Annotated in this window: 49 protein-coding genes and 2 pseudogenes (1 of these 51 running past the window's edge); 18 read left to right on the top strand and 33 right to left on the bottom strand. The window is 72.9% G+C overall.

Features of this window, described 5'->3' with window-relative positions:
* The 6 genes from ACWDBB_RS27455 to ACWDBB_RS27430 form a co-directional block, all read right to left on the bottom strand.
* Positions 1-147 carry the beginning of a hypothetical protein gene (locus tag ACWDBB_RS27455; RefSeq protein WP_449792151.1) on the bottom strand. 330 nt of this gene lie to the left of the window's left edge, so the window shows 147 of its 477 coding nt (coding positions 1-147); its start codon is at positions 145-147; its stop codon lies off the left edge, out of view.
* A 255-nt stretch (positions 148-402) separates the two neighbouring features.
* Complete coding sequence (locus tag ACWDBB_RS27450; RefSeq protein ID WP_449792150.1) at positions 403-846, bottom strand: hypothetical protein; 444 nt, start codon at positions 844-846, stop codon at positions 403-405.
* 170 nt (positions 847-1,016) lie between these two features.
* Positions 1,017-2,915, bottom strand: a complete 1,899-nt coding sequence (locus ACWDBB_RS27445; protein WP_449792149.1) for a putative Ig domain-containing protein — start codon at positions 2,913-2,915, stop codon at positions 1,017-1,019.
* 461 nt (positions 2,916-3,376) lie between these two features.
* The gene (locus ACWDBB_RS27440) at positions 3,377-4,669 is read right to left on the bottom strand and encodes an alpha/beta hydrolase family protein (RefSeq protein WP_449792148.1); all 1,293 of its coding nucleotides are present in this window, start codon (positions 4,667-4,669) and stop codon (positions 3,377-3,379) included.
* A gap of 166 nt (positions 4,670-4,835) precedes the next feature.
* Positions 4,836-6,077, bottom strand: coding sequence for an acyl-CoA dehydrogenase family protein (locus ACWDBB_RS27435; RefSeq protein ID WP_449792147.1), 1,242 nt, complete (start codon positions 6,075-6,077; stop codon positions 4,836-4,838).
* A gap of 6 nt (positions 6,078-6,083) precedes the next feature.
* On the bottom strand, positions 6,084-7,112 hold the full coding sequence (locus ACWDBB_RS27430; protein WP_449792146.1) for a phosphotransferase family protein: 1,029 nt from the start codon (positions 7,110-7,112) through the stop codon (positions 6,084-6,086).
* 293 nt (positions 7,113-7,405) lie between these two features.
* Between ACWDBB_RS27430 and ACWDBB_RS27425 the strand changes: the two genes are divergently transcribed.
* The 3 genes from ACWDBB_RS27425 (at position 7,406) to ACWDBB_RS27415 (ending at position 11,181) form a co-directional block, all read left to right on the top strand.
* Positions 7,406-8,629: a hypothetical protein gene (locus ACWDBB_RS27425; protein ID WP_449792163.1), complete on the top strand. Its 1,224-nt coding sequence runs from the start codon at positions 7,406-7,408 to the stop codon at positions 8,627-8,629.
* A gap of 226 nt (positions 8,630-8,855) precedes the next feature.
* Entirely contained in the window at positions 8,856-10,103 is a 1,248-nt protein-coding gene (locus ACWDBB_RS27420) for an MFS transporter (protein WP_449792145.1), read from the top strand.
* Positions 10,104-10,248: 145 nt separating this feature from the next.
* Complete coding sequence (locus ACWDBB_RS27415; RefSeq protein WP_449792144.1) at positions 10,249-11,181, top strand: LysR family transcriptional regulator; 933 nt, start codon at positions 10,249-10,251, stop codon at positions 11,179-11,181.
* 104 nt (positions 11,182-11,285) lie between these two features.
* On the opposite strand, the gene ACWDBB_RS27410 is transcribed toward ACWDBB_RS27415, so the two are convergent.
* The 3 genes from ACWDBB_RS27410 to ACWDBB_RS27400 all read right to left on the bottom strand — a co-directional run bounded on the left by ACWDBB_RS27410 (position 11,286) and on the right by ACWDBB_RS27400 (position 19,883).
* Positions 11,286-14,297, bottom strand: coding sequence for a hypothetical protein (locus ACWDBB_RS27410; RefSeq protein ID WP_449792143.1), 3,012 nt, complete (start codon positions 14,295-14,297; stop codon positions 11,286-11,288).
* Between the two features lie 508 nt (positions 14,298-14,805).
* Positions 14,806-17,796, bottom strand: coding sequence for an ATP-binding protein (locus ACWDBB_RS27405; RefSeq protein ID WP_449792142.1), 2,991 nt, complete (start codon positions 17,794-17,796; stop codon positions 14,806-14,808).
* A 68-nt stretch (positions 17,797-17,864) separates the two neighbouring features.
* On the bottom strand, positions 17,865-19,883 hold the full coding sequence (locus ACWDBB_RS27400) for a transglycosylase domain-containing protein (RefSeq protein WP_449792141.1): 2,019 nt from the start codon (positions 19,881-19,883) through the stop codon (positions 17,865-17,867).
* 272 nt (positions 19,884-20,155) lie between these two features.
* On the opposite strand from ACWDBB_RS27400, the gene ACWDBB_RS27395 reads away from it, so the two are divergent.
* Positions 20,156-21,268, top strand: a complete 1,113-nt coding sequence (locus ACWDBB_RS27395; RefSeq protein ID WP_449792140.1) for a hypothetical protein — start codon at positions 20,156-20,158, stop codon at positions 21,266-21,268.
* Positions 21,269-21,416: 148 nt separating this feature from the next.
* On the opposite strand, the gene ACWDBB_RS27390 is transcribed toward ACWDBB_RS27395, so the two are convergent.
* The 4 genes from ACWDBB_RS27390 to ACWDBB_RS27375 form a co-directional block, all read right to left on the bottom strand.
* Positions 21,417-22,316 carry a Gfo/Idh/MocA family protein gene (locus ACWDBB_RS27390; RefSeq protein ID WP_449792139.1) on the bottom strand — a complete coding sequence of 300 codons (900 nt, stop codon included), beginning with the start codon at positions 22,314-22,316 and terminating at the stop codon, positions 21,417-21,419.
* 158 nt (positions 22,317-22,474) lie between these two features.
* The gene (locus tag ACWDBB_RS27385; protein WP_449792138.1) at positions 22,475-23,146 is read right to left on the bottom strand and encodes an O-methyltransferase; all 672 of its coding nucleotides are present in this window, start codon (positions 23,144-23,146) and stop codon (positions 22,475-22,477) included.
* A gap of 168 nt (positions 23,147-23,314) precedes the next feature.
* Positions 23,315-23,980 (bottom strand): DedA family protein, encoded by a 666-nt coding sequence (locus tag ACWDBB_RS27380; RefSeq protein ID WP_449792137.1) that lies wholly within the window; start codon positions 23,978-23,980, stop codon positions 23,315-23,317.
* A 200-nt stretch (positions 23,981-24,180) separates the two neighbouring features.
* Positions 24,181-24,996, bottom strand: a complete 816-nt coding sequence (locus ACWDBB_RS27375; RefSeq protein WP_449792136.1) for a class I SAM-dependent methyltransferase — start codon at positions 24,994-24,996, stop codon at positions 24,181-24,183.
* A 206-nt stretch (positions 24,997-25,202) separates the two neighbouring features.
* Here ACWDBB_RS27375 and ACWDBB_RS27370 point away from each other — a divergent pair, with 206 nt between their 5' ends.
* From ACWDBB_RS27370 to ACWDBB_RS27350, 5 genes are all read left to right on the top strand, one after another.
* On the top strand, positions 25,203-25,562 hold the full coding sequence (locus ACWDBB_RS27370; RefSeq protein ID WP_449792135.1) for a hypothetical protein: 360 nt from the start codon (positions 25,203-25,205) through the stop codon (positions 25,560-25,562).
* Positions 25,563-26,117: 555 nt separating this feature from the next.
* Positions 26,118-26,792 carry a hypothetical protein gene (locus tag ACWDBB_RS27365; RefSeq protein WP_449792134.1) on the top strand — a complete coding sequence of 225 codons (675 nt, stop codon included), beginning with the start codon at positions 26,118-26,120 and terminating at the stop codon, positions 26,790-26,792.
* A gap of 135 nt (positions 26,793-26,927) precedes the next feature.
* The gene (locus ACWDBB_RS27360; protein ID WP_449792133.1) at positions 26,928-27,239 is read left to right on the top strand and encodes a hypothetical protein; all 312 of its coding nucleotides are present in this window, start codon (positions 26,928-26,930) and stop codon (positions 27,237-27,239) included.
* A gap of 46 nt (positions 27,240-27,285) precedes the next feature.
* The gene (locus ACWDBB_RS27355; protein WP_449792132.1) at positions 27,286-27,651 is read left to right on the top strand and encodes a hypothetical protein; all 366 of its coding nucleotides are present in this window, start codon (positions 27,286-27,288) and stop codon (positions 27,649-27,651) included.
* Between the two features lie 196 nt (positions 27,652-27,847).
* Positions 27,848-28,570, top strand: a complete 723-nt coding sequence (locus ACWDBB_RS27350; protein ID WP_449792131.1) for a phospholipid scramblase-related protein — start codon at positions 27,848-27,850, stop codon at positions 28,568-28,570.
* A 239-nt stretch (positions 28,571-28,809) separates the two neighbouring features.
* On the opposite strand, the gene ACWDBB_RS27345 is transcribed toward ACWDBB_RS27350, so the two are convergent.
* The 8 genes and pseudogenes from ACWDBB_RS27345 to ACWDBB_RS27310 all read right to left on the bottom strand — a co-directional run.
* Positions 28,810-29,403: a hypothetical protein gene (locus tag ACWDBB_RS27345; RefSeq protein ID WP_449792130.1), complete on the bottom strand. Its 594-nt coding sequence runs from the start codon at positions 29,401-29,403 to the stop codon at positions 28,810-28,812.
* A 1,139-nt stretch (positions 29,404-30,542) separates the two neighbouring features.
* Complete coding sequence (locus ACWDBB_RS27340; RefSeq protein WP_449792129.1) at positions 30,543-30,995, bottom strand: hypothetical protein; 453 nt, start codon at positions 30,993-30,995, stop codon at positions 30,543-30,545.
* A 151-nt stretch (positions 30,996-31,146) separates the two neighbouring features.
* On the bottom strand, positions 31,147-31,311 hold the full coding sequence (rpmF, locus tag ACWDBB_RS27335; protein ID WP_449792128.1) for a 50S ribosomal protein L32: 165 nt from the start codon (positions 31,309-31,311) through the stop codon (positions 31,147-31,149).
* A gap of 11 nt (positions 31,312-31,322) precedes the next feature.
* Positions 31,323-31,565 (bottom strand): 30S ribosomal protein S18, encoded by a 243-nt coding sequence (gene rpsR / locus ACWDBB_RS27330; RefSeq protein WP_449792127.1) that lies wholly within the window; start codon positions 31,563-31,565, stop codon positions 31,323-31,325.
* Positions 31,566-31,587: 22 nt separating this feature from the next.
* On the bottom strand, positions 31,588-32,760 hold the full coding sequence (locus ACWDBB_RS27325) for a CobW family GTP-binding protein (RefSeq protein ID WP_449792126.1): 1,173 nt from the start codon (positions 32,758-32,760) through the stop codon (positions 31,588-31,590).
* On the bottom strand, positions 32,757-33,062 hold the full coding sequence (gene rpsN / locus ACWDBB_RS27320) for a 30S ribosomal protein S14 (protein ID WP_449792125.1): 306 nt from the start codon (positions 33,060-33,062) through the stop codon (positions 32,757-32,759). Before rpsN ends, ACWDBB_RS27325 begins: the two co-directional genes overlap by 4 nt.
* The gene (gene rpmB / locus ACWDBB_RS27315; RefSeq protein WP_449792124.1) at positions 33,062-33,298 is read right to left on the bottom strand and encodes a 50S ribosomal protein L28; all 237 of its coding nucleotides are present in this window, start codon (positions 33,296-33,298) and stop codon (positions 33,062-33,064) included. Before rpmB ends, rpsN begins: the two co-directional genes overlap by 1 nt.
* Before the next feature lie 247 nt (positions 33,299-33,545).
* Positions 33,546-33,644: pseudogene (locus tag ACWDBB_RS27310) on the bottom strand (GNAT family N-acetyltransferase); the annotation flags it as partial.
* Positions 33,645-34,054: 410 nt separating this feature from the next.
* Here ACWDBB_RS27310 and ACWDBB_RS27305 point away from each other — a divergent pair.
* Together ACWDBB_RS27305 and ACWDBB_RS27300 are read left to right on the top strand one after the other, a co-directional pair.
* Positions 34,055-34,339, top strand: a complete 285-nt coding sequence (locus ACWDBB_RS27305; RefSeq protein WP_449792123.1) for a hypothetical protein — start codon at positions 34,055-34,057, stop codon at positions 34,337-34,339.
* Positions 34,336-34,482, top strand: coding sequence for a hypothetical protein (locus ACWDBB_RS27300; protein WP_449792122.1), 147 nt, complete (start codon positions 34,336-34,338; stop codon positions 34,480-34,482). Before ACWDBB_RS27305 ends, ACWDBB_RS27300 begins: the two co-directional genes overlap by 4 nt.
* A 371-nt stretch (positions 34,483-34,853) precedes the next feature.
* On the opposite strand, the gene ACWDBB_RS27295 is transcribed toward ACWDBB_RS27300, so the two are convergent.
* The 3 genes from ACWDBB_RS27295 to ACWDBB_RS27285 form a co-directional block, all read right to left on the bottom strand.
* Positions 34,854-35,648: a spermidine synthase gene (locus ACWDBB_RS27295; protein ID WP_449792162.1), complete on the bottom strand. Its 795-nt coding sequence runs from the start codon at positions 35,646-35,648 to the stop codon at positions 34,854-34,856.
* A 107-nt stretch (positions 35,649-35,755) separates the two neighbouring features.
* A complete protein-coding gene (locus tag ACWDBB_RS27290) occupies positions 35,756-36,727 on the bottom strand; it encodes an alpha/beta hydrolase (protein ID WP_449792121.1) in 972 nt (323 codons plus the stop codon).
* 108 nt (positions 36,728-36,835) lie between these two features.
* Positions 36,836-38,689, bottom strand: coding sequence for a tetratricopeptide repeat protein (locus ACWDBB_RS27285; RefSeq protein ID WP_449792120.1), 1,854 nt, complete (start codon positions 38,687-38,689; stop codon positions 36,836-36,838).
* 191 nt (positions 38,690-38,880) lie between these two features.
* Between ACWDBB_RS27285 and ACWDBB_RS27280 the strand changes: the two genes are divergently transcribed.
* The gene (locus ACWDBB_RS27280; RefSeq protein WP_449792119.1) at positions 38,881-40,284 is read left to right on the top strand and encodes a selenium-binding protein SBP56-related protein; all 1,404 of its coding nucleotides are present in this window, start codon (positions 38,881-38,883) and stop codon (positions 40,282-40,284) included.
* A gap of 66 nt (positions 40,285-40,350) precedes the next feature.
* Here ACWDBB_RS27280 and ACWDBB_RS27275 read toward each other — a convergent pair whose 3' ends face one another.
* The 4 genes from ACWDBB_RS27275 to ACWDBB_RS27260 all read right to left on the bottom strand — a co-directional run bounded on the left by ACWDBB_RS27275 (position 40,351) and on the right by ACWDBB_RS27260 (position 43,955).
* Positions 40,351-41,583, bottom strand: a complete 1,233-nt coding sequence (locus ACWDBB_RS27275) for a globin domain-containing protein (RefSeq protein ID WP_449792118.1) — start codon at positions 41,581-41,583, stop codon at positions 40,351-40,353.
* Positions 41,584-41,849: 266 nt separating this feature from the next.
* Entirely contained in the window at positions 41,850-42,380 is a 531-nt protein-coding gene (locus tag ACWDBB_RS27270; protein WP_449792117.1) for a DUF6114 domain-containing protein, read from the bottom strand.
* 2 nt (positions 42,381-42,382) lie between these two features.
* Positions 42,383-43,039, bottom strand: coding sequence for a DUF6230 family protein (locus ACWDBB_RS27265; RefSeq protein ID WP_449792116.1), 657 nt, complete (start codon positions 43,037-43,039; stop codon positions 42,383-42,385).
* 187 nt (positions 43,040-43,226) lie between these two features.
* Positions 43,227-43,955, bottom strand: a complete 729-nt coding sequence (locus tag ACWDBB_RS27260; RefSeq protein ID WP_449792115.1) for a TetR/AcrR family transcriptional regulator — start codon at positions 43,953-43,955, stop codon at positions 43,227-43,229.
* Between the two features lie 588 nt (positions 43,956-44,543).
* Here ACWDBB_RS27260 and ACWDBB_RS27255 point away from each other — a divergent pair.
* The 3 genes from ACWDBB_RS27255 to ACWDBB_RS27245 all read left to right on the top strand — a co-directional run bounded on the left by ACWDBB_RS27255 (position 44,544) and on the right by ACWDBB_RS27245 (position 47,764).
* A complete protein-coding gene (locus ACWDBB_RS27255; RefSeq protein WP_449792114.1) occupies positions 44,544-45,212 on the top strand; it encodes a Tat pathway signal sequence domain protein in 669 nt (222 codons plus the stop codon).
* Between the two features lie 255 nt (positions 45,213-45,467).
* Positions 45,468-46,340, top strand: coding sequence for an AAA family ATPase (locus tag ACWDBB_RS27250; RefSeq protein ID WP_449792113.1), 873 nt, complete (start codon positions 45,468-45,470; stop codon positions 46,338-46,340).
* Positions 46,337-47,764 carry a vWA domain-containing protein gene (locus ACWDBB_RS27245; protein ID WP_449792112.1) on the top strand — a complete coding sequence of 476 codons (1,428 nt, stop codon included), beginning with the start codon at positions 46,337-46,339 and terminating at the stop codon, positions 47,762-47,764. Before ACWDBB_RS27250 ends, ACWDBB_RS27245 begins: the two co-directional genes overlap by 4 nt.
* A gap of 64 nt (positions 47,765-47,828) precedes the next feature.
* Here the strand turns inward: ACWDBB_RS27245 and ACWDBB_RS27240 are convergent, their stop codons facing one another.
* The 3 genes from ACWDBB_RS27240 to ACWDBB_RS27230 form a co-directional block, all read right to left on the bottom strand.
* Positions 47,829-48,797 (bottom strand): alpha/beta fold hydrolase, encoded by a 969-nt coding sequence (locus ACWDBB_RS27240; RefSeq protein ID WP_449792111.1) that lies wholly within the window; start codon positions 48,795-48,797, stop codon positions 47,829-47,831.
* A gap of 158 nt (positions 48,798-48,955) precedes the next feature.
* Positions 48,956-52,456 (bottom strand): S8 family serine peptidase, encoded by a 3,501-nt coding sequence (locus ACWDBB_RS27235; protein WP_449792110.1) that lies wholly within the window; start codon positions 52,454-52,456, stop codon positions 48,956-48,958.
* A 198-nt stretch (positions 52,457-52,654) separates the two neighbouring features.
* On the bottom strand, positions 52,655-53,506 hold the full coding sequence (locus ACWDBB_RS27230; protein WP_449792109.1) for a siderophore-interacting protein: 852 nt from the start codon (positions 53,504-53,506) through the stop codon (positions 52,655-52,657).
* Positions 53,507-53,587: 81 nt separating this feature from the next.
* Here ACWDBB_RS27230 and ACWDBB_RS27225 point away from each other — a divergent pair, with 81 nt between their 5' ends.
* Complete coding sequence (locus ACWDBB_RS27225) at positions 53,588-54,418, top strand: TetR/AcrR family transcriptional regulator (RefSeq protein WP_449792108.1); 831 nt, start codon at positions 53,588-53,590, stop codon at positions 54,416-54,418.
* On the opposite strand, the gene ACWDBB_RS27220 is transcribed toward ACWDBB_RS27225, so the two are convergent.
* A complete protein-coding gene (locus ACWDBB_RS27220) occupies positions 54,415-54,612 on the bottom strand; it encodes a hypothetical protein (RefSeq protein ID WP_392871349.1) in 198 nt (65 codons plus the stop codon). The two genes, ACWDBB_RS27225 and ACWDBB_RS27220, sit on opposite strands and share 4 nt — an antisense overlap.
* A 144-nt stretch (positions 54,613-54,756) precedes the next feature.
* Between ACWDBB_RS27220 and ACWDBB_RS27215 the strand changes: the two genes are divergently transcribed.
* Positions 54,757-56,082, top strand: a complete 1,326-nt coding sequence (locus ACWDBB_RS27215; protein ID WP_449792107.1) for a D-alanyl-D-alanine carboxypeptidase family protein — start codon at positions 54,757-54,759, stop codon at positions 56,080-56,082.
* A 162-nt stretch (positions 56,083-56,244) separates the two neighbouring features.
* Positions 56,245-56,658 carry a PPOX class F420-dependent oxidoreductase gene (locus tag ACWDBB_RS27210; protein ID WP_392871343.1) on the top strand — a complete coding sequence of 138 codons (414 nt, stop codon included), beginning with the start codon at positions 56,245-56,247 and terminating at the stop codon, positions 56,656-56,658.
* A gap of 65 nt (positions 56,659-56,723) precedes the next feature.
* Here ACWDBB_RS27210 and ACWDBB_RS27205 read toward each other — a convergent pair.
* Positions 56,724-56,807: pseudogene (locus tag ACWDBB_RS27205) on the bottom strand (transposase); the annotation flags it as partial.

Below are 56,807 nucleotides of genomic sequence, written 5' to 3'. Positions count from 1 at the left end.
GGAGCTCCACGTGATGCCGGCGCCGCTCAACTGACTGGCGGCCGCCGACTGCGACAGCTTGGTACCGCTGGCGCCGGCCGTGGGCGCCGAGAGGGCGAGGCCCGCCAGGGCCAGGGCGACGACGGTGGCTGCGGTGCGTGGCTTCATCTGCATCTCCCGGTGAGGATGGCGTGCCTCCGACTCGACCCCCGGGCTCCGGGGACCGGCATCGCATCAGAATGGCCTACCACTGTCTATGCGGGTAGACCCCGGTTTGTGAATTTCATGTGACGGACAGTGGCCTTCGGCGCGTCGGAACGCCCCTACGACCGCCCGGACGTGTACGGGCCGACAGCCACCGGCGTACGACTGGCGGGGACGGCGCTCCCGGTGGACGCACCGGCGCCGGGCGAAGGTCGGCGCTCAGCCCTCGACGTCCACCGTGACCTCGTAAGTCCGCTGCTCGGGCGGGCAGTTGAGGGCCTCCCCACAGGAGGTCCGGGTGGCGGTGAGGCGGGCGGTGCCGGCCGCACGGGCGGTGAAGTCCGCGGTGACGGTACCGCAGCCGCCGCCGGGGCGGCAGGACGGGGACGGGGCGGTGCTCGGGACGCCGTCCGGGGCGAGGACCTCGGGGGCGGAGCTGGTGGCGGGGGACCAGTAGGTGCTGTGGAGCGCGAGCGTCAGCGTCGCGCCGACCGCGATCCGCACGGTGGTGCGGTCGGCGTGCTCGTCCACCGTGACCGTCGCCGGGCCCGGGGTGGCCGACGTGGTGGCGGGCGTCGACGGGCCCGTTCCGGTGGAGGCGCAGCCGGTCAGGGTGAGCAGGGCGGCGGCGAGTGCCAGGGCGGCGGGTCTTCTCGGATTCACGGTGGTTCCTCTTGCCGTTGTTCCAGGGGCCGTTGTTCCGGCGGCCGTTGTTCCAGGGGCACCGGTTCGACGCACCGGCGGCCGGTTCGGATCCGCCGGACGGTCCCCGGGCCGGAAACGGCACCGGGGCGGGCGCTGGGCCCACCCCGGTGCGTTCGGCGCGACGGTGGTCAGGAGACGGTCACGTCGTCGTAGTAGGTGTAGGTCGGGTCACCCGGGTAGTTGTCGTCGTGGTTGCTCAGGGTGAGGGTGTAGCTGTGGCCCGGGGTGACGGTCGCCGTCTTGTTGGTCCAGGTGCCGACGGTGGTGCAGGTCTTGGCCAGGACCGTGGTGGTCGTGCCGGTCGTGTTGTCCTTCAGGGTGGCGGTGGCCCAGTCGTAGGTGACGGTGTCGTTGCACGTGTTGCTGTACCAGAAGGACAGCTTGCTGGAGCCGGTCGGCGCGGTGAAGGTCTGGGCGATCGAGGAGTCCCCGGTCGGGCCGGTGGAGCCGACCATCGCGCCGTAGCTGCCGCTGTGGGCGGCGGAGGTGGTGGCGGAGGCGCTGCCGGCGGTGGTCCAGCCGGTCAGGCTGCCGCTCTCCAGCCCGCCGTTGGTGACGGCGTTGCCGCCGCCCCCGGTGGTGGACTCGGTCCAGGTGAAGGCGGTGTTGCCGGCGGCGCCGGTGCCGTCGGTGGCGGTGACCGTGACGCTGGAGGTGCCGGCGGCGGTCGGGGTGCCGGAGATCAGGCCGGTGGAGGAGTTGATCGACAGGCCGGCGGGCAGGCCGGTGGCCGAGTAGCTCAGCGTCTGGCCGGTGGCCGAGTCGGTGGCGTTGATCTGCAGGCTGGCCGCCGTGCCGACGGTGCCGCTCTGGTTGCCCGGGTTGGTGACGGTGACCGTGTTGCCGTGGGTCAGGATGGCGTGCGAGATCGCGCAGGAGTTGGTGTCGTTGGACCAGCTGGCCTGCTCGGCGTAGCTGCCGAAGGAGCCGAAGGAGATGTTGGCGGCGCCGCCGGTGCTGCCGGGCTGGATCCAGGCGCACTCGTCGGAGTTCTCCTGGCCGTTGTAGCTGCTGCCGGAGACGTGGTTGGTCCAGCCGCCGGCCGGGTTCTGGTCGGACATCATCTCGTGCCACTCGTGGCCGAGGGTCATCGTCCAGCCGTCCAGCGTTCCGGGCGAGTTGACGAAGCCGACGCCGCAGTTGGAGCCCGCGTCGATGTTGTACGGCTGGTTGGAGAAGGCGATGTCGCCGTAGGGCGAGCTCGCCGCACCGCCGGTGAGGGTGGTGTCACCGTTCCAGTCGTGCCAGGCGCAGTACCCGGTGGTGGGGTTCTGGTAGTCGTCCGGGTTGGTGCCGTGCGGCGACAGGACGATGTAGTACGCGTCCCGGTTGGCGGCGGCGGTGGTGTTGCCGAAGTGGCCGGCGGCCTTGACGGCCTCCTGGGCGAGCTGGTTGCCGCTGGCCTGGCTCGGCGAGGCGGCCGCGTTGTCGTACCAGACGCCGGACAGGACGCCGCCGCTCTGGTACGGGATGAAGTTGGCGTTGGACGGGCAGCTCACGGCACCGGTGGCGACGTTGGGGCCGTCGCACCACTGGGTCAGGTCGGCGGACCAGGTCTCGCCGTTGGTGCCGATGCCCTTGAACATCTGCTGGGTGGCACCGGCGGCGCCGGCCGAGTCGTTGGAGAACTTCGCGTTGCCGTTGGCGTCGGTGCTCTGGGTGCCCCACTGGTTGCCGTAGAACACCAGGTAGACCTTGGAGTGCCCGCTCTGCACGCCGATGCCGTCGACGCCACCGCCGTACGACAGCGTCTGCTGGCCCGTCGCCGCGGCCTGGTTGTGGGCGGCGAGCCACTTCTTGTAGTTCTCGTGCTGGGACATGCCGGGCACCGCGCCGTGCCGGTAGGGGTGGCCGTTCTGCGGGCTCCAGGGGTTGAACTCGTTGGTGGAGCTGCCCTGCGAGCTGGAGACGTCCTGCGCGGAGGCCGGAGCGGCCGCGCCGGCCAAGCCGGCGGCGGCGAGCGCGAGCGACGCGATCGCGGTGAGCGCCGCGTACCTCGCGCGTCCTGTCCTGGGGGAGTGACCCATGGGTGAGGGTGCCTCTCTTCTGCCGATCGTCCCGCGGCCCAGGGGGCCGGGAACGATCCCTTTGTGGGGAAGGGCCGGCGGCGGATTCCGTCAGGGCGGGTTCCGGTCGAATGTCGTTCGGGCACCGGAATTGACTGCCCGTCGGCGTTTTGCCGCCTGCGTGGCAAGAAGGAAAGCAGAGCTGATGAACACCGGTCAACGGCGTAGGGTAAGGAACGATTAAGAAGCGCGTCCAAGCAGGTCAAGCGGTTTCCAAGCAGGTCAAGCAGTGTTGATGAAAAGCTGTCGACGCGTGTAGCCATTCACTGAATGGAACGGGGAAATCGGGCTCCGGAAATCCGCGGTTTCCTGGTGGTGAGGAGGCCTTGACGGCAATTCACCGGCGCGCGCACGGGCTCCTCGTCCGCGGCTCGTCCGGGAGGGGGCGGCGCCGCGGCTGCGCCCGCCGCCGCCCCGGCCCACTACCGCTCGTAGGCCATCTCCGGGAAGCGCGCCGAGGGGCCGTCCAGCAGGTGGTCGTCCTGGCCGCGCAGCCAGCGGTCGAAGAAGGACGCCACGTAGGAGCGGGTGGCGAGTTCGGCGCGCCCGGGGCGGATGTCGCCGACGTCCTTGCGCAGTTGCTCGGCGCTGAGCACGCCCTGCCGGGCGAGCTGCGGCAGCAGCGGCTGGCCGTCGGTGTACGAGCCGTGGCGGGAACCGGTGAGGGTGACGTCGGCGCGCCAGCCGGTGCTGTGCTGCCACAGGGCGTTCCAGCCGGGCTGGTCGCGGTAGCTGCCGGAGTCGTCGCTGCCGGTGCCCATCAGCAGGAACGGCCGGTCCAGGCCGTCCTCGGCGACGCTGGGCAGGAAGACGCCGGTGTGGCCGTCGGGGCCGGGGAAGTGCAGTTGCCCGTCCATGTTGACGCCGGCGGTGATCCGCAGGTCGTCGTGCATGGTCTGCAGGGCGGTGAAGCCGCCCGCCGACTGGCCGACCATGCCGATCCGGCCGAGGTCGAGGGCCCCGGCGAGCCCGGTGGGCAGGCCGGGGCGCCCGCCCAGCCCGGCGAGTCGGTCCAGGACGAAGCGGGTGTCGGCCACCCGGGTGTCCATCGCCTTGCGCAGCACGGCGCCGATGTCCAGGCCGGGCTGTCCGAGCATGCCGGGGAGCACCGAGGGGGCCAGGTCACCGCCGGGGAAGGCGACTTCGGAGGCCTCGTAGGTGTGGTCGACGGTGACCACCACGTAGCCGCGTGAGGCGAGGTCCTCGACCAGCGCCGTCCCCCAGGTGCGCGGGTCGCCGAGGCCGGGCGAGTAGAGCACGACCGGGCGCGGGCCGCCGGCCAGCGCCGGGGCGTCCCTGCGGGCGTGGGTGCGGATGGCCGACCAGTCGGTGCGGCCCGGCTCGGTACCGTAGTTGAGCAGGCCGACGCCGTCCGGGCCGTCGAAGTGGCGGCCGGCGGCGGGCTCCATGTAGGGGGCGCGGTCGTCGCCGGCGGCCGGGTGGGAGGTCGGGTACCAGAGGCTGATCATCAGCTCGCGCCGCTGTCCGGGGTGCCAGGGGTCCTCCCGTCCGACGTCGGTGAGGTGCAGCGCGGTGGTCCCGATCGGGTACGGCCCGCTGGGTTCCGGCAGCCAGGCCCGGGCCTGCCGCCCGGTGCCGCCGTCGGTCCCGGTGCCGCCGCCGGTCGGCGTGGCCGCTCCGGCCGTGCCGATCGTGCCCACCGCCGCAGCCGCCGCCAGTACCACCGCCGCCACGGCCCGTCCCGGAATGCCCATGGTGTCCCCTCCGTGTTCCGATCGATCGAACACGCAGGACACTACGGTCGGGGACGGGCCGCGGCCGTCATACCAGGGGGCCAACCGGTCCCTGAATACCCCGGTGTCACACCCCTACGGGTAAGGGCGTGTCCGACGATTCGCGCCGGGCGGGCGACGGCAACTGTCAGACACGCCCTGGCCGGTACTGCCGCAGCTCCCTGCGGGCCAGCGAGCGCTTGTGCACCTCGTCCGGGCCGTCGGCGAGCCGCAGGGTGCGGTTGCCGGCCCAGAGCTGGGCGAGCGGGGTGTCCTGGCTGACGCCGGCCGCGCCGTGGGCCTGGACGGCCTTGTCCAGGATCCACTCCACGGTGCGCGGGGTGGCGATCTTGATGGCCTGGATCTCGGTGTGCGCACCGCGGTTGCCGACGGTGTCCATCAGCCAGGCGGTCTTCAGCACCAGCAGCCGCAGCTGCTCGATCCGCACCCGGGACTCGGCGATCCAGTCCTGCACCACGCCCTGCTCGGCCAGCGGCTTCCCGAACGCCACCCGCTCGTTGGCCCGACGGCACATCAGCTCCAGCGCCCGCTCGGCGATGCCGATGGCGCGCATGCAGTGGTGGATGCGGCCGGGGCCGAGCCGGGCCTGCGCGATGGCGAAGCCCGTGCCCTCCTCGCCGATCAGGTTCTCCACCGGGACGCGGACGTCCTCGAACAGCACCTCGGCGTGGCCGCCGTGGTCGGCGTCGTCGTACCCGAAGACCGTCATGCCGCGCCGCACGGTCACGCCCGGGGTGTCGCGCGGGACGAGCACCATGCTCTGCCGGCGGTGCGGTTCGGCGTCCGGGTCGGTCTTGCCCATCACGATGAGGATCCGGCAGTCGGGGTTCATCGCGCCGGTGATGTACCACTTGCGGCCGTTGATGACGTACTCGTCGCCGTTCCGCTCGATCCGGGTGGCGATGTTGGTGGCGTCCGAGGAGGCGACCTCGGGCTCGGTCATCGCGAAGGCGGAGCGGATCTCGCCGTCCAGCAGCGGGCGCAGCCAGCGCTCGCGCTGCTCGGCGCTGCCGAACTGGGCGAGCAGCTCCATGTTGCCGGTGTCGGGCGCCGCGCAGTTGAGCGCGGGCGGGGCCAACTGGATGCTGCGGCCGGTGATTTCGGCGAGCGGGGCGTACTGGAGGTTGGTGAGGCCCGCGCCCGGCCCGCCCGGCAGGCCGTGCTTGTCCACGAAGAACAGGTTCCAGAGGTTCTGCTTGCGGGCCTCGGCCTGGAGGTCGGCGACGACGGGCGGGACGGCCCACGGGTCGCGGGCCCGGTCGGCGAGTTGGGCGGCGAGGACGGGCTCGGCGGGGTACACGTGCTCGGCCATGAAGGCGAGCAGCTGTTCGCGGAGTTCGTTCGTCCGGGCGTCGTAGGCGAAGTCCATCGGTGCTCAGTTCTCCTTGAGGGTGCTCAGGCCGTGCCGGGCGAGGATCGGCGCCATCTCGCCGGCGCGCTCGAAGCCGGCGCCCAGGGTGCGGCCCTGCCGGAAGCGGAAGTGGATGCCCTCGGCGACGGCGGCGAGTTTGAACGAGGCGAAGGCGACGTACCAGTCGAGGTCCTCCGCCCGGCGGCCGGTCGCGTCGGCGTAGGAGGAGACGATCTCGTCGGGCTCGGGGAAGCCGGGGGCGGTCATGGCGGAGGGGATGATGCCGCCGCCGACGCCCGCGAGTTCGGTGTACATCACCAGGAGGCCGATGTCGGTGAGCGGGTCGCCGAGGGTGGACATCTCCCAGTCCAGGACCGCGGCGATGTCGTCGTTCTCGTCGACCAGGACGTTGTCCAGCCGGTAGTCCCCGTGGACGAGGGCGGGCGCGGGCGAGACGGGCAGCCGCCGGCCGAGGAGGTCGTACAGCCGGTCCAGGTCCGGCAGTTCGCGGCTGCGGGAGGCGGCGAGCTGCTTGGACCAGCGGCGCAGCTGGCGCTCCAGGTACCCCTCGGGGTGCCCGAAGTCGGCGAGGCCGACGGCGGCGGGGTCGATCCGGTGCAGGGTGGCGAGGGTGTCGACCAGCCTGGTGCCGAGCGCGTTCACCCGCTGCTCGCCGAGGGCGGCCAGCGGCGCGGCGTCCCGGTGGGCGGTGCCGGGGACGTACTCCATGAGGTACCAGGGGGCGCCGAGGGTGTCGGTGTCCGGGTCGAGCAGCAGGGTGCGGGGCACGGGGACGCCGGTGTCGCGCAGCGCGGTCATCACGCGGTACTCGCGGCCCATGTCGTGCGCGGTGGCGAGGACGTGCCCGAGCGGCGGGCGCCGCAGGACGGCGCGGGAGGTGCCGTCGCTCAGCACGTACGTGAGGTTCGAGCGGCCCCCTTCGACGAGGTCGGCCCGCAGCGGCCCCTGGAGGATCCCGGGCAGCTCGCGGTCCAGGTGGGCCCGGAGACGGGCCAGGTCCAGGCCGGGCGGGTCGACGGGGGTCTCGGCCATCGGGCGGCTCCTCGGGGAGGCGGATTATTGACTAAGCGCTTGCTTAGCATTCAACCCGGGAGGCGCCCTGTCAATGGCATGGACCCCCGGACCCCCTCGATCCCGTGACGTCGTCACCACCGCCGGTCACGCCGGACGGGCCACTGCCGAACAGCCCCCGAACGGTTCGACCTTGGCGCTCAAAAATGTTCTGATGATCACATTCGTCGATCGTCTTCCGAACACTTCTGATCAGAGATCAGGGAAAAGGGGGTCCCGTGCGGACTGCTCGCGGCTCGGCCATCCTGCTGACGATGGGGGTCCTCGGGGCCTCCGCCCTGGCGACCGGATGCTCCGACACAACGAGCAGACCCACGACCGCCACCGGCACCACCGCGTCCAGCCCCGCCCCGAGCAGCACCACCGAGGCCCCGGCCCCGCCGCCGCCCGTTCCCACCGCCACCTGGGACGGCCAGGTCAAGGTGCTCGGCGACGGCTCCACCTCCTACACCGGCCCGCAGCCCAAGCAGCCCACGCCCGAGCGGCTCAAGCCGGGCGAGAAGCCGCCGCAGTTCGTCGTCTTCTCCTGGGACGGGGCACTGGAGGGCGACGAGCGCATGTTCTCCCGCTTCCGCAAGCTCGGCGTGGAGAACAACGCCCAGATGACCTTCTTCCTGAGCGGCCTCTACACCCTCCCCAAGTCCAAGAGCACGCTGTACAAGCCCCCGCAGCACAAGCCCGGCGACGCCTCCATCGACTACGCCACCGACCCCCACATCAAGGACACCCTGGAACAGCTGCGCCTCGCCTGGCAGGACGGCAACGAGATCGGCACCCACTTCAACGGGCACTTCTGCAACGCCAAGGGCGGCGGCGAGTGGAGCACCGAGGAGTGGAAGAGCGAGCTCGACCAGGCGATCTCCTTCGTCACCAACTGGAAGACCAACACCGGCTTCAAGGACCTCCCGCCGCTCCCCTTCGACTACACCAAGGAACTGGTCGGCGGCCGCGCCCCCTGCCTGGAGGGCCAGAAGAACCTGCTGCCGGCCGAGAAGGCCACGAACTTCCGCTACGACGCCAGCTCCCCCGGCGAGTTCCAGGTCTGGCCCACCAAGAAGGACGACATCTGGAACTTCCCGCTCCAGATGCTCCCCTACTCGGGGAAGTCGACCCAGAGCCTCTCGATGGACTTCAACTTCCTGGCCAAGCAGTCCGGGGAAAGCACCAAGGGCGACCCCAAGAAGTACGACACCTGGGAGAAGGAGACCCGCGACAGCTACCTCGCCGGCTTCGAACGCGTCTACAACGGCAGCCGTGCCCCGCTGTTCATCGGCAACCACTTCGAGGACTGGAACGGCGGCATCTACATGAAGGCCGTCGAGGACGTGATGAAGAGCGTCTGCAAGCGCGAGGGCGTCCGCTGCGCCTCCTTCCGCCAGGTCGCCGACTGGCTCGACGCCCAGGACCCGGCGGTCCTCGACAAGCTCCGCCAACTCGACCCCGCCCAGCCGGCCGACTGGTCCCGCCTGGTCAAGTGACGGGCCCGGGCGGCGCGGGCCGGATCCGGAAACCGCGCACGGCCCGGCGGCAGGGCTTCCGCGGTCATCTCCGATCGAGATGACTGACATTCCGAAGCATCGTCCCGGACGGGGAAGCAGCGGGCGCGGACCGGCGCTCACACCTGTGTGACGGCAGCGAAGAGGCTGCCGTCACCGCCCCGCCCGTGCCGGCCGACCCCGGCCCACTGCTTCGAGAAGGTGCCCCATGTCCGCCTCGTCCGACCTCCCGACCGCCGCGCGCCGGTCCGCACCCGCCGACGCCCCCCACGGCGTGCCGGGCTGGCTGATAGCCCTGCTGGCCGTCGCCTCCGGCATGACGGTCGCCAACCTCTACTACGCCCAGCCCCTGCTCTCCACGCTGAGCGGGGTCTTCCACACCAGCACCGCCACCACCGGGGCCCTGATCACCCTCACCCAGGTCGGCTACGTGATCGGCATGCTCTTCCTCGTCCCGCTCGGCGACCGGCTGGAGAAGCGCAACCTCATCACCGCCCTGCTGACGGTCACCACCCTCGCCCTCGTCGCCGCCGGGCTCGCCACCAGCTTCCCGATGCTGCTGATCGCCTCCCTCGTCAGCGGCGCCACCTCGGTCGTCGCCCAGGTCCTCGTCCCGTTCGCCGCGAGCCTCGCCCCCGACCACGCCCGCGGCCGGATCGTCGGCCGGGTGATGAGCGGACTGCTCACCGGCATCCTGCTCTCCCGCACCCTCAGCAGCCTGGTCTCCGACCTCGCCGGCTGGCGCACCGTCTTCCTCGGCTCCGCCGTGCTGATGGCCGTCCTCGGCGTGGCCCTGCGCGCCGCCCTGCCCGCGCACGCCCCGACCACCACCATCCCGTACCACCACGTCCTGCGCTCCACCGTCCGGCTGGTGCGCACCCACCCCGCGCTGCTGCGCCGCGGCCTCTACCAGGCCGCGATGTTCGCCGCCTTCAGCGCCTTCTGGACCACCGTCTCCTTCGTCCTGACCGGCCCCCACTTCCACTACTCCGCGGTCGGCGTCGGCCTGTTCGCCCTCGTCGGCGCGGCCGGAGCGGCCGTCGCCCCGTTCGCCGGACACTGGGCCGACCACGGGCTGACCCGCCGCATGACCGGCATCGCCTTCGCCGTCGCCGCCGTCTCCTTCGCACTCGCCGGCTTCGGCGGCCACAGCGTCATCCTGCTCGCCCTCGCCGCCGTCCTCATCGACATGGCCGTCCAGGCCAGCCTGATCCTCGGCCAGCACACCGTCTACGCGCTCGACCCGGCCGCCCGGGCCCGCCTCAACAGCGCCTTCATCGCCATGTTCTTCGTCGGCGGAGCAGCCGGATCCGAACTCGGCTCCGTCGTCTACCACGCCTGGGGCTGGAGCGGCGTCGCCACCCTCGGCACCGCCCTGCCCCTGCTCGCCCTGCTCTACTGGACCACCGAACGCCGCCAGGGCGCGGCCGCCGAACCCGGCACCGCGAGCGCGTGACCGGGAGCGGCCCGGCCGCGGCCCGGCCCCGCGGCGAGCAACCGAGGACGGGCCGGCGCGGCGTGCCGGGCCGCCCGCCGCACACCCTCGGGGGCACCGCCCGCCGCACACCCTCGGGGGCGGCACCGCCCTCCGCATACGATGCGTGAAGATCGACAGCCCACGCCGCCCCGCCCCGGGCGGCGTACGGCCCAACCGGGAGTGGACGATGGATCTGCGGCAGATGGAGGTCGTGGTCGCGGTGGCGGACACCGGCGGCTTCACGGCGGCGGCACGGCGGCTGCACGTCGTCCAGTCCTCCGTGTCCGGCACCGTCCGCGCCCTCGAACGCGAACTCGGCACCCCGCTGTTCGACCGCACCACCCACCGCGTCGCCCTCACCCCCGCCGGCGAGGCCTTCGTCCCCGCCGCCCGCGCGACCCTGCGGGCCGCCGAACTCGCCCGGGAAGCCGTCGACGCCGCCCGCGGGCAGCTGCGCGGCCGGGTGACCGTCGGCACCATGCAGGGCGTCTGGGCCGGCCTCCACCACGCCCTGGCCGCCCTGCGCGCCGAACACCCCGGCGTCGTCGTGCACCTGCGCCAGGCCGCCGTCGCCGACATCCGCCAGGCGCTGCGCGAGGGCACCGTCGACCTGGCCGTGGTGGCGCTCGACCGCCAGCAGCAGCGCGGCCTCACCACCAGACTGCTGTCCCGCGAGTCCATGGTGCTGCTCGCGGCGCCCCGACGGGTGCTTGCCGGGGCCACCCCGGAGGGCGAGGTCACCCTCGCCGACGTCGCCCGGCTGCCCCTGGTGGACTTCACCCCCGGCTGGGCCATCCGCCACGCCGTCGACCGCGCCTTCCGCGCCGCGGGCGTCGACCGCAGCACCACCTTCGAGGTGAACGACATCGTGGCGGCCGCCGAGCTGGTCCGCAACGACCTGGGCGTCTGCATCATGCCCAGGTCGATCGCGGACCGCTTCCCCGACCTCCCCCAGTACCGCTTCGACCGCCACGCCCCGACCTGGAAGGTCATGGTCGTCCGGCCCCCCGGCGAGGCGCCGCCCGCCGTCGCCGCGCTGCTGCGGCACATCACCTGACGCCGTGACGGCACCGGCTCCCCCTGGAGGGCCGGCAACAGCAGGGCGCCCTCCCGACGCCGCGGAGCGGTCGGGAGGGCGCCCGTCAGACGTCACACGAGGCGTCAGCCCCAGTTGCCCACCAGCGGGACGTCGCCCGGGTTGCCGAACTTCGTGCGGTAGATCACCAGGTCGGAGTTCTCGGCGGCGCCGTAGAAGGTCTGGTCGCCGGGCCGGTAGACACCGATGGTCTCCTTGCCGGTGCCGTCCCAGTCGCCCTTGACCGGGATGTCGCCGGGGTTGCCGAACTTGACGCCCGGCCGCACGTTCTCCGTCTGGTTGGAGTCGTTCAGGTAGAAGATCTGGGTCTGCGGGTCGTAGACGGCGACGGTGGTGGTGCCGTTGCCGTCCCAGTCGCCGACCAGCGGCGTCCAGCCCGGGTTGCCCAGCCTGATCCGGTACTTGACGGTGGAGTTGTCGTCGGAGAGGTAGAAGTACTGGTCGCTGGGCCGGTAGACACCGACCGTGGTCCGCCCCTGCCCGCTCCAGTCGCCGACCAGCGGGATGTCACCGGGGATCCCGAACGGGAAGGTGGCGGCCACGGTGGCGTTGTCGTTCGACAGCTGGAAGGTCGCGGTGTCGCGGTGGTAGACGCCGATGGTGTCGGTGCCCGGCCCGTTCCAGTGGCCCGTCAGCGGGACGACGTCGTCGCCGCCGCCGCCGAACACGGTCTGCCCGGTGTACCGGCCGTTGTGGGCGGCCTCGCCGAAGCTGCCGTCGGACCGCCGGTAGACGGCCGCCGAGGCCGGCTTCGGCGTGGGCGTGGCCTTGATCACGGCCCTGCCGATCCGCTGCTGCGCCGCGACGGTCAGCGGCACCTTGTTCGGCTGGTCGGGGCCCAGCCAGCGGAAGTTCTGCAGGTAGACGACGCGCGGGTCCTGCGCGGCGAGCGCCCGGTACTCGGCGTTGTACGCCGCGACGTCCGCGTCGGTCTTGTCGGGGTAGCAGTTGTCGGCGACGTACCGCTCGTTGGTGGACTCCGGGAAGAGCATCAGGTGCTGGTCCGGCGAGGAGAGGAACGTCTTCAGGTTCGCCAGCAGCGGCTGGAGCCGGCCGCGGCTCATGCAGTAGTAGTCGAAGCCGGCGATGTCGACCTCGGGCGGGATCGGCGCGGTCTGCTCGGCGTTCCAGTGGTCGAGGCTCATGATCAGCATCTTGTCCGGGAACGCGGCCCGGATCTGCTTGGCCTGCAGCATGACCTGCTCGGGGGCCATGCCGTGCGAGTAGGGCTCGTCCGCCATGTCCACGGCGGCGATCTTGTCGATGTTCGGCCCGATGCGCTCCACCAGCTTGCGGAGGTTCTCCGCGGCGTCCGGGTTCGGGTGGACCGCCCAGTCGCCCGGCGAGTTCGGGATCACCGTCTCCTGGTTGACGTCGATCACGCAGGAGGCCGGCAGGCACTGGTCCAGGAACTCCAGGCGGGGGTCCTGGCCACGCAGGTAGTTGTTGAGGTTGGTCCACTGCGCCACCTCCGGCGCGTGGTTGACGCCGTTGTTCGGCGAGTCCGGGTCCCGGATGTCGAAGAACCCGTAGTAACCGAGCCCGCCCAGCATGGAGATCCGCAGGTCGTCCACCGTGGTGACCTGGCCGGCCGCCGAGTGGTGGGCGCCGAGCGAGACGTAGCCGTCGCGGGGCAGCTGGACGTCGGTGCGGCCGGAGAACACCGTCGCGCCGTTGACCAGGACGGTCGCCCGTTGCCCGTCCGTCTTGAGCGCGACCGACACCTCGTAGGAGCCCGCCGCCGGGGCCGCGGGCAGGACGGTCGACCGGCCGCCCTGGAAGAGCGTCAGCCCGCCGTCGGCCTGGACGCGCAGGCCGAGCGCGACGTCCTCGGCGTCCACGGCGCCCGTGCCGCCCGAGGCGTTGCTGACGGCGAGGGAGGCCCAGTCCTGGCCGTAGGTGCTGCCGACCACCGGGGTCAGCACGGCGTGCACCGTGTAGGCGCCGGTCGGGACGTCCGAGGTGGCCGGCTTGTTCAGGCGCACGGCCGAGGTGCCCTTGGGGAAGGAGAGCACGTTCGGCTGGGCCGGGCTGTTGACCTGCACCGAGCCCGCCGGCGGGTCGAGGGCCAGGCCCTTGACGCCCGAGACGGCGGTGTAGTTCGCGGAGATCAGGCTCGGCTGGCGGGCGCTGAGGTCCTGGTTGAGTCCGAAGTCGGCGGTGGCGTTGGGCGCGCCGTCGAAGGTGTCGACGAGCGGCTTGGCGCTGCGGGTGGCACCGGTGTCGACCCTGCTGACGTTCAACCCGTGGCCGGCGCCGTCGCCGAAGGTGGTGAACCGGTCCGGGTTGGTGAGGTAGGCGCCGAGGTAGAGGAACTCGCTGCCCGGCCAGCGGGTCACCCCGGCCGGCGCCGAGACGGTGAACGGGGTGCCGTTCACCGTCAGGGTGACGGCGCGGTCGGCCCCGGTGGAGACGGTCAGCGAGACGGCGTACTGTGCCGTGGGCGCCACCGTGCCGGTCCAGAACGGAGTCTCACCGCCGCCGCCGTGGAAGAGGGCGAGCCCGCCGCGCGAGCTGACGGTCAGTCCGAGGTCGACGTCGCCACCGGTGACGTAGCCGTTGCTGCGGTGGCTGCGGCTCAGCACGATCGAGCCCCAGTCGTTGCCGCCGGTGTCACCGACGACGGGGTCGATCACCGTCGAGACGGTGTAGTGACCGGTGCCGTCCGCGACGGCCGGCGCACCGAGCATGACCGCGGAGACGCCCTTGGCGAACAGCAGCTTGTTGGGGTAGTTGGGATGACTGGTCTGGACGAACCACTGGTCGGGCGCGACCGAGGTGTCCCAGCGGCCGGAGACCCGGGTGTAGGAGATCCCGTGCTGCCCGGCCGGAACCGACTGCCGGGCTTCGAGCCCCACGTTCAGCCCGTACAGCGGGTCGGTGTCCCTGGCCGGGTCCAGCTGGAAGGTGTCCGCGAAGGCACGCGTGGTGTCGAGGTCCACCGGCGTCGGCCCGGAGCCGTCGCCGGCCGGGGCGGCGGCCGCCTTGGTGGGTGCGAGGCCCGCGGGCAGCAGTGCCAGCGCGAGCGCCGAGGCGCCGGCCAGCAGCCCGCGGCCCAGGCGTTGAGTGAGTATCACCGAGTCGTAGTCTCCCGGTCGTCGGATCGGCGGCGCGGAGCCGCGTCGCCGAAAGGGAGCGGACACGACCGGCGTCCTACCAGGTCAGCGGCCTTCCCCCCGGGGCGCGATCATAGGGGGTGGACACGAGCGGCCGCGCCGGATGCTCCGGCGCGGCTCAAGCTCTGGAGCTGGCACTGGCACTGGCACTGGCTCAAGCTATGGAGCTGGCCCTGGCTCCGGAGCTGTACTGGCTCTGGCGCCGGCTCAGCACCGACCGGCCGCGCCTCCGGCCGGGTCCGTCCCCTGCGCGGACCCGACCGGCTGCCCATGCGGCGCGTACGGGACGGGCGCGTCGACCGGGCCGGGGCCGGGTGCGTACGCCTGTCCTGTGCCGTGGGGATCGAGCCTAGGCAGGGGCGCCTTACCGTTCGCTTACCGATCGCTCACCGCTCGGCCCACGGACGGCGAACCTCGGCCGCCGGCCGGCCACTCCGTACGGCCCCGGCGCCGTACGGCCCCGGCCGGGCTACCGGATCTCGCTCAACTCCCGCGCCTCCTCCAGCACCCGCGCGGCCGACTCGGCCAGCCCGGCCGCCTCGTACGCCCGGCCGAGCGCGCGGAGCGCCTCCGCGAGGAAGGAGCGCCAGCCGCGGGCGCGCCACACCAGCACCGACTCCTCCAGGTGCCCGACCGCCGAGGCGTGGTCCCCCGCCGCCAGGTCCAGCTCCCCCAGGATGCCGAGGGCCTGGGCGAGGTGGTGCCCCAGGTCGAAGCGGCGGGCGATGGCCAGCGCGGCCTCGGCCGTCTCACGGGCCCGGTCGTCGCCGGTGGCCGCGTACAGCATCGCCAGGTAGAGCAGCGAGAACGCCTCCACGTAGCGGTCCTTGAGCGAGCGGGCCATGGCGAGCGAGCGCAGGAGCAGCTCGCCGCCCCGCTCCACCTGGCCGGCCCGGCCGTGGGCGGCCCCGAGGAACTGGATCGCGGTCGCCTCGAAGCGGGTGTTGCCGATCAGCCGCGCCAGCCGCAGCGCCTCGGTGAGGTGCTCGATCGTGCGGTCGAGGTCCGTCTCCCCGTAGGCGATGGCGATGATCTGGTGGGCCCGGGCCTCGCCGCCCGGGTGGTCGTGGGCGGTGGCGAGGTCCAGGGCCTGCCGGGCGGCGTCCAGGGCCTCCTGCTCGCGGCCCTGGGCCACCAGGCTCCAGGCCGTCAGGACGAGGGCGTCGGCGGTCCCGCGCGGTTCCCCGGCCTGCTCGAACAGGCCTCGCAGGTGTCGCGCCCGGTCGTCCAGCGCGACCATCGTCTGGGTGCCGTCCGGCAGGTCGACGGTCGCCCCGGAGCCGTCGGCCGCGGTGGTCCAGGTCATCACCTCGATCAGGCCGCGGGTGAGCACGGCCGTCCCCAGGCCGTCGCCGGCCGCCCGGCAGGCCTGGAGGGCGGCCAGGTGGGTGGTGCGCCACTCGTCGTACAGGCCGCGCACGTCGCAGTACTTCTCCTGGCAGGCGGCGAGTTCCCACGCCATCGGCACCATGCGCAGCGCGGCGGCCTGCCGGGCGCTCGCGTTGAGGGCCGGCTGCTCGGCGTCGAACCAGGCCGTCGGGTCGTCCAGCAGCGCCGCCGCGACGCCGGACGGCATCGGGTGACGCGGCGCGGCGCCGTGGATCGGCGCGAAGCACGGCCCGGGCACCTGGTCGGCCGCCTGCTCGGCCAGCCAGAGCCAGGCGCCGAAGGCCCGTTCGAGCGCGGCGACGCGGGCGGCCGGTTCGTCCGCGGCCTCGGCGTGCTCTCGCGCGTACAGCCGGACGAGGTCGTGGAAGCGGTAGCGCAGGTGCGGTTCCGTGCCGGTCTCCTGGAGGAGTTGGGCGTCGATCAGCTCCTCCAGCTGCCGCTCGGCCTGCTCCGGCGGGATGTCGGCCGTCGCCGCCGCGGCCCACGACGCGAAGTCGGGGGCGTCGAGCAGCCCGAGCAGCCGGAAGGTGCGGCGGGTCGGCTCGGCGAGGCGGGTGTAGCCGACGGCGAAGCCGGCCCGTACGGCCAGGTTCCCGGCGGCCAGTTCGTCGAGCCGGCGCCGTTCGTCGTGCAGCAGGTGGGCGAGCCGGGCCAGGGTCCAGCGCGGCCGGGCGGCCAGGCGGGCACCGGCGATGCGGACCGCCAACGGCATGCCGCCGCACAGCTCGACGATCCGGGCGGCGGCCACCGGCTCGGCGGCGACCCGCTGCTCCCCGAGGATGCGGCTCAGCAGCGTCCGCGCGTGGGCGGCGTCGAGTTCGTGCAGGTAGACGAGCCGGGAGCCGGGCAGGGCCGTGAGCGCGGCGCGGCTGGTGACGAGGACCGCCGGGCGGGCCTGCGACCGGTCGCAGGCCCACTCCGCCGGCGTGCCGGGGAGCAGCGGGCCCAACTGCTGCTCCCCGGCGGCGTTGTCGAGGAGGACGAGGGCGCGGCGCCCGGCGAGCAGGGTGCGGTAGAGCGCGGAACGCTCCTCCAGCGAGGCCGGGATCTCCCGGGGGTCGGCGCCGAGGGCGCGCAGGAAGGCGGCCAGCACGCCGGCCGGGTCGGCGGGCGACTCGTCGGCCCCTCGCAGGTCGGCGTACAGCCGGCCGTCCGGGTAGTCGACGGCGGCGCGGTGGGCGGCGTGGACGGCCAGCGCCGTCTTGCCGATGCCGCCCATGCCGGCGATCACCGGGACCCGGCCGGCCGCCAGGGCGTCCAGCACGAGCCGCACCTGCTCGTCCCGCCCGGTGAAGTCCGGGATGTCGCACGGCAGTTGGGAGGGAACGCGGGCGCACCCCGGGCTCGTACGGGCGCCCTCGCGGTCCTGCGCCAGCAGCGTCAGGAAGACGTTCTGCACCTGTTCGCCGGGCTCGATCCCGAGCTCCTCGGACAGCCGCCGACGCAGCGCCTGGAAGCGGCGCAGCGCCTCGGCCGCCCGGCCGTCCGCCGCCAGCAGCTCCAGCAGGGCGGCCTGCACGGGTTCGTCGAACGGGTGCTCCTCGGCAAGCGCCGTCAGGGCGGGCACGGCCGGCCGCGGCGCTCCGGCGGCGAGGCCGGCCCGGGCCAGGGCCAGGACGGTGGCGCGCACCTCGTCCACCACGGACGCGACCAGCGGGTCCGCCCGGTTCACCCGCTCCAGCCCGGCCAACACCGGGCCGCGCCGCAGCCCGATCGCCCCGACCGGGTCCCCTCCGGCGGCCAGCCTGCGGAACCGCCCGAGGTCCACCGCGTCCGGCCCGGTCACCAGCCGGTACCCCTGCGCGTCGGAGGCCAGGACCACGCTCTCGTCCCCGAAGCCCCCGAGCCAGGTCCGCAGCCGCGACATCCCGGTGTGCACCGCGCCCCGGCCGACCCGGTCCGCCTGCCCGGCCCACACGAGGTCCAGCAGCCGCCCCACCTGCAGCCGCTCTCCCTCCGCGAGCAGCAGCGCCCCCAGCAGCCCCCGCAGCACGGTGGCCCGCGGCAGCACCTGCGGCACCGAGTCCACCTCGACCGCCAGGGGGCCCAACACCCCGAACGTCATCTTCATCCGCTTCAGCCTAGTGTCGCGGGCCCCTGCCGGTTCGGAGAGGGGAGGGATCCCCGCGGCGGACGGGGCTACCGGGTGGCCGGGGACTTCATGTAGGCGGTCCAGATCCGGGTCGGCAGGGCGGCGTCGGAGGTGTCCGGGGTGGCGCCGCCCAGGCCTTCGAGGGAGAGGAGCTTCATGTCCTTCAGGTCCGCGCGGAACACGGTGACCGCCGTCGACAGCTGCCCGTTGTAGCCGACGAACCACCCTGCCGTCCGGTCCGCGGTGGTGCCGGGCTTGCCGGCCAGGTTCGGGCCCGCCTCGGCGACCGACTTGGCGGCCCCGTCGCGGACGGAGCCCTTGAGTGCCGCGTCCACCTCGCCCGCGACCGCCGGGGTGAGCGCCTGGGCGGCGGCCGGCAGGCGCAGCGGGAGTTGGACGCCGTTGCGGGAGACGCCGAGCACCGAGTAGGGGTCGGTGTGGGTGCCGCCGGAGGCGAAGGTGGCGTACGCGTCGGCGGTGCGGACGGCGCTGGGGGTGGAGTTGCCGACGGCGAGGGCCGGGACGAGTTCGCCCAGGCTGGTGGGGAGCAGCCCGAGGTCGGTGGCGGTGTTCTGCACCCGGTCCAGGCCGACGTCCATGCCGAGTTGCATCAGCGGCCCGTTGACGGACTGCTCGACGGCATTCCGCAGGGTGACGTTGCCCCAGTTCCGCTTGCCGTCGTTGGCGGTCTTGACGATCTTCCCGTCCCGCCCCCAGTACGGCCCTTCCGGGGTCATCACGTTCACCCCGTCGTCGCCGTTGTAGGTGGTGGCGGGCGTCACCGGGGTGCGGTTGCCGCCCCGCTGGCGCTGTGCTCCCTGGCCGAGCCCGGCCGCGTACACCACCGGGGTGAAGGCCGAACCGATCGGCACGGTCGTGGTGTTGGCGTTGTTGAAGCCCTGCTTCAGGTAGTCGGGGCCGCCGTAGAGGGCGACGATCCGGCCGTCCCGGGCGACCGAGGCGGCGCCGACCTTCAGGAACTTGTCGGACTCCCGGTTGTCCGGGTCGATCCCCGCGCTGCCCTCCTGGACGGCGGCGACCAGGGCGTCGACCTTCGGCTTCTCGAAGGTGGTGCGGATCTGGTGGCCGCCGAGGTCGAGCTGGGCCGGGGTGATGTCGCTGTGACTCTCCACGTAGGCGCGGGCCATGTCGACCAGGTAGCCGATCTGGCCGCTCAGCCCCGCCGACTTCGGCTGAGGCCTCGGCTCGGGAAAGACCGTGTACCGGGCGCGCTCGGCGGCGGACAGCTTGCCCACCTCCACCATCCGGTCCAGGATCCAGGACCAGCGCTCCTCGGCCCGCTTGCGGTTCTCCGGGCCGACCGCCGGGTCGTACTGCCCGGCGCCCTTCAACAGGGCGGCCAGGAAGGCGCCTTCGCTCGGGTCGAGCTGGGAGACGTCCTTGCCGTAGTACGCCGCCGCGGCGCGCTCGATGCCGTAACTGCCGCGCCCGAACCAGCTGGTGTTCAGGTAGCCGGCCAGGATGTCCTGCTTGCTCATCCGGTCGTCCAGCTTGATCGCGATGACGATCTCGCTGAGTTTGCGGGACATGTCCTGGCGCTGGTTCAGGTAGATGTTCTTGACGTACTGCTGGGTGATGGTGGAACCGCCCTGGGTGTCGCCGCCCTTGACCATCTGGACGACGGCTCGGCCGATGCCGGTCACGGAGATGCCCGGGTCGGTGTAGAAGGTCTCGTTCTCGGCCGCCAGCACTGCCCACCGCACCGGCTCCGGAACCTGGTCGAGCGGCACGTCCTGCCGGTTGGTCGGGCCGATCCGCGCCATCTCGGTGCCGTCCGCCCAGTAGTAGACGTTGTTCTGCTGGGTGGCGAAGGCGTTCAGGTCCTCCGGGACGGCGGTGGTGACGTAGAACCAGACCAGCCAGCCCGTCAGCGCCGTCGCCCCCGCCCCGACCACGAACAGCAGCTGCCGCCAGGACGGGAGCCAGCGGCGGACCCCGCGCCGGCCTCGGCGCGGGTAGTCGATCCGCGGGGAGGGGCGACGCTTCCGGCGCCGTCGGCACCCGGACCTCTCCTCCTCGGCGGCGCCGTCTTGCTGAGCACGCACAGTCCGGTCTCCGATTCGCTCGTGGGACTGATTCCTCCGTCCACGTAGACGCGATGGGAACGCCAGTACGTAAGCCTCGATTCGGTGTGATCATGGTCATACTTCGTGCGACGGAGCCGCGACGGGCACTCAGCGGACGGGCTGCGGACGGGCGGCGGGCCCACGGCGGACGGGCATCGGACGCGCGGCCACCGGCTGCCGGGCCGCCGCCGGTCGGCCGACCCGCCCCGGAGCGTGCCACGGCAGTCCCGGCGTACCGCCAGAATGGCGCCATGAGGATGATCCAGACCGCGCTCGGCGCGCTGCTGCTCCTGCTGGTCGTCGGCAGCATCCTGCGCACCCTGGTCGTTCCGCGCGGGCTCTACTCGGCACTGGTGATGCGGCTCTGGCGGGTGCTGCGCAAGCTGCTGCGGCTGTTCGCCGGGCCGTCCCGCGGCTACCACGCGCAGGACCGGGCGCTCACCTGGCTGGCGCCGCTGGTGCTGCTGGGCATGCTCGGCGTCTGGCTCAGCTGCATGCTGATCGCGTACACCCTGCTGCTGCACGGCACCTCCGAACTCAGCTGGTCGGTGGCCGTGCGCGAGGCCGGGTCCAGCCTCTTCACCCTCGGCTTCGCCAGCGGCGAGCGGCTGCACCTGTCCGCGATCGACTTCCTGGCGGCCGCCAGCGGCCCGCTGGTGATCGCCCTCCAGATCTCCTACCTGCCGACCCTCTACGCCGCCTACCAGCGCCGCGAGACCGAGGTGACGCTGCTGCAGTCCCGGGCCGGCGAGCCCGCCTGGGGCCCCGAGCTGCTCGCCCGCCAGTCCCTGGTGGACACCGAGACCGCGCTCCCCCAGCTATACCGGGACTGGGAGCGGCTGGCCGCCGACATCGGCGAGAGCCACTCCAACTACCCGGTGCTGCTCTCCTTCCGCTCCCCCCAGCCCAACCGCAGCTGGGTGGTCGGGCTGATCGCCGTGATGGACGCCGCCGCCCTGCACCTGGCGCTCTGCCCGCGCTCGGCCCCGCCCGAGGCCCGGCTGGTGCTCCGGGCCGGCTTCACCGCCCTGCGCGACATCGCCCGCTCACTGCGGTTCGACTTCGACCCGGACCCGGACCCGGACGTCCCGATCCGGCTGACCTACGCCGAGTACCTGGGCGCCGTCGCGATGATCACCGCGGCCGGCTTCCCGCGCGAGCGCCCGGCCGAGGAGGCCTGGGTGCACTTCCACGGCTGGCGGGTCAACTACGAGGCGCTGGCGTACGAGCTGGCCCGCCGCGGCGACGCCGTCCCGGCGCTGTGGACCGGCCCGCGCGACTTCCGCGCCCCGGTCATCCCGCCGGCCCGCCCCGTCGACCGCCGTCCTTCCGCCACCCCTCCGCCGCCGCTGCCGCCGGACTGACGCGCGGGTGACGCCCACGTGACGCGGTGGGGCGGGTGACGCGACGGGGCGGGTGACGCGGTGGGGCCGGATGGAACGGCGGGGCCGGGTGCGGATCTCCCTCCGCACCCGGCCCCGTCGCGTCACCCGCTCAGGCGTCCGCCGGTGCTCAGACGTCCACCGGTCCGCCGCCCGCCAGCGAGCGCTCGGCAGCGGCCAGGATCTCCACCACCCGCAGGCCGAAGTCCGCCCCGCAGGGGTGCGGCTCTCCGGAGGCCGCCGAGGCCTGCAGGGCGTCCAGCGCCCGGTGCAGCGCCGCGACCGGGCCCTCGCCGCGCGGGGGCAGCTGCACCACGCCGTGCTCGCCACGCAGCTCCATGCCCGTCCCGCCGGCCGCGAGCGGCGCGGTCAGGCTGAGCGCGAGCGTGCTGGAGGCTCCCCCGGCGTGCCGCACCACCAGGTTCACGGTGTCCAGCGGACCGGCCACCGCCGTCACCTGCGTCGCGTCACCCAGCACCGGCAGCAGTACGGACAGCGCGTGCGGGCCGACGTCCCACAGCGCGCCCTTCTCCACCCGCCACGGTGAGGCGGCGTACGGGCTGGTGCTGCCCGGTGCGAACACCGAGCCGAGCCAGTCCGAGCGGCCGGTGAACCAGCCGCCGAGCTCCGCCTGCCGCTCGATCCACGGCATCTGCTCGCCGCCGAAGCGCACGGTGAAGAAGACCACCGACGCGACCTTGTGCTCGCGCACCGCCTCGACCACGGCCTCGGCGTCCGGCACGGTCAGCGCGACCGGCTTGTCCAGCAGCAGGTGGCACCCGGCCTCGGCGGCCCGCACCGCGAGGCCCGCCTGCACGGTCGGGGGCAGCGCGATGGAGACCGCGTCCACCTCGGCCAGCAGCCGGTCGAGGTCCGCGTACCCGGGCACGCCGTACGCGGCGCCCAGCGCCTCGGCCGCCTCCGGTCGGCGGCCCCAGACGCCGGTGAACTCCAGCCCGGGGTGCTCGGCCAGGACGGGCGCGTGCACCCGTTCCGCCCAGGGGCCGGTTCCCAGCAGTCCGATCCGCACGATGTCTCCGTTCTCCGGTGGGCGAGTGACGCGCGGGCGCGCGCGGGTCAGTCGCAGATAAGCAAGTGAGTGGCAAGTGGGTGGCAGGCGAGCGAGTGGGTGCCAGGCCTGCGGTCAGCCGTCGCCCGGCCCGCGCTCAGCCGGCGCCAGGCCTGCGGTCAGCCCCGGACGCGGGCCAGCGTGAAGCCGTCGTAGCCCTTGCTGCCGACCGTCTGCACCGAGGTCGCGTCGACCCTCGGCTCGGCCGCGATCAGGTCGTGCAGCGCTCGGGTGCCGACCACCGCCGGGTCGGTGCTGGCCGCGTCGGCGACCGCGCCACCGCGCACCACGTTGTCGACGATGATCAGCGAGCCGGGCCTGGTCAGCTGGAGCGCCCGCCGGAAGTACTCCGGGTTGCTCGGCTTGTCGGCGTCGATGAAGACCAGGTCGAAGGGGTCCACGCCCTGCTCCACCAGCTCGGCCAGCGAGTCCGCGGCCCGGCCCACCCGCACCTCGGCGGTCCCGGCCAGCCCGGCGGCCGCCAGGTTGCGCCGGGCGACCTCGGCGTGCCGGGGGTCCAGCTCCAGGGTGAGCAGGGTTCCGTCCTCGGGCAGCGCCCGGGCCAGCCAGATCGCGCTGTAGCCGCCGAGCGTGCCGACCTCGAGGATCCGCTTCGCGCCCTGGGTCAGTGCCAGCAGGTGCAGCAGCTTGCCCTGGTTGGGGGCCACCGCGATCCTCGGCAGCCCGGCCTCGTCGGCGGCGGCCGTGGCGCCCTCCAGCACCGGGTCGTGCCCGACCAGCTGCTCGGAGAAGTAGGCGTCCACGGCGTCCCAGGTCGGCTGCGAAGACATCGGGCCCTCCGGAGTGCAAGATCGGCAGTACCCGGCCGATGCTACTCCGAGGGCCCGAGGCACCACGACGGTGGCTGCGGCGGAGGACCCGTCCGTGACCGGTCCTCCGCAAGGACCGGCCAGGGGACCGGACGGACGACCGATCGGTAGACCGGCCGGAGGGAGTGGTCAGTCGGCGACCGGCTCCTTGGCCGCGGCGGCGGCCTTGGCCGCCTCCTCCGCCTCGATCTTGGCATGCGTCTTGGCGGTGCGGCGCTTCATGATCCAGGCCGAGAGCAGGCCGATCAGCAGGGCCGCCCCCAGGCCCGCCCAGGAGAACCGGGCCAGCCAGGGCTCGATGCTCTTGCCGACCTTGTAGACCAGCAGCGTCGTGCCACCGGCCCAGACGACACCGCCCAGCACGTTGGCGATCAGGAACTTCCAGTACGGCATCTTCAGCGCGCCCGCGAGCGGACCGGCGAAGATGCGCAGCAGGGCGATGAAGCGGCCGAAGAAGACCGCCCACATGCCCCATTTCTGGAAGGAGCGCTCGGCGGTGGCCAGGTGGGAGGGCCCGAAGTGCTTGGGGAACTTGCGTCCCAGCTTCTCGAAGAGCGGCTTGCCGCCCTTGCGTCCGATCGAGTACCCGATCGAGTCACCGATGATCGCGCCGGCGATCGCGCAGATCGCGACGCCCCACGGGCTCACCACACCCTTGACCGCCATCAGCGACGCCGTGACCAGGGCGATCTCGCCGGGCAAGGGGATACCCAGCGACTCCAGCCCGATGATCAGACCGATTACGGCGTACACCGCCGTCGGCGGAATCCCCTCGATCCAGGCGTCGATGTGCAAGGCCAGTCCCTCCGTGGCAGGACGGGACCGGCCGCGCTCCCCCTGGAGCAGCGTGCCCGTCCCGGCAGTTCATCCGATGGCGGCACCAGGCCGCTCCCCCGGAGCGAGCCTAACGTGCCGGGCGGCCTGTCCCCCCGGCCGATCACCCGTGGTTACGACGTACGCCCCCACACCATGGTTCCAGGTTGACCTGCGTTTCCTCAAGATTCGGCAAAACGCAGTGCGACGACGGACGGGCGCTGCTTGATCCAGCGCACGAGCGGCAGCAGGGCGCTCAGTGGCAGACGCCCGCCCTCCGGATAGACCTCGCGGATGTCCGTGACCCGCGGGTGCGCGGAGGCCAGCCGGCCACGCTCGTCCGCGTCCATCCCGAACGGCATCGGCGGCGCCTGGTAGTACCGGTCCCGCAGCTTGCCCTCGACGGCCCTCCGACTGAACCAGCGCGGCACCGCGTCCAGCACCATCGCCCCACCGGGGAAGTGCTCGGCGCAGGCCGCGATCAGGGCGCGCACCTCCTGCGGCCGCAGGTACATCAGCAGCCCCTCGGTACTGATCAGCACCCCGTTCGCCGGATCCACCTCGTCCATCCAGCCCGGGTCGGTGGCCGAGCGGGCGACGATCCGGTGCCGCTCGTCCGGCGGCAGCAGCCGGCGCCGCAGCTCGGCGACCTCCGGCAGGTCCACCGACAGCCAGCTCGCCCGCCCGTTGTCGACCCGCCAGGCCTGGGTCTCCAGCCCGTCCCCGAGCCCGACCACCGTGCCGCGCGGGCAGCGGGTCAGGAAGTCCGCCACCTCCCGGTCGAAACAGGCCGCCCGCAGCGCCTGGAGCTGGCTCAGCAGCGCGCTCTCCCCGAACCGCGCCGCGAACGGATAGTCGATCCGCTCCACCAGATCCACCGCCACCGGATCCGGCAACACGGTGTCCGGCCGCCGCGCCTCCACCGCCCGGTGCCACAGCGTCCACAACGCCGTCTCCGGCACCTGCCCCAGCTCCGGCTGCTCCCCGCCGCCACTCATCGCTCGCTCCTTCGGACGTGGCGCCGCACTCCCGACGCATCCCCGCCATGGGCATGAACCCGCCGATTCTGACACCCCGTCCGCCCCACCCCTCCCGCCGACGCGCCGACCGTCGGCAGGGCGGCGGGTGCGACGACGGTTGGGGCGCGCGCAGCGCTGTGTGCGCCCGCCTCGATGCGCCGACGGCCGCCGGTGCCGTCCAACGCGTGCTCGTGGCCGTCCATCAACGCGTCCTCGATGCGTCGCCCCAGGTCGGCGCCGACCTTGGAGACGGACGCCTGGTGTGCAAGGCGGGGCATCTGCGCAACGAGAACCTGTCCGACTTCTGGTCGTACGTGGACCGCGCCCAACTCCTCCTCACGGACTCGGTCGCACAGCCGGCCGCCTACACCGAAGCGTGCATCCTCCCGACCGACCGAATGGTCACCCTCGACGCCGTCCCGGCCGACACAGATCCCGGGCGGACCGGCAGCAGCGAGCCAATGGCACATCGACAGAACCCCGGCCCCGCCCAGCCGACTTCGCTCACAACCCAGCCCGCCCGTGACCTCAGGCAATACCACTGATCCCGCCCTCCACGAGCGAGTACCCTTCGGGAGCCGCAGCATTGACAATGGCCTGGCCGTGAGAAGAGGTGACGACACCACATGAGTGCCGCCATGGACCGTCTACCGATTCGAACTGAATCAATCGGCACCCTCTGAGGAGAATCGGTGCAGGTCACGAAGCCTCGGCCCCGCGCTCGCGGGGATTGCTCCCTGCTGCCGGCCGCCCGCACCGCCCAGGTGCACTCGGCCCCGCGCTCGCGGGGATTGCTCGACGATCCAGGTGTCGTAGGGGGCGGCGATGTGCTCGGCCCCGCGCTCGCGGGGATTGCTCGAAGATGCGGGAACCCTATGAAATCCGGACAAGCTCGGCCCCGCGCTCGCGGGGATTGCTCAAGCTCCCGGTTCGCTAGAGCGAGTGCGATGGTGTCGGCCCCGCGCTCGCGGGGATCGCGCAACCACGGCCGGATCGGCTGAGGGCCGCACCGGCCAAGACCGTTCGCCGATACAGGCCCGGTGCCACGATCCCCGCATAGAATCCCGGCGACGGCAGGTCCGGGCGAGGAGGAGGGCGCCATGGGGCCCGTACCGGGCGCGCGGGAGGAGCTGGACCGGCTGGGCCAAGTGCTGCGGGCACAACTCGTCGCGCTGATCGACGAGTTGGCTCCCGGCGGCGATCTGAGCCCGCCGTTCCTCGCCGAGCCGGAGGTCGTCGACTGGCACGAGCCGCTCCGCTACCGGTACTCGGTCGGCTGCTTCACGGGAAGGCGCCCCGCGAACGTCACCGCTGCCGACGCCGCGTCCCGCGCGGCCGCCCTGCTCGAATCGGCCGGATGGAAGGTCGCGACCTCGCAGGAGGAGGCCGACGGGACGGTTCGCATCGTCGTCACCGGCCGCCGCCACGGCTGCGGCATCGAGATCCGTGCGGTCGACCACATGTCTACTCTCTGGTTCAGCGGGCAGACACCTGCGATGGCCCTGTACGAGCCAGAGGAGTTCCGACGCCCGGAGCCACTGCACACGCCCGAGACCGTCACCCCTGGATACGTACTGTGCTACGAGTGCGACGGCCTGGGCTGGTGTCACGACTGCGGAGGACGCGGCTGGCGCCCTGACGCGGCCCGCGGGCGGGTCAACTGCTCTGCCTGTCACCGGCGTCGCGTCTGCGTGATCTGCCGGGGCGCGGCGGAGCTCGCTGTGACCGATCTGTCGCCGTACCAGCGTGGCTACTACCCCGAACTGGGCCGGTGACGGGTCGTCGCGCCCCCGGAGAGACCTCGTGCAGTAGTCCTGCCACAGCCGCCCGGCCGAACCGCCTGACGTCGACTCAATCCTTGTCCTTAATGCTTGGATTGATATCTTGACTTCAACCCAAGGATTGACACCTTGGCTTCATGCCAAAACGAGAAGCCTCGCCTCATCCCGACCGGCAAGTGCTGGTGCGGCTGCGGGAAGGACGTCGGCCTGGGCAAGTTCTTCGCCGCCGGTCACGACAAGATCGCCGAAGCAGCGCTCATGGCGCTCAAGTACGACGGGTCCGTCGCTCAACTGCTCCACGCCCACGGCTACGGCTCGCACCACTCCGTCCGCCATGCCGCTGTCGCCGATCCGGACTGCTCGTGGCAGAAGTGCGCCGACTGCCACTACAGCGGCGCCCCCGCCAGCATCGTCAACCACCGCAAGAAGGACCATTCCTGACGACGTTCCGGACCGCGGCGCACCCGGTCGCCCCTACAGTGGCGCCATGGATGCCAACTGGGACGATTCGACCTGGGAACTGATGCTGGTACAGCGCCCCTCCGGTACGCACCTCTCGCAGTCGAGCACTGCTGGCGGGAAGAGCGCGCTGGCGCGGAACGACGACAACGAACTCACCACGCACGCCGTGCTGTTCCCCGGGACCAAGGTGGCCCTGGGGATCCTCGGCGCGGGCGTCGCCCTGGGGGTCGTCGCGGTGAAGGCCGCTCCGCACGTCAGGAGCGGCCTGATCAGCCTCAAGTCGAAGCTGACTCGCCGGACAGAGGAGGACGCCGAGGCCCCCGCTCCCCTGACGGTCGTCCCGGAAATCGGACCGGAGCAGCCGGACGCCTCTGCACTGCGCGCTGCCTGAGCGACGGACCAGGCGCCGGCACGGAACTCGAATCAGGCCGAGTGGATGTGACATCCGCCACATCCACTCCGCCGGGTACCGGTCGCCCGTCATTCGCAACGCCCCGACCACCCTGTCGAGTTCGCGACCGAACGAACCCGGGAGCCGGTGAAAACGATCTGGCTGTCCTCGGCGGGCTGGCCCTAGCCTGCCCGCCATGTCCCAGAACACGAACACCTCCGGTTTCCCCGGACAGGCGGCCGCTCCGTCCGGCGACGCCGCCAGGGTGCAGCGCCAGGTACAGCACCAGGCGGGCGTCGGACCCGTCTCCGGTGGCGGCGGCACCCTCTTCTCCGAGCCCGTCCTGGTGGTGAACCAGAAGGTCAAGCTGATCGAGCTGACCAACGAGTACTCGGTCTTCGACCAGCAGGGCGCCACGCTGGGCTCGGTGGTCCAGGTCGGCCAGAGCGGTCTGCGCAAGGTGCTGCGGCTGCTCTCCTCCATCGACCAGTACCTGACCCACAAGCTGGAGATCCGCGACGCGCACGGCACCCCGGTGCTGCTGCTGACCCGCCCGGCGAAGATCATCAAGTCGCGGGTGATCGTGCAGCGTCCGAACGGCCAGGAGGTCGGCCGGATCATCCAGCAGAACGTCATCGGAAAGATCGACTTCGCGCTGGAGGTCGACGGCCAGAAGGTCGGCGCCATCAAGGCCGAGAACTGGCGGGCCTGGAACTTCTCCATCGTCGACGCGACGGACACCGAGGTCGCCCGGATCACCAAGACCTGGGAAGGCCTGGCGAAGACGATGTTCACCACGGCCGACAACTACGTGCTCCAGATCCACCGCCCGCTCGCCGACCCGCTGCTCAGCCTGGTCCTGGCGACCGCGCTCACCGTGGACACCGCGCTGAAGCAGGACACCCGCGGCTTCGGATAACCGCGAACCACACGTCGCCCGGCGGCAGTTGCCGCCGGGTAGCGATGAGCATCGGCGGTCCGCGGCCGCGCGTCCGGATCGACCCCGGCCAGGGTCCGGCCGAAGTGGCCGCGACCGGACGGTAGACGGCCGCGGCGCCCGTGGTTCGGCCTCGGTCCGGGCCCACCAGCCTGCCGCCGTCAGCCGCCCACCCGGCGCACCGTCACCGCCGCCGAGTGGGTGCTCGCCGCCGCAGGTCGTCAGAGGGTGGCCGACGGAGCAGGCGAGGCCGCGGTAGTCGGCGGAGCTTGGCAGGGCAGCGTGACGACGACACCCACGCCCTGGCCGGGCTTCGCCTCGCCCGCGCGAACGGTGTAGCGGTCGGGCTCGTGGACGGCCTCGAACCCCCACGTGGACTGATCGGCCGAATCCGGCTCGTTCGAGGTGACCTTGAAGCCCTCCCCCGCGAGTTTCTCCCGCAGTGCCCGAACCACCTCGGGACGCTGGTCGTCCGTGGCCTCCAAGCGGATCGCCGAGCTGAGCTCGTACGCCTCACCCTCATCGGCGATGCCCGGCCCCCGCCCCGAGCACCTGGAGTAGGCGATGAGCCTGGTCCACGGATCCCGTTCGAGGCCCGTCAGCTCGCGCACGTGGCTCTGCACCTGGTCCGCCCGGACCAGCGCCTCCTCCCGGGACTCGACCCGCACCGGCTTGTTCGGCTTCTCCGCCCCTCCGACCAGTGGCTCCACGAGCGAGCACGAGCTCAGCACCAGGGCACTCGACACCGCCAGTACGGCCGCACGGGCGGCCCGTACGTCCGTTCCGGACAGCGCGGGCGTCGATCTCTTGAACAAGTGCGGTACTCCCCCGTGAACAGCTGTACGTCGTGCCGTCCGGATGTCACGGCACCGCAGGGGACAGTCCGCATCCGGATTTACGGGTCGCCCGGTCGGAAGGCTGCGGACGTTTCTCGTGCTTGCGGCCCTGGTCAGCGAGCGAGGTCTCCGGCGGCTCGCCCCGGTGATCCACCGAATCGAGGGGCCGCCCGGGGAACGTGATTCAAGAGAAGGACCGGCACCTTCCATCTCGACTCCGCCCCTACCCCAAGTCGGAAGGCCGCCCCGCCAGCACCGAGGAAGCCGTGGACGGGCTGACCCACGAGGTCCTGGAGCAGGGCGCGGCAAGGCCGACGTCCGGGGTTCTACGGGAACGGGTCGCGGTGCCGCTTCCGTGGGAGCTGGAGCAGCCTCACGGCAGCGACTCGCGCACGCGACTGCCTGAACAGCTCGGGTTCGGAGACATGGTCGCGCGGCTCCGAGCGCTCACACCGAACCGGTTGGTGGTCGCCGGCCCTGGCGGGGCGGGGAAGTCCTCCCTGGTCGTGCAGTGCGTGGTCGGGCCGCTGGAAGCCGGAGCAGCCCCAACGGCCCTCCTCGCGCGCGAGCTTGTCCCACAAGGCGCGCAACCAGCCTCTGACTTCCGGCGGGCACCGCTATCAGAATTCCTCGACCATCATCCCGACCCACGTGCGAGTACGCTTCGGGAGCACGGAACATGTTGGTGGCAACCCGGGTTGGGGCGACGAGAATGACGGTACGACACCACTTGCCCTCCAGGTTTCCGTCCAATCGAACTGAATCAATCGGCGCCCCCTGACGCCAACCGCCGCAGGTCAGCAAGTGTCGGCCCCGCGCTCGCGGGGGTTGCTCCTGGCTGTGGCGAAACGCGGTAAAGCCGGCGTTGTCGGCCCCGCGCTCGCGGGGGTTGCTCCCGGGCCAGTACCGGCCAGGCGAACACCGCGAGATCGGCCCCGCGCTCGCGGGTCTCTAGTAATGGCCAACAGCGACGGTCGGGCGCCAGCGCGGAGACCAATGCTGGAAGAGTGCTCAATGTGCCGCGGGCGAGGGGGTCGGGGCAGCACACCGGTGCGGGCGAAGCACGGGCCCAACCGAACTCGAGGTCGAAGGACTCGGAGGAAGTGACGCCGCTGGCGTCAGCCGAGTTGGCGGGCCCAGTCCGTCAGCCGGGCGAAGTCGTCCGCCGTCAGGCCGGTCTTCGGGTCGACGTGGTGGAGGAGGGCCGGGCCGGGGTGGTGGGCTTCGACCCAGGCCCGGTCTGCGTCGGTGATCAGGTCGTCGACCCAGGCGAGCGGGCGGCCGCGCGCCCAGGCGACGATCTGCGGGGTCTTCCAGAACACCCCGCCGTCCGGCTCGGGCCGCGGCTCGGACCAGGCGATGTGCGGCAGGGCGGGCAGTCCGAGGAGGGGGGCGATGAAGGCATCCGCTTCCTCCTGCCACGTGGTCGCCCACACCAGGTCGTACGGTAGCGCCGCGAGGACCGGGCCGTGGTCCGGGTTGAGCCAGACCCGCAGGGGCTTCGGCGCCTTGTGGAGCAGGCCCCACGCAGCGAGCCGGCGGCGCTCGGCGGCCTCCCAGCTCGGCGTCATCAGCCGATGGGTCTCGTAGCCCTCGGGCCGCCGGTACGGCTTCGCCGCGTACGGCCGGCTCGATAGAACCCGACAGTCCTGACGGCCGCCGAACGCAGCCGACCCCGGGAAGCGTGCGGGGCCGCGGCGCATGCGCCGCGGCCCCTCTCCCTCACGGCTGGATCAGCCCGCGCTTGTACGCGCGGACCCGATTGCGCGGCACCAGGTGCTCGCGCCCGTCGACGGTGATCGGCACCAGCCGTGGCGCGCTCGCCTTCCACTGGGCGCGGCGGTGGCGGGTGGCGCTGCGGGACGTCCTGCACTTGGGTACGGCCACGGGACACGCTCCTACCGGGTGGTCGAGGTGTGGGGCAGCAGCGCCATGGTGCGGGCGTTCTTGATCGCCCGTGCCATTGCCCGCTGTTGCTGGACGGTGAGCCGGGTGACCCGGCGGCTGCGGATCTTGCCGCGGTCGGAGAGGAACCTGCTCAGCAGATCGGTGTCCTTGTAGTCGATGCGGGTGATGTCCGCCTCGATCAGCGGGTTCGGGCGCGGACGGGCCGGACGTCCGGCGGTGGGGCGCTTGGCCATGTCGGTTCCTTCGTACGGTCGTTCAGGAGACGGGTTCGAGCAGGTCCTCGAAGGCGTCGGGCAGCGCCTTCCAGCCGGCTTCCCCCGCCAGCAGCTCGGCGTCGGTGAGCAGGCAGGAGTCGAGCAGTTCGGTGATCCCGCCGACGTCCAACTCCTCAGCGGTGAAGACGAGTTGCTGGACGCGGTCGCCGTGGGCGGGGTGCCAGTCGAGGGCCGCGGCGGCCCGCCGGGCGGGCGGGTACTGCTCCCAGGCGGCGTCCGGCAGCGAGGCCAGCCAGGGCCCGCACTCCTCGACCGCGAGATTGGCGCCGGCGGCGTCCCAGGCGAGCATCAGCTCGCCGCGGTTGGCCAGCCAGAACCGGCCCCGGCTGCGCTGGGCGGCCGGCACCAGCAGCTCCAGCGCCTCGTACAGCCGGCCCGGGTGTAGCGGGCGCCGCCGTTCCCACACCAGGGTGGCCACGCCCGCCTCGTCGGCCGGCTGCGGCAGCAGCGCCAGGGCCGGGTTCACCCGGTCGCGGGCCGCTGCCACGTCGAAGCCGCCGAGCGCAGCCCGCAGCAGCTCGCCGGTGCCGAGCAGGACCCGCCGGGCGGTCGGGTGCAGCTGCCGCAGCATCGCCAGCCCGGCCGCACCGCCGCGGGCGACGGCGATGGTGGTGGCGTACTCGATCTGGTGGGCGAGCGCCTCGGCACGGGTGCGGGTGTCGTCGGGCGAGGTGTGCTCGCCGTGCTCGGCCAGGGTGTCCGGGACGGAGAGCTCGCCGAGCAGCCGGTCGGGGTCGACCGCGACCACTACGCCCGCCGGCTCGATGAACTCCGCCGTCGGGCGGCCGTCCACCTCGCCGCCGGCGATCACCTCGACCGCCGGGTGCGGGTCGCTGCCGCCCCACAGCTCGACGATCGCCAGCCCGTGCTGCCCGGCCTCGGCGATCCCGGCCAGCTCGGGCAGCAGGTCCTCGCGCAGGGCGCAGCAGGCGCAGTCGTTGGTCAGCGGGACGTCGGCGGTGTCGTACGCACCGTCGCCGTCGCGCAGTTCGCGGTGGACGGTGCCGCGGCCGGCGTCGCGCAGATCGTGGTGCAGGACGACACCGTTGACGCTGCCGTCCAGCAGCTCCTGGACGGCACGGCGGCGTTCCGCGCGGTGCAGCCCGGCCACCACGACGACGGGGAGCCTGACGTGTTCGGGCACCGCGCTCACCAGCTCGACTTCCGCACGCCGGGGAGCTGCCCGGCGTGCGCCATGGTGCGCAGGTTGAGCCGGGAGAGGCCGAAGGCGCGCTGGTAGCCGCGCGGGCGGCCGTCCACGCTGTCGCGGTTGCGGATCCGGGTGGCGCTGGCGTCCCTGGGCTGGCGGTCCAGCTCCCGCCGGGCGGCCGCTCGTTCGTCGGGCGTGCTGGACGGGTGGGCGATGACCCGCTTCAGCTCGGCCCGGCGCTCGGCGTACCGGGCGACGGTCGCCCGCCGCTGCTCGTTCTTGGCGATCTTGCTCTGCTTGGCCATCAGGCCTTCTCCCCCCGGGCGCGGATGCGGGCGACGGCGGCCTCGATGCCGATGGCGTCCACGGTCTTCAGGCCCTTGGCGCTGAGCGTCAGGCGCACGAACCGGCCCTCGCTGGGCAGCCAGTAGCGCTTGCGCTGGATGTTGGGGTCGAACCGGCGGCGGGTACGGCGGTGCGAGTGGGAGATCGCGTTGCCGAAGGACGGCTTGCGGCCGGTCAGTTGGCAGTGAGCGGACATGTGGGGGCGACTCCGTTGCGGATCGGGCGGGCAGGCGGTCGGTCTCGCTCCCGGGGTCGGCACGACGCCCCGGGGAAGCGCGACTCACCCTAGCCTAAATGAAAACGGATTTCATTTCACTCCAGGGGCGTAGCGTCCATTCGCCGCGGGGGCGGGGGCGCCGATGTAGGAGTGGTCGGCGAGGATGCGGCCGAGCGTCGGCTCGTCGGCGTTGACCCACCCGGCCTGGCCGTACTGGCGGCGGTTGCGTCCAGATCCCCGCCGCCTCGGTCGATGCGGCCAGCGCCTCCAGCAGGGCGCGGGCGACACCCCTGCCGCGCGCGTCGGGGTGGACGTAGACGGAGTGCGGCGGCGCTGCACGCCAACGGCGTCGACCACCGCGCGGCCTTGGCCTCCGCTCGGCGGCCGTGGCCGACGGTGAGTTGGGAACTCCAGCCTCGCCCTGCCCGAGCTGGTCGAAGCAGCCGTCCGATGCGGCGAGGAGGACGCCGCCCGGGAGGCGTTCGCGCGGCTGTCGCGGCACGCGACGGCCGCGGGCACCGACCGCATCCGACTCTCCCGGCATCAGCCGCCGCTCGGCCCCGGGGCCCGCCATCCGCACCCGTGGAGCGGCAACTGACATCTCGACACCTTCGTAGCGTCGATCAGCCCCGAGCATGCCCGCTGGTCAACGGGCATGCTCGGGAAAGCTCCGAGGTCCCCGACAGAGTCGTGCTCCATGCGTGTCTTCGAGGGCGCACAGGAACGTCGTGGCTGATGGACGTCGTGACTGATGGAAGCCGCCCGTTCGCCCTCCAGCACGCCGGCCGCAAGCTGGCCCACGTCGAGATGCGGGGCGTCGGTCCGATCGCGTGGGTGGCCGCGTACGAGGAGGCGTACGGGCCACTGCCGGAGGTGTGCTTCACCAACGCCGACGGCACCGTGAACACCGAAGCCCTCGCGCAGTACCGCGAGACCGGGACCGTCACCACCGAGTGGGACTGCGGGCCCGTGGGCGGTGACGACGGCGACGACGTCGTGCCGGAGAAGTCCAACCGGTGATCACAGCGCCATTCGACGGAGCGTCCCGGCCCACCGCCGGGGCGCTCCGCCTCACCGGGCCTCGCACGGTAAACCCCGTCAGCGTGGACGTGAACGGATACCTGGCCGGGCTGTACGAGCACACCCTCGGGGGCAAGGTGTAAGGGTGGTGGGTTCTCCCAGGTCGTCGCCCACGCCAGGTCGAGGGGCAGCGCGGCGAGGGCCGGGCCATGGGCCGGGTCGAGCCAGACCCGCAGGGGCTTGGGCTGCTTGTGGGGAAGGCCCCAGGCCGTGAGCCGGCAGCGTTCGGCCGCCGCCCAGCGGGGTGTCATCAGCCGGTGGGTCCGGTAACCGTCGGGCCGGCGGGAGGGCTTCGCCGCGCACGGGTTCAGCGGGCCGTCGACGTCCACCAGCAGGAGCGGCCGCATCGTCTCGCCTCGTCCGGACCGTCCCCGCACGCTACCCGGGGCGGCGGGGACGGACCAGCGGACTTCCGGCGGCAGGGCCGCAGGGGTGGGGCCACAGGGGCGGGGCGTCAGCCGATGCTGAAGGCGCCGTCCGGCGGGGGCGGGGAGTCGGTGGCCTCGGCGTCGGTGACCGGGGCGGTGCGGCCGACCAGGGCCGCCAGGTCGTCCCCCTCGGTGAGGCGGGCCGGGAAGATGTCGCCCGCGAGCAGCCGGGTCAGCTCGGCCACCGGCAGCGGCGCCGTCGAGCCGGCCAGCAGGATGTTGCCGTACCGGCGGCCGCGCAGCACCGGCGCCTCCGCCACCAGGCAGACGTACGGGAACACCGCCCGCACCGTCGCCGCCTGCGCCTTGGCGAAGGCCAGTGGCGGGCCGTCCGCCAGGTTCGCCGCGTAGCAGCCACCGGGGCGCAGCGCGGCCGCCGCCAGCCGCAGGAACTCCACCGACGTGAGGTGGGCGGGGGTGCGCGAGCCGTGGAAGACGTCGGCGATCACCAGGTCCTGCGAGCCGGCCGGGGTCTCGGCGAGGGCCGCCCGGGCGTCGCCGACGGTCGCGGTGATGTCCGCGCCGGGGCCCTGCCAGGGCAGCTGTTCGGCGACCAGCTCCAGCAGCGGCCCGTCCACCTCGACCACCCGCTGCCGCGAGCCGGGCCGGGTGGCGGCCAGGTAGCGGGGCAGGGTGAGGGCGCCGCCGCCGAGGTGCAGCGCGTCCAGCGGCCGGCCGGCGGGGGCGAGGGCGTCGGCGAGGTGGCCGAGGCGCCGGGTGTACTCGAACTCGAGGTGGGTCGGGTCGGCGAGGTCGACGTACGACTGCGGGGTGCCGTCCAGGGTGAGCAGCCAGCCGCCGTCGCGGTCGAGGTCGGGCATGAGCTTGGCGAAGCCCAGGTCGGTGCGCCGCCCGACCGGCACGGGCTCGTCGTGCGGGTCGTGCCCGCCCGCGTGGTCGTCCGAGTCGTGCGGGTCGTGCTCGGAGGTCACGCGTGCTCCCCGACGGGCTTGACGTCGAGGTAGGCGGCGAGCCAGTGGTCCAGCTCGGTGAACACCTCGGTGCGGGCCGCCTCGCCGGAGAGGATCAGGTCGTGCATGCCGCCCTTGATCCGGACGACGGTGACGTGCCGGCCCAGCCGCGGTCCCTGCGCGGCGATGTCGTCGGCGCGCAGCACGGCGTCGGCGTGGTGCAGCGCGTTGTGCCACTTGGTGGTCGAGATGGAGCGGGTCGAGGCCATCAGCAGCACGGGCACGTCGATGCCCAGCCCGCGCTGCAGTCGCCGGTGGCCCTGGTGGATCGCCGACAGCCACCCCGCGTACAGCGGGAAGCTCTGGGGACGCTTGAGCGTGAGGTCGAAGTCCCACTCGCCCTGGTGGTCCTTGTGCAGGCTGTGGGTGTAGTGGGGGTTGAGCGCGGACGGCAGGACGCGGGTCGGCGCCAGCCGCCCGAGCGCCGTCACGGCGGGCCCGCCGAGCGTGCGGACCGCGGGCGCGGCGGGCATCGACAGGAACGGCGAGTTGAGGAACAGCCCGTCCACGACTCCGCGTCCGGCCCGACGCCCGGCCCACAGGGCCCCGATCAGCCCGCCGGTGGAGTGCCCGTTCAGCAGCAGCTGCCGGTGCCCGTCCACCTCGCGGATGATCCGGACCGCCTCGTCGATCTCCTCGTCGTACTCGGCGAGGTCGCGGACGAAGTTCGGCGACTGGTGCGGGCGCAGGGAGCGGCCGTACTTGCGCAGGTCGAGGGCGTAGAAGGAGAACCCGAGCGCGGTGTAGTGGTCCGCGAGGTTGGTCTGGAAGAAGTAGTCGTTGTAGCCGTGGATGTACAGCACGGCCCGTTCCGACCCGGGCACCGGCCGACGGACGAGCGTCGCGCACACGGCCCCTTCGTCGTCGGGCCGCAGCGTCAGCTCGGCCGCCTCGTAGGGGGCACCCAGGATGTCTTCACGGAACTCCATCTGCCGCCGCACCCGTCCTCTGTTCCGCCTGCCCTCTCGGCAGGTGACCACCTGTTTCCGCCCCCGACCATACCGGCCGGTAGCTGCGGGGCGCTCGGCGGCGGGGTGTCACCAGGTGATCTGCCCGGCGGCCCCAAGGGTGGCACGGGTGGTACTGGGCTCATCGCCGTCCCGGGAATCCGCTCCCTCCACGCCCAGGGTCAGGAGGATGGCGCGGGCACGCTCCCGGGCCTGGGCCGCCTCGTCGTTCCGGCCCAGCACACGAAGCGCCGATTCCGCGCTCTCCCAGGCGATGACCTCGCACTTCCGGTCGCCACACTCCCGGCAGAGCGCGCGGACATGTTCGAGCAGCTCAAGGGCTTCCCCGGGGCGACCGGCCGTCCGCAGCACCTCGCCCAGATTGATCAACGCAATCATCTGACTCACCGAGCCGTGGCGGTCGGGCGAGATGGCGAGAGCGCGTCGATAGGCTTCGACCGATTCTTCGAAGCGTCCCGCGAGGCGGAGCGAAGTGCCGTAGTTGTTCCACGCATTCGCTTCGTCGGCTTCGTCCGCATCCGAATCGACCGAACCTGTAGCCCTCAGTGCCGCCTCCGATACGGCCATCGCCATCTCGGCGCTACCACTGTGGATCAAGCCGGGCATCACGACGGAGGAGAGGCGGACCACCCCTCTGTGGATTCCGGCCTGCGCCATGGCCAACGTCATGGCCACCATGTTCGCCCGCTCGTCGTCCAACCACGCCAGAGCGGCGGCCCGTTCCGGAAAGAGATCACCACCGGAGCGATCGGGCCTCGACATGACCCGCCGGTTGGCAGCATGAGCGGTCATCACGTAGTACTCCGTGAAGCGGCTCAGACCGAGTGCGCCCAGCTCCGGATCCTCCACCAGTCGTTCCAAGGCGTACGACCGGACGAGGTCGTGCATGTACCACCGACCGCCTCCCGGGCTCTGCTCGATCAGCGCAGTACCGGCCAGTTGGGCGAACAGGGCACGGGCCGCTCGGACCTTCCTGCCGATGAGCGCCGCCCCGGCTTGGGTCGGAACATCGCGTCCGACGCAGATCGAGAGGAAGCGAAAGAGCTCGGCCTGCTCGGGGGTGAGACGACGGTAGGAGCGCTCGAAGGTGAGACGGATGCCGATGTCGCCGTCGCACAGCAGGTCGAGGCAGTCCGTACCGACGACCAAGTCGTCGGCGAGTTCTTCCGGGCGCAGGTGCGGGTCCAGGACGAGCTGGGCGGCGGCGAGGCGCAGGGCGAGCGGGAGGTGACCGCACAGCTTCGCGATCCGCTGGGCGGCTGCCGGGTCGGCCGCGACGCGGTCGTCGTCCGCCCGGGCGGCGCGCAACGCGGTGTCGAGGAGGGCCGTGGCCGCCTCGGGGGCGAGGACGCCGAGGCGGTGGAGGCGGGCGCCGAGGCTGGGGAGGGTTTCGCGAGAGGTGACCAGGAGGCGGTGGCGGGTGGACGGGGGTTGCAGGAGACGGACCTGCTCCGCGGCGGAGGCGTTGTCGGCGACGACGAGGACGCAGGCGTGCCGTTCCAGCTGGGCGCGGTAGAGGGCGGCGCGGGTCTGCGGCTCCGGGGGGATGTGGTCGGCGGGGACGCCGAGGGCTCGGAGCAGGGCGTCGAGGGCTCGCCCCACCTCCACCGGGGTCTCGTCATAACCGCGGAGGTCGACGAAGATGGCCAGGGAGAAGCGGCCGGCGTCGAGCAGTGCGTGGCCGGCCGCGATCGCCAGCGTCGTCTTGCCGATGCCTCCGAGGCCGGTGACCGTGACCGTCGGCGGGCCGTCCGACGCCAACAGGGTCTGCAGTTCGGCGAGGTCCTGGTCACGCCCGGTGAAGGCGGAGGTGAGCGGTGGCAGCCCCGAGATGGTCGGCGGCCGGGCGGGGACGGTCACGTGTGCGGTGTCCGCCTGGACGACCGGGGCGTGGAAATCGCCCCCGCGAATGCTGTTGTGCACCCGGCCGAGGGTAGCCGCCCGCACGTCCCGACCGCGTCCGGACCGCCACCCGCCGCCTCCGGACCACCACCCGACCGGACCGCCACCCCGGCCGCCTCCGTACCGCCCCCGTCCGCCCCTCGTGCGCCTGCTGTGCGCCGGTGTCTCTGTGGAACGCTTCCCGGACGGACACGGCGAGTTGGGGAGTTTGCATGCAGCACGGGCATACCGATCCGTCGCTCTACCGTTCGGCCGCCGAGGCGATCGCCGCTCCGCCGGAGAAGCTGGCGTACGTGGCCGGATTCGACCGGTCGGGGCGGCAGCCGGACGCGTTGCTGAGCGTCGACACCGATCCGGACTCGGCGAGCTACGGGAAGGTCCTGAACTTCGCCGAACTGCCCACGCTCGGCGACGAGTTGCACCACTTCGGCTGGAACGCCTGCTCCAGCGCCCTCGCCCACGCCTGCCACGAGAACCCGGAGCGGCGCTACCTGCTGCTGCCCGGGCTGCGCTCCTCGCGGCTGCACGTGCTGGACACCCGGCCCGACCCGGTCCGCCCGCGGCTGGTGAAGACGATCGAGGCCGAGGAGCTCGCCGCCAAGGCCGGCTACTCGCGTCCGCACACCCTGCACTGCGGCCCCGACGGCGTCTTCCTCTCCTGCCTCGGCAGCGGCGAGGGCGACGACGGCCCGGGCGGGGTGGCGCTGCTCGACCACACGACCTTCGACGTGCTGCGCGCCTGGGAGACCGAGCGCGGGCCGCAGCAGTTCGCGTACGACGTCTGGTGGCACCTGGGCACCAACGTGGGCATCACCAGCGAGTGGGGCACCCCGCGGATGGTCGAGGACGGGGTGGTGCCGGACCTCCTGCTCGGGCGCAAGTACGGCCACGCGCTGCACTTCTGGGAGCTGGACTCCGGCCGTCACCTGCAGCGGGTGGACCTCGGCGACCAGTACCAGATGGTGCTGGAGCTGCGTCCGGCGCACGACCCGCAGGCGGAGTGGGGGTTCGTCGGGGTGGTCACCAACGTCGAGGACCTGTCCTCCTCGATCTGGCTCTGGTACCGGGAGGGGCCGGCGTTCACCGCGCGCAAGGTGATCGAGATCCCCGCCCAGCCGGCCAAGGCCGAGGACCTGCCGCCCGCGCTGCAGCCGTTCGGCGCGGTGCCGCCGCTGGTCACCGACATCAACCTGTCGGTGGACGACCGCTGGCTGTACGTCTCCGCCTGGGGCACCGGCGAGTTGTTCCAGTACGACGTCTCGGACCCGTTCCACCCCCGGCTGACGGACTCGGTGCGGCTCGGCGGGATCGCCGCCCGCACCCCGCACCCGGCCGAGCCCGGCCGTCCGCTGAGCGGGGCGCCGCAGATGGTGGAGATCAGCCGGGACGGCCGGCGGCTCTACCTCACCAACTCGCTCTACGGCGCCTGGGACGACCAGTTCTACCCGGACGGCATCGAGCCCTGGATGGTCAAGCTGGACGCCGATCCGGAGGCCGGCGGGCTGAGCATGGACGAGCGCTTCTTCCCGCACGGCGCCGACTTCCGGGGTCTGCGCGTCCACCAGACCCATCTGGCGGGCGGCGACGCCTCCTCCGACTCCTACTGCTTCCGCTGACCCGGACGTCGCCCCGGACGTTGACGCCGACACCGGCGCCGAAGCCAATCCGGCGCCGACCGGTCCTCAGCGGAAGAGCGCCTGGTCGAACCGCACCTGCGTCGACGGCATCCCGACTTCCGCCAGCCGGGTGCGGACGGAGCCGACCATGCCCACAGGGCCGGTGACGCAGGCCAGGTGCTCGCGCCAGTCGCCGGCCGCCGCGACGGCGTCGGCGAGTTCGCCGACGGTGACCGGGGTGACGGTCAACCACGGCTTGTGCAGGCCGAGTTCGGACAGCGCCTGCCAGTCGTAGAGGTCGCCGCGGTCCCGGGCGCCGACGAACAGGTGGACCCTTCGGCCGGTCGGCCGCTGGGTGGTCTGCTGCTCGACGATCGCCTTCATCGGGGCGAGGCCGGTACCTCCCGCGATCAGCAGCAGGTCTCGGGAGTCGCCGTCGGGCAGCAGGCTGCCGCGCGGCGGGCCGAGGCGCAGCCGGTCGCCGATGGCGGTGTGGTCGACCAGGGCGGCGCTGACCCCGCCGAGGCCGGTGCGGCGGACGTGGAACTCCAGCTCGTTGTCGGACCGCGGGGCGCAGCCCATCGAGTACTGCCGCCAGGTGTGCGGCAGCGCCGGGTGTTCGACGGTGCCGTACTGCCCGGCCCGGTACGGGTAGGGCTCGCCGGTGCGCACCCGCAGCACGGCGAGGTCGGGGCGGCGGCGCTCGTGCCCGGTCACCACGGCGTGCCAGTACGGCGGTTCGGTGAGCGCGGAGTCGGCGCCGGCCACCATCGCGCCGACGGCGAAGCGCAGCATCCGCACCCAGGCGCCCTCCAGGTCCTCGGTCCAGCGCTCGCCGGCCCGGTGCCGGACGGCCGCGCACAGGGCCTCCTCGAAGGCCTCGTAGTGCACCGGCCGGACGCCCAGCTTCCGGTGGTCGCGGCCGAGTTGGCGTAGCGTCTGCTCCAGCTCGGCCGGGCGGTCGAGGTGGTCGATCAGGTGGTGGAAGATCCGTTCCAGGTGGAGCTGCTGGAACTCCATCGAGGCGGGGAAGATCGGTCGCAGGTAGGGGCGGTGGCTGAACATCACCGCGTAGAGGTGGTCGATCAGGTCCGAGAGCGGGGAAATCAGGTCGAGGTCGCGCCGGATCAGGTGCTGGTCGGCGGCGCCGTCGTAGCCGCCGTCCTCGCCGTAGGCGCCGTACCCGAAGTCGCCGCCGCCCGAGGAGGACGGGGCGAGGAGTTGGCGTCGCAGGCGCATCGCGTGATGGCGCGCGATCAGGCGGTCGTACTCGGCGGTGGCGGCGGTGCCAGTGCTCATGCTGCTGCTGTGGTCCATGTCGTGTCCAGTCAACTGCCCGGCCGCCGAACGCGAGAAGGGCCGATCGCCCCGGAGAGACCCGGGACCTTCGGCCCATTGCCTCGGTGCGTGCGGTCCGGGATGGTTTCGGCCACCCCGGACCACCCCGCCCCCGGACCCCGGACCACCCTGGACCACTGCGGGCGCAGCGCCCGCGTCGGGCGCGTCGACGGCGGGGTGCCCCACGCCCTGGTGCTCTCCCACCACCAGGACCCGGGGCACCGCCGTCAGACCGCCGCCCGGCGGGCCTCCCGGCGCTCCAGCCGCCGCTGCCGGCCCTGGCGCAGCGGCTGCTCGGGCAGCCACCCGAAGGTGAGGCAGGCGCCGACCACCCCGAGCATCATCCCGACCACGAAGCCGCCCAGGTTGGACGTGACCCAGGTGGCCAGCGAGGCCAGCACGGCGAGGATGGAGTAGAACAGCCGCTGTGCCGGGTTGAACAGGATCAGCAGGCCGCACAGCACCATCACCGCGGGCACCAGGTACCCGGCCAGCCCCTCCATCCCGATGTGCAGGAGGACGGGCAGCGGGGCCTTCAGGGTGAACAGGATCTCGGCGCCGCCGAGCGTCACCAGCAGCCCGCCCCAGAACGGTCGCCGCCCCCGCCAGTCCTTCTTGACCGGGTGTGCGGCGGGCTCGGCGACGGGGGCCGCCACGGCCTGGGCGGGCGTGGCCGCCGTCCCCTCGGCGGCCACCCCCTCGGCCCGTGCCGCGGTGCCCTCGCCGGTGCCGGCCGGCTCCGGTACGGACTCCGTCATGGTCAGCAGCCCGTGGAGCTGAAGCTCAGCCGCAGGTTGGGCAGCTTGAACCCGGCGGCGGTGCTCGCGTAGTTGTGCTGGTTCAGGTGGGTCAGCTTGACGGTGTCGGCCTGCTGGCCGAACACGCCGGGGCCGCCCTTGCCGATCGGACCGGCCTTGGTGTACGTGCTGGCGTCGCCGCCGATCTCGATGTTGGTGAACTCCGCGTCGCCGGAGAGCAGGTCGGAGTCGGTGGTGAGGTTGCTGGCGGAGACGGGGGTGCCGCCGTCGCCCGCGTGGATCACCAGGTTGATGCCGCCGAGGTCGACGCTCTGGCAGAGGTTGGTGATCTCGGCCTTCTTGATCGCCGACACCGCGACCAGCACCTGGCCGCCGGTGGAGCCGGCGTTGGGGCTGTCGGGGATCATCGAGTCCAGCGCGCCGAACTGGGCGAAGCCCTCGCCCTCCAGCTTGTCGGCGGTGATGGTGAACGGCATGCCGGAGATGGAGAACTGGGCGGCGAGCACGCCCTGGGCGGTGAGCGCCATCAGGACGCCACCGGCCGCGATGGCCGGGACGGCCATCAGGGCGGTGCGCTTGAGGCGGACCCGGCCTCTTCTCGGCGTGCCCGGCGTCTGCGGGGCCTCGGCCGCCGTGGCGGCGTCCTCGGACATGGCCATGTGTGTGCTCCCTGTGGGTGGATGGGTGTGCAGGCACTTGGCACGTTGTCCTGGCGCGGACAGCGTTCTTCGGCGTGACCGGGTCGTCAACCCCTCGGCAGCGGGGTCCTTCCGGTCAGCACGCGGTAAGTAACTGGGAAGCTACTGCCCGGTATTGGTCGGGTCAATACGGGTGCACGAAGGTTCTTCACCAATCCGCGACCCGCTTCGGCCAGTCCCGCACCCCCAGCCGCTCGGCCGCCTCCGCCGGGCCGAGGAACGGCGACAGGCAGAACATGCTCAACACCGGCAGGATCTCCAGCAGTTGTTCGGTCCTTCCGGAGTCGATCCGCCGGTAGACGGCGCTGTAGACGCCGCCCACCACGGCGTCCACCATCTCCTTGGACTCCACCCCGCCCGGGAGTTGGGGCACCTCGGAGAAGAACGTGCGGAACCTGGTGAGCAGTTGGGCCCGCTCCCGGCGCCCGGCCGGGCCGACCGCCTCGACCTCGATCACCGCCATCTTCGCGAACGCCGGTGTCCCCGAGAGGAGTTGGAGCATCACTCCGAGCCCCTTGCGGATGCCCCGGCACCAGTCGGTTTCGGCCGCGTAGGCCTCCACCATCCGGCGGATCACCACGCCCGTGCCGTACCGGTGCGCGGCCAGGAAGGCGTCCTCCTTTCCGCTGAACAGCTCGTAGAAGACCGGCCTGGTCACGCCCGCCGCACGGCAGATGTCGCTGATCGTGGCGTGCTGGTAGCCGCGTTCGGCCACGGTCCGCACCAGCCCGTCCAGCAACCGTTCGCGCTGGGTCGCGGCGATCACGCCGGCGGGCAGTCGGCGCGGCCCCGGCTTGATCGAGCGGGCCGGATCGCGGCCGGTCCTGGCACCCGGCAGCAGGACCACGTCGGCTTCGCGGAGGTAGTTCCGATCCATCACCAACTCCTGTGTCCTGTATTGACATTGACGATACGCCGGGTTTACAACACTGACAGGTTTCCAACCGGTGGGCCAGCAGGCCACCACCGGACGGACCTTCCGGGGATCCGACGGCCCGGGCGAACGCCCAGGCCACGGGACCACGGCGGAGGCGGGGACGCGACGGTGGCAGCCGTCCACGTGCCCCACGGCACCGCACGTCCCCGACCGAACGGCGCAGTGCCGCTGGTGTCCACGCCGCCGCCCGTACGCACGTCAGCACCACCGCACCGCAGTTCCACCGCAAGGTCGCACCACCGCACCACCGCACTGTCGTACCACCGCACCGCCGTACGCGCCCACCCTCGCGTACGTCCGCACCGCCGTACCACACGGACGGGCCCGTGGCGCCGGGCCCGCCCGCCCCTCGGCCTGTGCCGAAGCCCATCGGACGACGCCCGCAACTCCGGTCCTCCGAAGCGGTGTTCGGCACCGGCCGCCGGTACGAAGCCCCCGGTACGCCATGCACCTCCCCCGCCGTGCACACCACCACACCCGCACGCGGGGATTCCCCCACCCGTCCACCGGACGGAGAGAGGCACCCTCATGCGCATCAGCCGCACCCTCGCCACCGCAGCACTCGCCTCGCTCGCCCTCACCGGCGCGGCCGTCGCCCCCGCCCAGGCCGCCGGCGCGGTCCTGACCACCGGCAGCCCGAGCGGCCCGGCCGTCGCCGTCGGCGACGTACTGACCGCCAACCTGGTCTCCGGCACCTACGCGACCTTCTACAACAGCGCCACCGGGACGACCGGCGTCAAGTGTGCCGCCTCCTCCTTCTCGGCGACCGTCACCTCCAACCCGGCCGCGCCGGGCAGCGCCGTCGAGCGGCTCGACACCCAGACCTTCGGGTCCTGCACCTCCAACGTCGTCGGCGTCACCGGCGTCAAGAGCATCAGCGTCACCAGCCTGCCGTTCACCAACACGGTCAGCGACGCGCCCGGCAACCCGGTCAAGCTCACCCCCGGCGCGGCCGGCGTGATGGGCACCACGGTGGTGCTCAACACCATCCTGGGCAGCATCAACTGCAACTACCAGAACAGCACCGGGATCAACGGCACCACCTCGAACACCGGCAACACCATCGGCTTCTCCGGCCAGCCGTTCACGCTGGTCTCCGGCCCGAGCCTGTGCTTCTCGACCGGCTTCTTCAGCGCGACCTACGGCCAGGTCATCGACATCACCGCCCCCGGCCAGCCGGTCCTCTTCGTCAACTGACACCAGGGCCCACCCGGCCCGTCGTGACGACGGCGGCGTACGGCACCCTCACCGGAGCCGTACGCCGCCGCACCGCCTTGCCCCGGCACCGCACCGAAGCCACCGCGCCATCCGACGCCCACGAACCCGAGACAACGAACGCCGAACCCACGACCCCGAGCCAACGGACGCCGAGCCGACGAACCCGAGACAGCGAAGTGACCGGCCGGTAGGGTGGCGCCGCACGGAGACGGCGAACCGGAACGGGGCAGACGGATGAGCGACAACGGCACGGGCTTCTTCACCTCGGTGGCGGACGCCGCCGAACAGCTGGCCGCCACCGGCTACCTGGCCTCCACCTCCGTGGCCACCACCGTGTTCCTCGCCGACCGGCTCGGCAAGCCGCTGCTGGTCGAGGGCCCGGCCGGGGTCGGCAAGACCGAACTCGCCAAGGCCGTCGCCGATATCGGCCGCGCCCGGCTGGTCCGGCTCCAGTGCTACGAGGGCATCGACGAGGCCCGCGCGCTCTACGAGTGGAACCACGCCAAGCAGCTGCTGCGGATCACCGCCGGCCGCGACGAGGGCTGGCAGGACGCCCGCACCGACATCTTCGGCGAGGAGTTCCTGCTCACCCGCCCGCTGCTCACCGCGATCCGCGGCGAGGAGCCGACCGTGCTGCTGATCGACGAGATGGACAAGGCCGACGTCGAGGTGGAGGCGCTGCTGCTGGAGGTGCTCAGCGACTTCCAGGTCACCGTCCCCGAGCTCGGCACCATCACCGCGAGCCGCCGCCCCTTCGTCCTGCTCACCTCGAACGCCACCCGCGAGCTCTCCGAGGCGCTGCGCCGCCGCTGCCTCTTCCTCCACCTCGCCTACCCCGAGGCCGAGTTGGAGCGCCAGATCGTCCGGCTCAAGGTGCCCGGGCTGGACGAGACGCTGGCCGAGTCGCTGGTCCGGGTGGTCGGCGCGCTGCGCGCGATGGAGCTGCGCAAGGCGCCGTCCGTCGCCGAGACCATCGACTGGGCCCGCACCCTGCTGGCCCTCGGCGCCGACACCCTGGACGACGCCGTCGTACGGGACACCCTCGGGGTGATCCTCAAGCACCAGGACGACGTCCGCACGGCCGCCCAGAAGCTCACCCTCGCGTGACGACGCCGCCCCCGGAAGCCGACACCGCCGCCCGCCTCACCGGCCTGGTCCGCGCCCTGCGCGGCCACGGCCTGCCGATCGGCCCGGCCGAGACGGTGGACGCCGCCGCCGTCCTGGACGTCCTCGGCTTCACCGACCGCGAGCCGATGCGGGCCGGCCTGGCCGCCGCCCTGCTGCGCTCGCAGAGCCAGCGGGCGGTCTTCGACGCCACCTTCGACCTGTTCTTCCCGCTCGGCGTCGGCACCCCGGAGGCCGTGCGGGCCGACCCGCCGCCGATCCCGGACGACCCGGAGCCGCCGCGCTTCGGCCGCCCCGATCCGCTGCGCGATCAACTGCGCGACCGGCTCGCCGCCGCGCTGGCCGCCGACGACCGCGCCGCCCAGGCCCGGCTGGCCGGCGAGGTGCTGGAGGCCTTCGGCCGGTACGGCGTCGGCAGCTCGCCCGGCTCCGACGGCTGGTCCGCCCAGCAGGCGCTCGGCCGGCTCGCCCCCGACACCCTGCTCGCCCGCGTCCTCGCCGCCCTGCGCGAGGGGCAGAACACCCGGGACCTCTCCGACCGGGTGCTCGCCGACGAGATCCGCCGCCGCATCCGGGACTTCCGCGCCATGGCCGCCGGCGAGGCCCGCCGCCGGGTCGCCGAGCTGCGCGGCCCCGAGCGGATCGCCGAACGCGCCGTCGCCCCGACCACCGACCTGGTCGACTTCCTCTACGCCGGCCGCACCCAGCTCGCGGAACTGCGCCGCACCGTCCACCCCCTGGCCCGCAAGCTGGCCACCCGGCTGGCCGCCCGGCGCCGCCGCGCCGCCCGCGGCGAGATCGACCTGCGCCGCACCCTGCGCCGTTCGCTGACCACCGGCGGGGTGCCGCTGCGCCCCGCCTACCGGCTGCGCCGCCCGGCCCGGCCGGAGCTGGTGCTGCTGTGCGACGTCTCCGGTTCGGTGGCCGGCTTCGCCGACTTCACCATGCTGCTGGTGCAGGCGATGAGCGAACAGTTCAGCAAGGTCCGGGTGTTCGCCTTCGTCAACCGCACCGCCGAGGTCACCGGACTGCTGCGCGGCGGCGACGACCCGGCGCGGCTGGCCGCCCGGATCCTCGCCGAGGCCAAGGTGACGGGCTACCACGGCAACAGCGACTACGGCGCCGCGTTCGGGGAGTTCGCCGAGCGGCACCTGGACGCCGTCGGCCCGCGCACCTGCGTGCTGGTCCTCGGCGACGCCAGGAACAACCAGCGCGACCCCAACCTGGACGCGCTGCGCCGGATCGCCGGCCGGGCGCGCCGGGTGTTCTGGCTCAACCCGGAGCAGCCCTCGCTCTGGCCGACCGGCGACTCCGCCGCGCTCGCCTACGCGGGCGTGGTGGAGATGCACTCCTGCCGCAACGCCCGCCGCCTCGGCGAACTGATCGCCCGCCTGCTGCCGGTCTGACGCCGTCCGCGGCTGTCCGCAGTCGTCGGCCGCGGCCGACGACTGCGGACGGCGCCCGGCCCGACTACTTGTCCAGGTGCGCCAGGAAGTCCAGCAGCGCCTCGGTGACCTCGGCCGGGCGCTCCTGCTGCGTCCAGTGCCCGGTGTCCGGCAGCCGGACGTGGCCGTGCAGCCTGGGCAGCCGGCCCAACAGGTGGTCCAGCACCGGGCGCGGGACCAGCGCGTTGACCAGGTCCTGCTCGCCCACCACGAACAGCGCGGGCACCTCGACCGTCACCCCGCTGAAGGCGGCCAGGAGTTCGGCGCTGCGGTCGAGGTTGCGGTACCAGTTGAGGCCGCCGGTGAAGGCGCGCTCACCGTGGGCGGCGTAGTCGGCCGTGAAGACGTCCAGGTCCTCGTCGGTGAGCCAGCCGGGCAGCCGCTCCGGCTCCGGGACGGTGTCCAGCAGCTTCCCGCCCTCGGGGACGATCCACGGCCGCGGCACGCCGTCCGGCTGCTTGCCGCAGAGGATGCGCCGCAGGCTGGACTTGACGTCCGCGGCCAGCTCGGCGTCGGCCTTGCCGGGCTCCTGGAAGTAGACCTGGTAGAAGCCCTCCCCGAAGGCCGCCCGGGCGGCCTCGAGCGGCCGCGGCCCGCCCACCGGCAGCGGCGGCACGCTCAGTCCGGCCACCCCGCGCACCAGGTCGGGCCGCAGCGCCGCGGTGGTCCAGGCCACCGGCGCGCCCCAGTCGTGGCCGACCACGACGGCGCGCTCCTCGCCCAGTGCGCCGATCAGCGCGGTCACGTCGCCGACCAGGTGCAGCAGGGTGTAGGCGTCCACCTGCTCGGGCTGGGAGCTGCGGGCGTAGCCGCGCTGGTCCGGCGCGACGACCCGGTACCCGGCCTCGGCGAGCGGCGCGAACTGGTGCCGCCAGGAGTACCAGCTCTCCGGGAAGCCGTGCAGCAGCAGGACCAGCGGCCCCTCGCCCTGCTCCGCGTAGTGCAGCCGTACGCCGTTGACCTCGACCTCGCCGTGCTTGATCGCGTCGTTCAACTCCCGCTCCCTGGTCGGTCGGTCGGGCCGCAACGGCCCCTGCCCGGCCCAACGACCGGCGGCACCCGAAGGTTTCCGCGGAACCCGGCCCACCGGAACCGGCCGAGGCCGCCCCGGAACTCCGGGACGGCCTCGGTCTCAGTCGAGTTGACGTTTCGTCAGTTCACGGTGTAGCTGTACGGGATCGCCGCGAGCACCGAACCGGTGGTGTTCAGGACGTTGTTGGCGGTGGCCACGCCGGTCGGGCCGGACACCAGGTACAGCACGCCCTTGACGGTGCTGCCCTTCGGGCCGGTCGGGGTCAGCGTCACCTGGAGCGAACCGGTGGCGCCGGGGGCGACGGTCACCGGGGTGGCGGCCGCGGCCGAGGCGTTCACCGAGGCGGCGTACGGGTCACCGGTGCTGGAGGTCAGCGCCGGGTCGAAGGCCTGGGTGTGCGCGGTGGCCGTGATGGTGGAGGTGCCGGCCGGCGCGGAGCCGCTGCCGAACGGGCCGATCTGCTGGACGAAGGTGCCCCAGGTGCCGGGGACGACCGGCTGCTCGGGGGTGCCGTTGTCGGTCACCACCGAGACGGTCGAGCCGTCCTGGGCCTTCTTCAGGTCGCCGAACAGGTCCGGCGAGCCGGTGGTGGCGCTCAGCTCGATCTGCGCCGGCGTCGAGGACGCCGCCACAGCCTTGAGCCGGTCGGTGCCCGGGGGCACCAGGAAGGACGGCACGGCGGAGCTGAGGCTCAGCGGCAGGCTGACGGTCGCCGAGGAGCCCTGGGGCACCAGCGGCACGTCCACCCGGCGGTCCAGTCGGCCGTCGGCCGCGATCCGCTGGGTCGCGACGGTGTTGTTGGTGTAGTTCACCTGGACGGTGACCGGCTTGCCGGCCGCCAGCCCGGTGCGCGGGTCGTTCGGCAGACCGGCCGCGGTGGCCTGGTTCTGGTTGAACGCGACGGTGCCGGTGAAGTCCTGGGCGAGTTCCTGGCCGCTGACCGGGCCGAGCACGTTCAGGACGAACCGCCAGCGGCCGGCGGCCGGGTTGACGGCGGTGGCCGAGACGCCGTTGCCGGTGCCGGCCAGGTTGCCCTGGGCGTCGAACTGCCCGTTGCCCTCGATGTCGACCGGGGTGCCGTTCGGGCTGATCAGCGCGCCCTGCATGAGCAGCTTCGGGTCCTTGGCGACGGTCAGGCCGACCCGCAGGTCCCGCTGGCCCTTCGGGACGTCGAAGGCGTACGAGAAGCTCTGCGTCGGCGAGGCGCTGCGGCCGTTGCCACCGGTGATGGTGCCGGTGAACGTGCCCTTGCCCTGGTTGACCGGCACCAGGCTGCGCAGCACGACCGGGACGCTGGTGGTGTTCCCGTTGGAGCCGGAGACCAGGACGGCCTCGCTGGAGTCGCCGCTGGTGGCCGGGGTGGTGAGCTGGACCTTGAGGGTCTTGGTCTGGCCCGGCTTCAGGTCGGTGGTGTTCGGGCTCACGGCGCCGGCCGGCACCGCGCGCTGGGTGGCGGTGCCGAGTTGGACGGCGCCGCTGTAGCCGGCCTTGCCGGCCGGGGTGTAGAGGATCGCGGTCCACTCGCCGGCCACCGGGTGCGGGACGTCCACCAGGCCGTAGTTCGCCGGGGTGGCGCCGCCCTGCGGACGGGTGTTGGTCTCGAAGCGGCCCGAGGGGTCGAGCAGCGTCATGCGGACCACCGGGCCGTTGGTGACCGGGTTGGGGGCGCCCTGCCAGGCGATCGAGGCCGCAAGGCGGTCGGCGCCGGCCGGGACTGTGAACTTGACCTGCTTCTGCACCCAGTCCGCGCCGTTGGTCGCGTACTTGAAGGTGTCCTTCGAGGACGGGTCCAGCTGGACGGTCTGCCGGCTGCCCGACTGCGGGACGAAGCTGCGGGTCGCGGCGCTCACCGTCTGGGTGCTGTCACCGGTGTTGGTGACGGTCACGTCGGCGGTGTGGGTCGAGCCGGGGGTGCCGGCGATGTCGATCTGGCCGGTGTCGACCACGACGGTCCTGGCGCCGTCGGTGCCGTCCCCGTCGTCGTAGCCGCGGGCGGCCTCGACGGCGGCGCGGACGTTCAGCAGGCCGGCGCCCTCCTCCTCGGCCGGCACGCCGAGGTCGGTGGCGGTGCCGGTGAGGAACTTCTTCACCAGTGCCGGGGACGGCGAGTCGCCGCCGTGGGTGTCGCGGTAGGCCTGGATGACCAGGGCCGCGGCGCCGGTGACGAACGGGGCCGACTGGCTGGTGCCGCCGAACGGCTGGATCGGCGAGGGCTGGCCGTTGTAGCCGGTGCAGTCGGTGTACTTGGCGGTGTCGGGCGTGCACAGCGCCCAGTCCGACTCGCCGGGCGCGACCAGGTCGACGGTCCGGCCGGCCTGGGTGAAGCCGCCCGAGGAGAGCGCGGAGATGCGGTTGTCGCTCCAGGTCCCGTTGGAGAACTTGGAGGCCGCGTAACCGGTCTGCTGGTAGTTCTGGTTGTCGGTGGAGGCGCCGACCGCGATCACGTACGGGTCGGTGGCCGGGGTGCCGACGGTCCCGCTGAGCCCGGCGTCACCGCTGGAGACGGCGACGGTGACACCGGCCTTGACGGCCTGCTCGTTGAAGAGCGAGATGGTGTCGTGCGCGCCGCTGTCCGGGGTGACGTTGCCGCCGAAGGACTCGTTCAGCACGTCGACGTGGGCGACCCGCACCGCGTAGTCGATCGACTGCAGGATCGAGGAGTTGGACATCATCTCGCCGCCGGCCTTCAGCGCGACCAGGTCGGCGTCCGGGGCGAGGCCGCGGATGCGGATGTTGCAGCCGGCCGGCAGCGGGTGCGAGGAGTTGACGAACTTGGAGACGTCGTAGACCTGGCGGCCCTGGGCGATGACCGCCGAGGCGTCGCCGAAGGCCTCGGCCGCGCCGGTCGGCGCGTCCCAGCCGTCGCCCGCGAAGTCCTGGTAGTCGACCACGGCGTGCGAGCCGTCGGCCCGGATGAAGTCCGGGTTGTTCGGGTCGAGGCCGTCCGCGATGTAGGCGACCTTGACGCCCTTGCCGGTGGCCAGGTCCTCCACGCCGGGCTTGCCGTTGCCGGTGACGGCCCGGGTGGAGTACAGGCCCTCGGGCTCCAGCAGCGGCTTGCCCGGGTCGGAGGGGCAGACCGTGTTGGTCGCGTTCTCCTCGGCGCCCTGACCGTTGCTGCCCGTAACGGCCTGCGCGGCGGCGTCGGCCTTGGGGGCCTTGGCGCCGGCACCGGCGGCGGCGTCCTTGGCCGCCTTCGCCTTGGTGGCGGCCGGTGGGGCGACCTGGACCTGGGTGTCCGCCACCACGGAGGAGACGGCCGGGTCCGCCTGGAGCTGGGCGCGCAGAGCGGGGCTGACCGTGGCCGAGAAAGCGTTGCCGACCACGAAGCTCTTGATGTCGGTGCCGCCGCCCGCCCTGACCTTGTTCAGCAGCGGCGCCTGCGCGGAGGCGGTCTTCTGCTGCCGGGCGCCCAGGTGGCCGTGGTCGGCCGGGGCGTCCGCGACCTGGTCCTTCAGGATCACGATCACCGGCACCGGTGCCCCGTCCGCGGACGCCGCCCGGGTGTTCTGCGGGTCGGGGGCCGGGGCCGCGCTCGCGATGGTCCCGAGGCTCAGGACCATGGACGCGGCGGTGACCGTGACGGCGGCTGATAGCTGGGTTTTGCGCCAGCCGATCATATAAATCCTCTCGTCAGATGGGCAGTCGAATGGATAGCTGACGCATTCCAACGCACCTGAGAGGATCACGACAAGGGGGTAAATCCCCATCAGAAAGTAAAGTTGACCATCAATCAGTAAAATTCAGGGAGGAAATCGGGCCGAATCCGCATCTTTCAGCCGATCGGCCCCGAGCGGATCCGGTCCCGTTCCCCCTGGTCAGTACCCGGCCGCCCGCTCCTGAGCGTCCGCCAGGTCCTCGGCGGTCGGCGCGTCGTCCTGGGTCAGCCGGTGGCGCCAGTAGCCGGTGAAGTCGATGTTCTCCTTCTGCACCCCCTCCCGCTCGACCAGGTGCCGCCGGATCGCCCGGACCGCCCCCGCCTCCCCGGCCAGCCAGACGAAGGGTTCGCCGGCCGGCAGCACACCGCCCAGGAACGCCTCGGCCAGCGCGGCGCCCGGAGCCGCCCCGTCGCGGTACAGCCACACCACCTCCAGCTCGGCCCGGCTCGCCAGCTCCTGACGCTCCGCCCGGTCGGCGACCTCGATCCACGCGTACGCCCGCACCCCCTCGGGCAGCGCCCCGACCAGCGTCGCGAGCGCCGGCAGCGCGGTCTCGTCCCCGGCCAGCAGCACCCAGTCGGCGGCCGCCGCGACCTCGGCGAACGGCACCGACGGGGCGTACAACGCGGAGGGGCCCACCATCCCGAGCCGGTCCCCCGGCGCGGCGCGCAGGGCCCAGGCGGCGGCCGGGCCGGTGTCGCCGTGCAGCGCGAAGTCGATCTCGACCAGCCGGGTGCCGGGGCGGCGGCCGCGCAGGGTGAAGCTGCGCAGCAGCGGGCGCTGCTCCTCGGGGATCGCCAGGTAGGCCCGGTACCAGTCCGTCGGGTCGTCCTGCCGGACGGGCAGCAGCGGCTCGCGCTGCCCGGGGCGCGGGAAGCAGAGCTTGAGCTGCTGGTCGGGGGCGGTGCCGACGGCGTCGGGCAGTTCCTCGGCGGCGAAGGTGATCCGGGCGGTGCGGGGCGTGATCCGGCGGACCTCGACGACCTCGACGAAGGTGACGGGCAATGTCATCGCGAAACCCCTTCGGTTGGTAACCTTACGGCATAAAGAGTTGACGTCGCGACGATACTTTACGCCATAAGGAGATGCCGGATGACCGTCTATGCCGGGCAGGGCGACGCCCACCGCTCGCTCGCCCTGCTCTGGGGCGCACCCGAGGAACCGCGCGCCGGGCGCAGCGGCCCCAAGCCGGGCCTGAGCGTGGACGCGATCGTGTCCGCCGGAATCGCGGTCGCCGACGCCGAGGGCATGGCCGCGCTCTCGATGCGCGCCGTGGGCGAACGGCTCGGCCGGACCGCGATGGCGCTCTACACCTACGTGCCCGGCAAGGCCGAACTCCTGGACCTGATGCACGACCGGGCGCTCGCCGAAATCCCCACCGGGCGGCGGGCGTCGGACAGTTGGCGGGATGCCGTCACCGCCTGGGCCGAGGACTTGTACGCCTGCTACCTGCGCCACCCCTGGGTGCTCCAGGTCTCGCAGGCCCGCCCGGTCCTCGGCCCGGCCGAACTGGCGGCGATGGAAGCGCTGTTGGGCGCGCTGCGACCGGCCGGGCTGTCGCCGCTGCGGCTGCGCGGGGCGGTCGCCGCGCTCTGGCAGTTCGTCCGCGGCCTGGCCGCCGCCACCGCCGACGCGCGCGGCGCGGCGGCCGCGACCGGGGTCGCCGACGAGGAGTGGTGGGCCGACCGTTCCGCCAGACTCGCCGAGCTGGCACCGGACTTCGCGGAACGCTTCCCGCTGCTCGTGGCCCTGCAGAGCACGGGCGGCGGCGCCCCGCAGGACAGCCACCGGGAGGCCTTCCGCAGCGGGCTCGCCGTGCTCCTCGACGGCATCGCGGTGCGACAGTCATCGGCGGAGGAACCGGCAGTGGGGGAACCGTCAGCGCGGCAGCCGTCGGCGGAGGCCCCTTCGGAGACCCCCTAACCCCGCCGGGCGGCGGGGATCGCCAGCAGGACGCCGAGCGCCACCAGGACGGCGTACCCGGCGGTCTCGTGGCCCTCCGGTACCAGGAACCGGACGAAACCGAACAGCCGGAAGCCGGCGACCCAGCCGGACACCAGGCCGGAGGCGCCGCCGACGATCAACACGAAACCGAGGTAGCCGAGCAGGGTCTTCATGCCCCCGAGCCTAGGAAGCCGCCCACGGCCGGACATCCGACTTTCGGTGCGGTCCTGCGCCACCAAAGTCGTCCCCGCCCCGAGTGGCTCCGGACGGAGCAGCAGGCCCGGCGCCCCGGCGGCGGCCCGGGTTACGTTCGCCGTGTGCTCCCCACCCACGCGGCGCAGAAGAAACGTTCCGTCACCAGGGTCGCGGTCGGCGCCACCGCCTCCGCCCTGGTGCTCACGGCCGTCGCCCCGTCCGCCCTCGCCCGGGACGCCGTCCCCGCCGTGGGCGGGGAGCGGCTCGGCCGCCCGGCCGTCCAGGTCGCGCTGCTGGCCGGGGCACCCGCGCTGCCGTCCCAGCTGACCGGCCGCTCCTGGCTGGTCGCCGACGCGTCCACCGGCGAGGTGCTCGCCGCCCGCGACGCCCACCTGCCGCTGCCTCCGGCCAGCACCCTCAAGATGCTGTTCGCGGACACCGTGCTGCCCAAGTTCGACCGGGCGCTGGAGCACCAGGTCACCCCGGCCGAGCTCGCCAGCCTCGGCGTCGGCAGCAGCCTGGTCGGGGTCAAGGAGAACCTGCCGTACCGGGTCGAGGACCTCTGGCGGGGCGTGTTCCTCAGCTCCGGCAACGACGCCGTCCACGTGCTCGCCCACATGAACGGCGGCATCGAGCAGACCGTCGCCGAGATGCAGGAGCGCGCCCGGACGCTCCAGGCCGGCGACACCAAGGTGCTCTCCCCCGACGGCTACGACATGGACGGCCAGGTCTCCTCCGCCTACGACCTCACGCTCTTCGCCCGGGCCGGGCTGCGCAACGCCGACTTCCGGTCCTACTGCTCCACCCGCACCGCACGCTTCCCCGGCGGGCTGGACAAGGTCACCGGCCAGCGCATCAGCTTCGACATCGCCAACACCGACCGGCTGCTCGGCAAGTACCCCGGCCTGATCGGCGTCAAGAACGGCTACACCACCAAGGCGGGCGCCACCTTCACCGGCGCCGCCACCCGCGGCGGCCGCACCCTGCTGGTGACGGTGATGCACCCCGACGCACAGGGCAGGGTGTACGACGAGGCCGCCAGCCTGCTCGACTGGGGCTTCGCGGCCGCCGGGAAGGTCCAGCCGGTCGGCAAGCTGGTCGACGACACCGCCGCGTCCTCCCCCAGTGCCACGGCCCGGGTCCGGTCCGAGGCCGACGAGCAGCTGCCGCCCGGGTCCCGCCCGCCGGCGGCCGACGGATCCGGCTTCGGCCTCGCCCCCGCCGTCTGGACCGCCGCCATCCTGGGCACCGCCCTCGCCGCCTGGGCCATCTCCTGGGTCGCCGCCCGCCGCCGCACAGCGCCGGGCGAACCCGCGGCCGCCCCGGGGTCCGGCGGCGGCAGGACCGCCCTCCGCGGCGTCGGCGGGCGCGGCTGGCGCGGCCTCACCCGCCGGGCCCGCGCCCTGGTCCGCTCCGCCCGTACCGCCCGTGGCCGCGGACCCCGGTGACCGAGGCCGACTTCCCGGCCGGGCGGGCCGCACCGGTGGCCGTCGTTCGCCGGACGTCCCCGCCGGACGTCCCCGCCGGGTGTCCCGCGCCGCCCGGCCCCAGGGCGTGTCCGACGATTCGCGCCAGGCGCGCATTGTCGGACACGCCCTAGACTTCCGGCCATGACCACGCCCGACTCCTCCCCCGCGGCCCGGCTCGACCGGATCGTCCGGCTCTCCGCCGGGAGCTACCTGCTCGTCACCACCTACAAGAAGGACGGCACCGCCGTACCGACCCCGGTGTGGGTGGTGCGTGACGGGGAGGCGCTGGGCGTCTGGACGGTCGCGGACTCCTGGAAGGTCAAGCGGATCCGCAACCGCGCCGACGTGCTGGTCGGCCCGTGCGACGTCAAGGGCCGCCCGACCGGCGAGCAGTACCCCGCCACCGCCGAGATCCTCGGCCCCGAGCGCACCTCCGCCTACCGCACCCTGTTGCGTCAGAAGTACGGCCTGCTCGGCGTGCTCACCCTGCTCGGCAGCCGGCTGCGGCGCGGCGAGCGCGGCACCGTCGGCATCCGGATCACGCTCACGGACTGAGCCCGCCCGGGGACCGGCTCGGGCGGACGGGCGAGCGGGCGGGGGCCGGGTTCGCTAGTGCCGCATCAGGCAACGTTCGCCCTGGTGACGACTTCGCGTAGCCGCTGATCGGCGGCGTGCTTGTTCCGCCAGATGATGTAGCGGCGGAT

Source organism: Kitasatospora sp. NPDC001095 (genome assembly GCF_053598615.1).
This window is presented reverse-complemented; position numbering and strand designations above follow the sequence as displayed.

Bases quoted from the DNA above. Each gene is read 5' to 3' on its own strand.
- ACWDBB_RS27445 (WP_449792149.1), bottom strand. From the start codon at position 2,915: ATGGGTCACTCCCCCAGGACAGGACGCGCGAGGTACGCGGCGCTCACC.
- ACWDBB_RS27440 (WP_449792148.1), bottom strand. From the start codon at position 4,669: ATGGGCATTCCGGGACGGGCCGTGGCGGCGGTGGTACTGGCGGCGGCT.
- ACWDBB_RS27435 (WP_449792147.1), bottom strand. From the start codon at position 6,077: ATGGACTTCGCCTACGACGCCCGGACGAACGAACTCCGCGAACAGCTG.
- ACWDBB_RS27430 (WP_449792146.1), bottom strand. From the start codon at position 7,112: ATGGCCGAGACCCCCGTCGACCCGCCCGGCCTGGACCTGGCCCGTCTC.
- ACWDBB_RS27425 (WP_449792163.1), top strand. From the start codon at position 7,406: ATGGGGGTCCTCGGGGCCTCCGCCCTGGCGACCGGATGCTCCGACACA.
- ACWDBB_RS27420 (WP_449792145.1), top strand. From the start codon at position 8,856: ATGTCCGCCTCGTCCGACCTCCCGACCGCCGCGCGCCGGTCCGCACCC.
- ACWDBB_RS27405 (WP_449792142.1), bottom strand. From the start codon at position 17,796: ATGAAGATGACGTTCGGGGTGTTGGGCCCCCTGGCGGTCGAGGTGGAC.
- ACWDBB_RS27395 (WP_449792140.1), top strand. From the start codon at position 20,156: ATGAGGATGATCCAGACCGCGCTCGGCGCGCTGCTGCTCCTGCTGGTC.
- ACWDBB_RS27385 (WP_449792138.1), bottom strand. From the start codon at position 23,146: ATGTCTTCGCAGCCGACCTGGGACGCCGTGGACGCCTACTTCTCCGAG.
- ACWDBB_RS27375 (WP_449792136.1), bottom strand. From the start codon at position 24,996: ATGAGTGGCGGCGGGGAGCAGCCGGAGCTGGGGCAGGTGCCGGAGACG.
- ACWDBB_RS27365 (WP_449792134.1), top strand. From the start codon at position 26,118: ATGGGGCCCGTACCGGGCGCGCGGGAGGAGCTGGACCGGCTGGGCCAA.
- ACWDBB_RS27355 (WP_449792132.1), top strand. From the start codon at position 27,286: ATGGATGCCAACTGGGACGATTCGACCTGGGAACTGATGCTGGTACAG.
- ACWDBB_RS27350 (WP_449792131.1), top strand. From the start codon at position 27,848: ATGTCCCAGAACACGAACACCTCCGGTTTCCCCGGACAGGCGGCCGCT.
- ACWDBB_RS27340 (WP_449792129.1), bottom strand. From the start codon at position 30,995: ATGACGCCGAGCTGGGAGGCCGCCGAGCGCCGCCGGCTCGCTGCGTGG.
- rpsR (WP_449792127.1), bottom strand. From the start codon at position 31,565: ATGGCCAAGCGCCCCACCGCCGGACGTCCGGCCCGTCCGCGCCCGAAC.
- rpsN (WP_449792125.1), bottom strand. From the start codon at position 33,062: ATGGCCAAGCAGAGCAAGATCGCCAAGAACGAGCAGCGGCGGGCGACC.
- rpmB (WP_449792124.1), bottom strand. From the start codon at position 33,298: ATGTCCGCTCACTGCCAACTGACCGGCCGCAAGCCGTCCTTCGGCAAC.
- ACWDBB_RS27305 (WP_449792123.1), top strand. From the start codon at position 34,055: ATGGACGTCGTGACTGATGGAAGCCGCCCGTTCGCCCTCCAGCACGCC.
- ACWDBB_RS27295 (WP_449792162.1), bottom strand. From the start codon at position 35,648: ATGCCCGACCTCGACCGCGACGGCGGCTGGCTGCTCACCCTGGACGGC.
- ACWDBB_RS27290 (WP_449792121.1), bottom strand. From the start codon at position 36,727: ATGGAGTTCCGTGAAGACATCCTGGGTGCCCCCTACGAGGCGGCCGAG.
- ACWDBB_RS27280 (WP_449792119.1), top strand. From the start codon at position 38,881: ATGCAGCACGGGCATACCGATCCGTCGCTCTACCGTTCGGCCGCCGAG.
- ACWDBB_RS27275 (WP_449792118.1), bottom strand. From the start codon at position 41,583: ATGAGCACTGGCACCGCCGCCACCGCCGAGTACGACCGCCTGATCGCG.
- ACWDBB_RS27270 (WP_449792117.1), bottom strand. From the start codon at position 42,380: ATGACGGAGTCCGTACCGGAGCCGGCCGGCACCGGCGAGGGCACCGCG.
- ACWDBB_RS27265 (WP_449792116.1), bottom strand. From the start codon at position 43,039: ATGGCCATGTCCGAGGACGCCGCCACGGCGGCCGAGGCCCCGCAGACG.
- ACWDBB_RS27260 (WP_449792115.1), bottom strand. From the start codon at position 43,955: ATGGATCGGAACTACCTCCGCGAAGCCGACGTGGTCCTGCTGCCGGGT.
- ACWDBB_RS27255 (WP_449792114.1), top strand. From the start codon at position 44,544: ATGCGCATCAGCCGCACCCTCGCCACCGCAGCACTCGCCTCGCTCGCC.
- ACWDBB_RS27250 (WP_449792113.1), top strand. From the start codon at position 45,468: ATGAGCGACAACGGCACGGGCTTCTTCACCTCGGTGGCGGACGCCGCC.
- ACWDBB_RS27235 (WP_449792110.1), bottom strand. From the start codon at position 52,456: ATGATCGGCTGGCGCAAAACCCAGCTATCAGCCGCCGTCACGGTCACC.
- ACWDBB_RS27230 (WP_449792109.1), bottom strand. From the start codon at position 53,506: ATGACATTGCCCGTCACCTTCGTCGAGGTCGTCGAGGTCCGCCGGATC.
- ACWDBB_RS27225 (WP_449792108.1), top strand. From the start codon at position 53,588: ATGACCGTCTATGCCGGGCAGGGCGACGCCCACCGCTCGCTCGCCCTG.
- ACWDBB_RS27220 (WP_392871349.1), bottom strand. From the start codon at position 54,612: ATGAAGACCCTGCTCGGCTACCTCGGTTTCGTGTTGATCGTCGGCGGC.
- ACWDBB_RS27210 (WP_392871343.1), top strand. From the start codon at position 56,245: ATGACCACGCCCGACTCCTCCCCCGCGGCCCGGCTCGACCGGATCGTC.